We start from the raw sequence: 57671 nt of genomic DNA on the forward strand, positions 1-57671 counted from the left end.
GTCGCGGGCTTGTTCATCACACGTCCTTGTTCACGTCGAGGTGCAGGCAAGCGTTGTCCATGTGCTGGATACGCAGCTCTGGTGCGAGTTTGAGGGCATCAGGGGTACGCGCCAGCCAGCGCTGATAGGGCGCATCAGGGTTATTGGTGAATCCATCCCCCCAGCGCAGACTGCATTCAACCCAAATCGCCAGGCTGCGTTCGCTGCAAAGCCCCCAGGCCTGGCCCTCATCGAGACGGTCATCAAACCACTGGGATAACTGGCTTCTATCGATACGTGCCAGATGCTGGGGATGACTGTGCTCAAAGCGATGGTGCAGCCGTTCCATGAACCGCCAGCGTGCGGCCTGATTCAGCGCATTTATCTGCGCTTCGCCCAACTGAGCGTCCCCCTCCACCCACTCGGGTGGCGGCGCTGTCCGAGTGAATGTGCGCCACTCGGGGGGCTGATCAATCGCCCAGGCGTGGGAATTTTGCGGGAGGTGCCAGGAGTGAATCGGGCCAAGCACTGCATCCCGGTGCTCACCTTGATAGCTGTTTAGCCAGTAACGCGTCACCAGTGGGTCGGCAAAACGCAACAACCCCTTGCTGCCACGTACATCGGAGGGCGCAATGAAGCGGCGCAAATGATCAGCAACGACGATGATCGGCGCGGGGCTGTATAAAAGGCTGGCATCCGCCTGCTGGGCGGATCTTTGCCATGTAGCCTGAATCAGGTCGGATGAGCCTTGAACCGCTACCAATATAGGACCAAGCTCTTTGAGCGCCATCCAGCGGGTTCCCTGGTACAGTGGTTCGATCTCAATCGGCTCTGCGAGCGCGTAAAGACTTGCCAGGGCATTGGCGCGCAAGACACCATCGATCAGTAGGTAATTGGCTTGGGGGACGCTACTCACTGGGCATGTCCCTCCGCAGTCTGCTCACAGATTTCACACCATGGCTCAACCCGCATCAGTGCCTTCGCCTGCGACGAATCCTCCAGCGGCGGCGGGGTCGATAATCCTTCGAGCAAGCCAGGCAACGCCGGGGCCGCTGCGGTTCCCGCGAGAGGCGCACCACCGATTTGAATTTCGCTACTGCTGAAAATGCCGCCAGGGCCGATGACGATGTGCTGACCACCACCTTTCAAGCTGAGGCTGACGCCGGCATCGACGATCACTTGCCTTCCTGCCTTCAAGTGCACTTGCTGGCCCGCTTCAACTACTAGCGTTTGCCCCACTCGGGTATGACTGCTGCTGGCGACCTGCAAGTTGTCGTTGGACTTGAGTTCAACCTTGCGGTCCGCGCTCACGGTGCACTGGTCTTCAGCTTCCAGCACCGCGATGCTGTTGCCCTTGATGGTTTCCCGGCGCTCGTTACCGACTTCCACGCGACTATCGTTTTCGATCTTCTGCTCCAGGTCGCGCTGGGCGCGCAGGTAAATCAACTCCTGGCCTTTGCGATCTTCAATCGACAGTTCGTTGTAGCCACCGCTGTCTGGCGTGCTGCGGCTGCGCAGTACGGTTTTGGTTTTGTTCGCCGGTAACGGGTAGGGCAGCGATGTGTGCTTGTTGGGCACACAACCGGTAATCAATGGCTGGTCGGGGTCGCCTTCCAGGTAGGTCACCAGCACTTCCATACCGATGCGTGGGAGGGTTACTGCGCCAAAACCCTCGCCAGCCCAGCTCGACGCTACCCGTAACCAGCAACTGCTCTTATCGCTGTTGAGCTCGGCACGGTCCCAGTGAAATTCGACTTTGACCCGGCCATATTCATCGCAATAAATTTCCTCGCCTTCAGGCCCGGTGACCCGCGCCGTCTGGCTGACCAGCGCGGCGTTGCGGGTGACCCGCGGCGGCCGATAGAACACGTCCCAGGGGATGGCGCTGAAGCTGTTGCGGTAGCCCTGAGTGAAACCGTCGCCAGGCTGGACGTCGCTGTTGACCGACTCTTCAAGCACCTGCGGCTGTTTGCCTTCGTGGGTGACGCTGAGCAATAACCACAAGTCGTTGCAGTCTTTACGCGGGTGTTCAGTCAGTTCGACGAAGTGGCCACTGCGCAGAAACGGCTGGTCGCTTTGGCCTTCGGCCAACTGGTAGTCGCAGCGGTGCCGCTCCAGGGCATGGCGGGCGCGTTGCGTGGCGAGTTTTTCCGCTTCGATCAGCGTTGGGTAGCGGTAGTCTTCGAGTGCTGGACTGAACTCGGCAGTGAGCTGATTTTCCAGCAACAGGCTTGGCCGCTGGAAGTCATAACCGCGGTGCGTGACCGTGCTGGTACGGGTGCTGAAGCGTCGCGAGAACTGGCTGATGACCGGGTGCTCGGCCACCAGACCACTGCTTTGCTGATACGGCGTGGCGCCGAGCTTGGGGAAAAAGGTCTGATCGTCGGTGAAGACCAGTACGTGGCCATCCGGGCTGTGTTGGTGATGCCAGGCAATCCCGTCTTCACTGCACAACCTCTGGATCAGTTCGTAGTCGTTTTCAAAATATTGAGTGCAGTATTCGCGTTCAGGGCTGGTGCGGACATGAAAAACAAAGGCATCGGCCTGAATCCCATGGCCCTGGAGCACCTGGGCAACGATCTGCGGCACTGTCAGTTGCTGGAAAATCCGCTGGTTATGGCTGAACTGCAAGTAGTGCAGCGCGGGCACCAGGGTCAGTTGATAGCGGGTCAGGCGTCTGCCAGGTTCGCCGACCAGGACATCTTCGATATGCCCGTGAATGCCTTCGCCCTGCAGGCCAAAGCGCAGGAACGCCGGTTGACCAAGCAGACTTTCCAGATCGAAGTCAGGGTATTCGCTGACCAGTTCAACCTTGATTGCATACAGGCAACTGAGGGTTTCAGTACCGTCAAACGCCAGTACTTTGAAATCGTTGCGAACCGTGGGGATCAGTAACTCGAACTGCACGCTATGGGCCGACGCGAACATACGTTTGTCCTTAAACGGGTGAGAAAACAACGCGGTGCCCAAGTCACATCGTGCTATGAGCTGGCGTAAACACCCGGAAAAGCTACCAAGCGTGACAAAAAAATGATGTCAGACGCTTCCGAAAATACATCTGCATTTACAGACTATTGATTGGTGGCTCATAAAAACCCCGCCCCCACCGCGAACCTGGTTTTGCAGGCGCACCGAATTTCTCAAGTGACGAGCAACACGCAAATATCTCTGAGTTTTCAGTCAATATCCGCCATAAAATTTCGAACAGTGCTTGTTTTTAAGCATTTCTATCAATTTTCTCGCAAGGCTTGCCATCTTTAACCCCACTGGTTAAGTTGAAGCCATGAAAACCTTTCAGACCCTCATCCTGCTTCGTCAACATCGCAGCCTCTGCCTGGTCAGTGCACGACTACCAAGCTGAATCGCGACGCCTCGCCTTTTCATCTCGTTTTCGTTCGGCAGGCCACCTTTCCAGGCCGCACATTCAAGGATTGCTTTCATGACCATGCTCAAAGACCCTTCGAAAAAATACAGTGCCTTCGCTACCGTCAACTTGCCTGACCGTACCTGGCCATCGAAGACCATCACTCAAGCACCGATCTGGTGCAGTTCCGACCTGCGTGATGGCAACCAGTCGTTGATCGAGCCCATGGATGCGGCGAAGAAACTGCGCTTCTGGAAGACCCTGGTCAGCGTTGGCGTGAAAGAAATCGAAGCCTCCTTCCCTTCGGCTTCGCAAACCGATTTCGATTTCGTCCGCACCCTGATCGAAGACGGCCACATTCCTGACGACACCACCATCCAGGTGCTGACCCAGGCCCGTGAAGACTTGATCGCCCGTACCTTCGAGTCCCTGCGCGGCGCGAAAAAGGCCATCGTCCACCTGTACAACGCCACCAGCCCGTCGTTCCGCCGCATCGTCTTCAACCAGGACAAGCAAGGCGTGAAAGACATCGCGGTGAACGCGGCCAAGCTGTTCGTCAAATACGCCGCCCAGCAGCCAGACACCCAGTGGACCTTCCAGTACTCGCCAGAAACCTTCAGCGCCACCGAACTGGCGTTCGCCAAAGAAGTCTGTGATGCGGTGATCGAGGTGTGGAACCCGACCCCGGACAACAAAATCATCCTCAACCTGCCGGCCACCGTCGAGGTGTCGACGCCGAATATCTACGCCGACCAGATCGAGTGGTTCGGGCGCAATGTATCGCGCCGCGACAGCGTGATCATCAGCCTGCACACCCACAACGACCGCGGTACTGGCGTGGCCGCCACCGAGCTGGGCCTGATGGCCGGCGCCGACCGTGTCGAAGGCTGCCTGTTCGGCAACGGCGAGCGTACCGGCAACGTCGACTTGGTGACTCTGGCGCTGAACCTCTACACCCAGGGCGTCAACCCTGAGCTGGACTTCTCCGACATCGATGGCGTGCGCAAAGTGGTTGAGGAGTGCAACCAGATTCCAGTGCATCCACGTCATCCATATGTCGGCGACCTGGTTCACACCGCCTTCTCGGGTTCGCACCAGGACGCTATCCGCAAGGGCTTCACCCAGCAGAAAGAAGACGCCAAGTGGGAAGTGCCGTACTTGCCGATCGACCCGGCCGACATTGGCCGCAGCTACGAGGCGGTGATCCGCGTCAACAGCCAGTCGGGCAAAGGCGGTATTACTTACCTGCTCGAACAGGAATACGGCATCAGCTTGCCACGTCGTATGCAGATCGAGTTCAGCCAGGTGGTCCAGGGTGAAACCGACCGTCTGGGCCTGGAGATGACTGCCCAGCAGATCTACAACTTGCTGCACCGCGAGTACTTGCAGGCCAACGCCCCGTACGCACTGGTCAGCCATCGCCTGCAGGAAGAGAACGGCAACAGCAAGGTTGAAGTGGAAGTCTCCAGCGAAGGCGAGACCACCCTGCACTGGCGCGGCAAGGGCAATGGCGCCCTCGAAGCCCTGGTGGCTGGCCTGCCGGTTGCCGTGGAGATCATGGACTACAACGAGCACGCCATCGGCGCCGGCACCAACGCCAAGGCTGCGGCCTACATCGAACTGCGTGTGGCCGGTGGTCGTCCGGTGCATGGTGTGGGTATCGATGAAAACATCACCACCGCCAGCTTCAAGGCGCTGTTCAGTGCGCTGAACCGCTCACTGAGCCAGCAGGCAGCCAAGGCGGCCTGAAACCTCGCTATTGGTTGTTGAAGAATGCCCGCTTCTTTCGATAGAGGCGGGCATTTTCTTTTTCGCCCTCGGTATACTGCCCCGCTGTTACCTCGTGCACCGACACATCCAGTAAGGACACTCGATGAGCAACTACCTCGAACGCGCAATGACCAACCTGCGCACTATTGGCATCAACCTGCTTGGCCCTGCTCAGGATGCGCCGGTATTGGTCCTGCTCGACCGTGTGGCGCACTATGACCCGACCCGAGTCACCGCCATCGCCACCGTCCTGCAACAGGCCACCGCCTTCAACAGCATGGTCCGCGAACAGATCGAAGGCATGGACATCTCCACGCGTTTCATGGACATCACCCAACGCTTCACCTCGATCCGTGAAGACGCCGCAGCCATGGCCGGGTGGATAGATGACGGCCAGTTGGACACCGTGGAAAAACTCAAGCTGGCGTGGATGAACATGCGCCGAGGCTCAATCCCCAGCCGTTTCAACGATATCCGCGACAACTACTTGCAGGTGTGCAAGGCGGCCAACGACCAGATCAGCCGCGAGAACGTGATTCTGGAGTCCTACATGGACTTTCGCATGGCCATAAAGGCAGCTGAAGTCCAGGCTCAAGAAGTCCTGGCCCTGGCCGGCAAGGCACTGGAGCAGCGCACGCAAGCGCTGGGCGATGCCAATGACAACGTCGTTGCCGCCGAGACCGCTGAACCTGCCCAGCTTGCCGCCCTCGAGTTGCGTCGCGACGAAGCCGTGCGAGCCCTGCAGGACGAAGACAAGCGCCACCAGATCGTCAAGGACATCGCCGACGACCTGAAGGTGGGCTACAACACCGCCGAAATGGTCTTTGCCCGAATCAACCAGGTGCATGTGGTCAAGGAGCGCCAATACCAGCGCATGGTGTCGTTCTTCTCCACCAATGAAGTGGTGCTGACTGGGCTTGCCGTATCGTTCACCAGCAACAGCGGCCTGGCCGAAGCCACCCATACCCTCAATGCAACCACCGACGGTATCAGCAAGGGCCTGGAAGCGCTGGGAAGCACCGGCAATCAGCAACTCGAAGCGGCGGTAAAGGCCAGCTACGGTTCAACGATCAAAATTGATTCGGTACGCGCACTGGCCGACGCCACACTGTCGTTCCAGACCGACATGAACAGCCTGACCGAGACTTACCGGGCAGAATCGAGCAATGCCTCCCGCGACATCGCCGAGGCCGTCGAGGACGCCAAGCGCAAGTTTGCAGCATTACTTAGCAAAGCCGCTTGATGAACGCTATTACACTCTCCGAACAGCTCGGAGCGATGGCGCTTGTCGATGAACTGCGCCACCAGCAGATGCAGGCCCAGGAACACCTGAACCTGCCCAAACGTCGTGAGCAAGTGGCGGCGCGTATTCGTGACTATTACCAGCGCCACAACATCGCTTTCGATGAGGCCTTGATCGACCAAGGCGTGCGTGAATTTTTCGCCCGCCGCCTGGTCTTCGAAGCACCTGTGCTGGGCTGGCGCCAACGGCTGCTGAGCAAAGCGTCAATGGCGCGCAGCCAGCTGTACAAACTGACCCTGGCGATCATCGCGGCGGCGCTGGTCACCCAGTGCACCCGTATCGTGCATGACAGCAGCATCACCGTCGATATAGAAAATAGCGCCCACGACCTGCGGCGCCACGACGATCGGCTGCGTAGCGAAATCCAGCTCCAGCACAACAAGCTCAAGCAGTTGCAAAATCAGCTACTGACGCAACCCGATGTCGCCGTCAGCCGTATTCTCGAGCGTGTCGAGCAGACATTGCCGCCACTGGATCAAACCGTTGCCAGTGATCTACCGCAGTTCGTCCACAAAGCCAACCGGGATAACGTCAAGGCTCTGATCGAAAAGCGCGAGGCACAACTCAAGCAGGTCAGCGCTGCGCTGCGCTCAAACAATGACGGCTTCGCAACCGTCGCGGGCATTTACGAGCAGCGCGACGAACTCGCACGGCTATTGGCCCTGCCGACCTATCAGGACGGCATCAAGCAGTTTGCCAAACTCAAGGAACTTGCCACCTCGGCCGACCAGCACCTGCTGCAAGTCAAGGATAAGGACACACTCGAAGCGGCCAGCCGGCAGGTCGGCGAACTGGGTTATCAAATTCATCAGAGCGCCATCTGGCTCGAACAGATAGCCTTGCGCGATCAGTTGCTGCAGCGTCTCAAGGCGATACCCTTGGCCACTGGCGAGCGCGCGCAATTACACGCATTGCTCGCTCATGCCAACAACAGCCTGGACGCCCAGAACCTCGGCCAGACCCGCGCTCAACTCCAGCAGCTGAAGCGCTTACTCGACTTTGCCGCCGTAGCACTGACCCTTCAGGTCGTGGACCGTAGCGGGACCAAGTCCGGTGTCGAGCGTTGCTACGATGCCGCAGGCTGCAATCGCGGCGAGGCCGGTGACAAGGGCAAGAGCTGGTTCCTGGTGGTCGAGGCTACCGACCCAGGTGGCATCAGGACAGAAGTGCCGGTCACCAGCGCCGAAACCGGCGAGCAACGCTGGACCCGTGTCTTCGCTGTGCGCGTCAGCCAGGCTGAGTACCTCAAGGTCAAGCAGGACAAGCTCGACGACGGCCATGTCGATGAACGGATGATGGGCAGTAAGGCTGCCAACTCGCTGAGCCTGAACTTCAACCAGCGCACCACGAGCAGCCCCGACATGATCATGGATTGGTAAACACATGACCCCCACTACCCTCATCAGCAGCGTGGCGCAGAATGCCCGCAGCAGCGAGGCCTTGCTGCGTAACGCCGAGCAACGGCTGTCTGCCCTGAGTAATCAGGAAGCACGCCTGGAACAGGATATCCTCACGCGCTTGAGCAACATTGCCACCCTCAAACTCGAACATAGACCGGCCCTCGACCAGGATACTCTGCTGCAATTGCAGGCGCGCCGGGATGCCGAAATCCAACTGCGCGCCGAACTGGCCCGGATCGAAACGGATATCGCCACCTCGCTGGCCAACCAGCAGTCGTTGCGCACGCGCATCGCCAGCGTCGACCGCCAGGTGAAAGACCACCTTGAACTGCAACCCGCCTGGTGCGAACTGGGCGAACAGTTGCTGGCCGCGCAACTAGCCAACCGCGAAGAGATCACCGGCTATGCCGAAATCCGCCAGGAGTGTGTCGACAAGCTGCTGTCATACAGCGCCAACCCGATTTACTACTACTTGCGCAAACGCGACTACGGCACCGACCAGTACCGCTACAACCGCCTGCACCGCTGGTTGGACAACACACTGGCCAAGCGCGTGAACTTTCAGGCCAATCGCAACAACGAACTGATGCTGCTCAGCATGCAGACCCGCAACGAGGAACTGCAAGGCGAACGCCTGGCCTTGATTGCCACCTTGCAGGCCGATAGCGTCCAACGTCTGGCCTTGGCTCGAACGGCTGCCGGCATGGACCCACTGACAAGCGAAGACTCAGCACTGAACACGCACATTGTCGCGGCCAAGGATCGGGCCAACGGGCAGCACCAGCAACTGGCCGATTTTGCCGGCAAGCAGGACCCGCACTACCTGCGTATTCGTCAGAACATCACCGAGCGCCTGCAGGCGCAGACGATTGAACAGCTGCTGCTCGAGGTGCAGAAGACCCCAGACAGCAACGACGACAAGATCGCAACCCAGCTCCAGGAGCTATACCCGCGCCTGCGAGATGTGCAGGCGCAGTTGCCTGACCTGCACAACCAGCACGAACGTGCCCTGGGCGACTACGAGCGAGCCAAGGAACTGGAGCGAGCGCTGCGCACCGACTACTACCGCGACAGCGATTACAGCTACCACACCCATTTGCGTTTCGAGCGCCTGATGACCGACTACATGAGCCGCGACCTCAGCTTGCACGCACTGGAAACCCTGCTGCAAAGTGGCCGACGCCGGGTGCCACGCAGTTCGTCGTCCAGCGGCTCGGCGTCGAGCAGTTGGTCGAGTTCCGGCGCCAGCGGTTCAAGCTCAAGCAGCGGCTTTTCCACCTCCAGTACCAGCGGCGGCGGCAGTTTCAGCACCACCGACAGTTTCTGAACGGCGAAAAAAAACGGTGCGCCGACCAAGCGCACCGTAAAACCGTGTAGCACACAACGATTCAGTTAAATTCAGTCCAGCAGTGCCAATGCCTCGGCACTGCAATCGCTAATCCGCGACCACTCGCCATGCTTGATCCAGCCACTGTCGAGCATCCAGGTGCCGCCGACGCACATGACATTAGGCAGTGCCATGTAGCTACGCACGTTGCTCGGGTTGACCCCGCCAGTGGGGCAGAAACGCACATCGCCAAACGGCCCGCCGAAGGCCTTGATGGCTGCCACGCCGCCACTGATTTCCGCAGGGAACAGCTTGAAGCGACGGTAGCCAAGGGCGTAACCCATCATCAGCTCCGAGGGTGTGCTGATTCCCGGCAGCAATGGCAGCTCACTTTGTACGCCTGCCTCCAGAATGTCTGGGGTGATGCCTGGCGTCACCACAAACTGCGCGCCAGCCGCTTCTACAGCAGCGAACATCTTGCGATCCAGTACGGTGCCAGCACCGACGCACAACTCCGGCCGTTGCTCACGCAACACCTGAATAGCTTTCAGGCCATGCTGCGAACGCAGGGTCACTTCCAGAGTCTTGATACCGCCGGCAGCCAAGGCGTCGGCCAGCGGCAGGATGTCTTCTTCACGGGCGATGGTGATCACCGGCAGAATGCGCGCCTGGGTGCAGATCTGATCGATCCGGGCAACTTTGTCGGCCATGGAAACTCCCGGCTGTTTCAGTTCATGCGTGGTCATAACGGCGGATCCTTGGCTCATGGGCACCAGTAAATATCCAGAGGGTCTTGTAAGAAGGCGCGAATCGGCATCTCGGTTAAGTCATCACCCGCCAGCGCGGCGCGAAGGGTAGCGAGTTTGCCCGGGCCTTGCACGGACAAGGCGGTGAAACCGGCACGGGCCAGCAAGGCACGGGTCATGCTCAGGCGCTGATGCGGCACCGTCGGCGCCAGCATCGGCAAACAACGACGCGGGCTCTGCGGATCAAGGCCTTCGCTGAGGTTCGGGCTGTTAGGGAACAGCGAAGCTGTGTGACCGTCGTCGCCCATGCCCAACACCAGCACATCGATGCCTGGCAGTTCGGCCAGGACCTGATCAGTTTCAAGCGCAGCGGCTTCAAGGCTGGCGGCAGCGCGGTAAAGGCCAAGGAACTGCGCCTTGGCGGCATTGCCGGTCAACAGATGGCGCTTGAGCAAACCAGCATTGCTGTCGGCATGCTCGACCGGCACCCAGCGCTCGTCGGCCAAGGTAACCAGTACCTTTGACCAGTCCAGCGACTGCTGGATCAGCGCCTGAAAAAACGCCACCGGGCTGCGCCCACCGGAGACCACCAAAACGGCTTGGCCCTTCTGCGCTATGGCTGCATTCAAGTGCCCCGCTACATCGCTGGCCAAGCCTTCGGCCAACTGCGCGGCTGCGTTGAAGTCATGTGCCGTCACATTAGTCGGCAGTTGAAGTTCAGATATCGCCATACCAAGACCTCCCATCACGGGTAATCAATGCAATCGAGCTCATTGGCCCCCACGACCCCGCGGCATAGGGTTTGGGCGCATCGCCGCTGTGCTTCCAGCCGGCGATCAGTTGATCGCACCACTTCCACGCGTATTCAATTTCGTCTTTACGCACAAACAGGTTCTGATTGCCGCGCATCACTTCCAGCAACAAACGCTCATAGGCATCGGGAATCCGCGCGCTGCGCCAGGTGTCGGAGAAATTCAGTTGCAACGGCCCGCTGCGCAGTTGCATGCCCTTGTCCAGGCCCTGCTCCTTGGTCATCACCCGCAAAGAGATGCCTTCGTCCGGCTGCAAACGGATGATCAGTTTGTTGCCGATCTGCAAACGCTGCTCCGGGGCGAAGATGTAGTGCGGGGTTTCCTTGAAGTGGATGACGATCTGCGAAAGTTTTTGCGGCATGCGCTTGCCGGTACGCAGATAGAACGGCACACCTGCCCAACGCCAGTTGCGGATATCGGCACGCAGGGCGACAAAGGTTTCGGTGTCGCTTTGGGCGTTGGCGTTGTCTTCTTCCAGGTAACCCGGCACCGACTTGCCTTCGCTATAGCCGGCGATGTACTGGCCACGCACCACGCAGGTGCTCAGGCCTTCGCCGGTGATCGGCGCCAGGGCCTTGAGAACCTTGACCTTCTCGTCGCGAATGCTGTCGGCGGAGAGGTCACTGGGCGGATCCATAGCAATCAGGCAGAGCAACTGCAACAGGTGGTTCTGGATCATGTCGCGCAGCTGCCCGGCCTTGTCGAAGTAGCCCCACCGCCCTTCGATGCCGACCTTCTCGGCCACGGTGATCTCCACGTGGGAAATGGAGTTCTGGTTCCACTGGGTTTCGAACAGGCTGTTGGCAAAGCGCAGGGCAATCAGGTTCTGGACGGTTTCTTTGCCCAGGTAATGGTCGATGCGATAGACACGGTTTTCCGGGAAGTACTGCGCTACGGCATCGTTGACCCGACGCGAAGAGTCCAGGTCATGGCCGATGGGTTTTTCCAGGACCACGCGGGTACGCGCGCTGAGCCCGACCTTGTCGAGGTTCTCGCAAATACCGCCATAGACCGCGGCCGGAGTCGCGAAGTAGGCGATCAGTTGGCTGTCATCAGCGACCTGTTGCGCCAGGGCCTGGTAGTCCTCAACCTTGAGGAAGTCGACATGGATATAGTTCAGACGCGCCAGAAAGCGCTGCAATACCAACGGCTCGATCTGCCCGGACGGGACAAACGCCTGCAGGTGCGCCTCGATCGATGCCAGGTGGTCATCCGCACTGCCAGGCTCCCGCGCCAGCGCCAGTACCCGCGTATCGGCGTGCAGCAGGTCAGCGCGGTCGAGCTGGTAAAGCGCTGGAAACAGCTTGCGCAAGGCCAGGTCGCCGAGGGCGCCAAACAGGGCAAAGGTGCAAGGTTCAACGCTGATCGATGCCATGATGTTGGTTCTTTTATCAAGTTGACGTAGAAATACCGGTTTCAATCGCAGTTTTCAAGGAATAATGTAGTAAAAACCACAACATTCTACCCAGTGGATAGATTCAAGTGGTGTGCCATCCATGCCATCAGTACGATAGGCCACCGTGCCAAAAGCCCCCTGCCCTCGGCAGGGCGCTGCCTCATCGACCCAAGGACAAATCCCATGGACCGCGTGCGAAACCTCCTGGAGCAGATCCAGGGCCGCCTCGAAGAGCTAAACAAGGCTGAGCGCAAAGTCGCCGAAGTCATCCTGCTCAACCCTCAGCAAGCCACCCGTTTCAGCATTGCCGCCCTGGCCCAGGCCGCCAAAGTCAGCGAACCAACGGTGAACCGCTTCTGCCGCTCGTTCGGCGTCAGTGGTTACCCCGAGCTCAAGCTGCAACTGGCGCAGAGCCTGGCCAGTGGCGCGGCTTACGTCAGCCGGGCAGTGGAAGCCGATGATGATCCGGCGTCCTACACCCAGAAGATCTTTGGCAGTGCCATCGCCTCGTTGGACAGTGCCTGCCAGCAACTCGATCCGCAGCTGATCAGCCGCGCTGTCGACATGCTGATCCAGGCCCGACAGATCCACTTTTTCGGCCTCGGCGCCTCAGCACCGGTGGCGCTCGACGCGCAACACAAATTCTTTCGCTTCAACCTCGCCGTGTCCGCCCATGCCGATGTGCTGATGCAGCGCATGCTGGCTTCGGTGGCCCATACCGGCGAACTGTTCGTGATCATTTCCTACACCGGGCGCACCCGTGAGTTGGTCGAAGTCGCACGCCTGGCCCGGGAGAACGGTGCCTCGGTCCTTGGCCTGACCGCCGCCGATTCGCCCCTGGCCAAAGCCAGCAGCCTGAGCCTGAACATTCCCCTGCCCGAAGACACCGACATTTATATGCCGATGACTTCACGGATTATCCAGCTGACCGTACTCGACGTACTGGCCACCGGGATGACGCTGCGCCGTGGCGTGGACTTCCAGCCACACCTGCGCAAGATCAAGGAAAGCCTCAACGCCAGCCGCTACCCGATCGACGACGAACTCAACTGAGCATCTGTGCCTGCAAGCGCAGGTGAGCCTGTTCACCCGGGGCCAGGCTCAAGCTGTCACTGCTACCACTGGCCGCCTCGACACAGACGAAACCCAGGTTTTCACTGCTGCTGACGCCCATCAAGGGGCGACTGCCCGGATGCCAGACGATGGTGTCCTCGCTACCACCGGTATCGATGCTCAATTGTCGTTGCCAGGCCGGATCGTGCAGTTGCACGGTCGCCGCATTGGGGAACACCCGCTGACAGCCGCCGTGGACCTTCAAGGCGCCTTTCTGGCGACAGGCCTGACGGTTCAAACGGTCGTAACCCTCAATGTTTTCTAGCCCAGATAGCGCTATCTCAGAAACGTCACTAATACGCCAGTAAGCCAGCAGAGCATGACTCAGCTGACAAGGTTGACTGTCCTGATGTTCGGTACTGAGTTGCAACTCCATGCGCTTGCCCAACCTCGCCAACAGGTCGACCTGCCAGTCGCACAGTTGCAAACGCCATTCGAGCGTCACGCCCTCTTCGTCTTCACTGCTGTCGATCAGTTTCCAGTCGAGCAAACGCGCCCAGCCGTGCGCTGGCCACATGTCTTCGCTGGGGTGGCGACCGTACCAGGGCCAGCACACCGGCACACCGCCACGAATGGCGCCAACCTGCGGCCACTGCGCAGCGCACCACAACCAGGGCCGGTCGCCGGTGGGCTGAAAGTGCAACAGCTGCGCACCCTGCCTGCTGAATACGGCCTGGCACTGGGGGTGATCGATGATCAGCACATCACGCTGCTGATAACGCTCCCACTCGAAGGTCGGTCGCGGCCTCTGCGAGGTGAAGAAGCGTTGTAGCGGGTGCTCGGGCATAACCTGGGACTCTTGTTGTTAGTTAGGGTCTCATCGCGGGCCAAGCCCGCGACAAGCTCGTAAATTTACAACATATTGCCTCAGAACGACGACTGAATCTTCAAGCCAGCGACCAGCGCGTTGTCCACTTCGTCCACCCCACCGGGGTGGGTGATGTACTGTAGGTTCGGACGAACAGTCAGCCAGTTGGTCACGTGGAAACCGTAGTTGAGCTCGTAGTTGTATTCGGTAGTGCGCAGTGGCGAGAACAACGGATCTTCGTAATTGCCCACACCGTTGGCGGCATTGAGCAACTCGGCGTTTTTCTTCACGTCGTCGTTGACATGGATACGGGCAAAACCAATGCCGATGTCATCCTTCGGACGCGCATCGAACGGGCCTTTGTAGACAAACATCAACGACTGGTAGTTGTCGATGAAGTTGGTGTCTTTGTCATGGAAGGTGGCGTTTGCCGCGATGTTCAGGCCACGGCTGGCATCGCCGTTATGGCGGGTGAGTTGCTGTTGCGCGACAAACCAGTAGCCATGCTTGCTGTCATGCACGCGATAACTGTTACCCGTGGTCGCCGCATCCTGACCGTTGTCATCCTCACGCACATCATCGGCGTCGGCCGTACTCTTGTAGTAACCCACACGGTATTCGCCCGGCAGGCTGTTGATTTTCGGTGACCAGACCAGCTCGACCGGCAAAACGGTACCGGCGGTACCACTGCCGCTGAGCTTGAAGCCGTTGCCGTGCTCCAGCTGCGAGGGGTTCTGGTTGTACGCCCCGACTTGCGCAAAGAGCTCATCGTTGATGTTGTACTTGAAGCGGATCGCCGCCTGACTGACCGGCCAGTTGTACCAGATGTTAGTGGCCCAGTTACCCACCTGGGAGCCACAGAACGCCAGGTTCTGGAAATCGCACGGGAAGGTGTTGAAGTCTTCGCCTTCGCCGAAGTAACCGGCCTTGATGTCGAGTTTGTTGTCGAAGAACTGATGCTGAATCCACAGCTGGGTCAGACGCACCATATGCCCCCGGCCGTAGACTTCCTGCGATGAGCTCAGAGTGCCGGCACGCGGGTCGCCAATGCGGTCATTGGAAATGTTCTCGCCGTTACGGTTGGTCAGCTGAATCTTGGCCTGGGTGTTGGCCCAGCCCAGCAGTTTTTGCAGATCCAGCGCGGCCCCCAGGCCGAACTGGTCGCTGTAGCGTGCAGTCTTGTCATCGTTGAAGCCACCATCGAGGTTTGCGCCAACTTCACCAACGTAGTCGATTTTGATGTCGACGCCCTTCTCCAGCAGTTCGGTACGGGTACCGCCCCAGTCGCCGGTCATCCATTGCGACTCCGGGGCAAAGGCATCGGCAGCCTGCGCCCCGCAGTTGACCCCGAGGGCCACCAGCAGACTCAGCGGAACCAGTGGCTTGATGCGTTTTAAGTGATCCATCCCTTGTGTCCTCGTTTTATTGTTCTTGATGGGCGTGTACGACTTACAACGAATTCAGCGACCCTTGAATTTCGCGATATTGTCCTGGCCGGCCTGCGGCGCTGTGACATTGACGCCCAGACGCTCGCCGCTGACGGCATCGAACAACAGCACCCGTGCCGGATCGAGTTGCAGGTTCAGGGTGTCGCCCACCTGGGTCGCCACATCCGGCGCCAGACGGCAGCAGACCTTGGTCTGGTTAAGGGTGATGAACACCAACAGGTCCGGCCCTGTCGGCTCGGTAATCTGCACCTCGGCGCGAATGCTCGGCAGGCCATTGGCCTGCGCCGGGGCCAGGGCAATCTGTTCTGGTCGAATGCCGAGGATCACTTCACGTTCCTCCAGCCCGTCATCACTCATGCCCAAGGGTAGTTCGCAACGAGCCTGGCCACTGTCGAGCAGCGCCTGCAGGCGCCCGTCCTTGCGCTGCAGGCGCAGCGGAATGAAGTTCATCGGTGGCGAGCCGATGAAGCTGGCAACAAACAGGTTGGCCGGGTCGTTGTAGATCTGCTGCGGCGTACCGAACTGCTGGATCAGGCCATCCTTCATCACCGCCACCTTATCGCCCAAGGTCATGGCCTCGATCTGGTCATGGGTGACGTACACCGTGGTGGTCTTCAGGCGCTGGTGCATCAGTTTGATTTCGGTGCGCATCTCCACCCGCAGCTTGGCATCGAGGTTAGACAGCGGCTCATCGAACAGGTAGATCTTCGGTCGCCGCGCCAGCGCCCGGCCCATGGCCACACGCTGCTGCTGGCCACCGGACAGCTGGCCCGGCTTACGCGTCAGCAGGTGCTCGATCTGCAGCAGCTTGGCCACCCGCGCCACTTCCTCATCGATTGCCGCTGCGGGCATTTTGCGCATCTTCAGGCCGAAGGCGATGTTGTCGCGCACGTTCATGGTCGGGTACAGCGCGTAGGACTGAAAGACCATGGCAATGTCGCGATCCTTGGGGCTCATGCCACTGATGTCGGCATCGTCCACCAGGATCGCCCCGCCGCTGATCTGTTCGAGGCCGGCGATACAGTTCATCAGGGTCGACTTACCGCAGCCGGAAGGCCCGACCAGAATCAGGAACTCCCCGGCGTCGATCGACAAATCGATATGTTTTAAGGTATCCGGCAGACCACTGCCGTAGCACTTGTTGACGTTGCGCAGTTCAAGCGTTGCCATGTTCTCTCACCCCTTGACCGCGCCGGCTGTAAGCCCGCGCAGGAAATACTTGCCAGCCAGTACGTAGACCAACAGGGTCGGTAAGCCGGCGATCATCGCCGCCGCCATGTCGACGTTGTATTCCTTGACCCCGGTGCTGGTGTTGACCAGGTTGTTCAGGGCCACGGTGATCGGTTGTGCGTCACCGCTGGCGAATACCACACCGAAGAGGAAGTCGTTCCAGATCTGGGTGAATTGCCAGATCAGGCAGACCATGATGATCGGCACCGACATCGGCAGCAGAATACGCCCGAAGATGGTGAAGAACCCTGCCCCGTCCAGCCGTGCCGCGCGCACTAAGGCATCCGGTACGCTGCAGTAGTAGTTGCGGAAAAACAGCGTGGTGAAGGCCAGGCCGTAGACGATGTGCATCAGCACCAGGCCGGTGGTGGTACTGGCCAGGCCCAACTTGCCCAAGGTGAAGGAGGCTGGCAGCAGCACGGTCTGGAACGGCAGGAAACAGCCGAACAGCAGCAGGCCGAAGAACAATTGCGAACCGCGAAAACGCCACATCGACAGCACGTAGCCGTTCAAGGCACCGAGCAGGGTCGAGATCACCACCGCCGGAAGAGTGATCTTCACCGAGTTCCAGAAGTAGCCACCGACCGTGTCCCAGGCTTTGATCCAGCCAATGCCAGTGATCACTTCCGGCCAGCTCAACAAGTTACCGGTGCGGATGTCGTCGGGCGATTTGAAGCTGGTCAGCAGCATCACAATCAGCGGAATCAGGTACAGCGCGCAGGCCAGCAACAGCGTGGCATAGACGGCAATACGGCTGAAGTTGAACCGACGCGAAACCAGGGAGCTAGTCATGGCGTTTGTTCCTCAGTTCCGAATACAGGTAAGGCACCAGGATCGAAAGGATCGCACCGAGCATCAGGATCGCACTGGCTGACCCCATACCCATCTGTCCGCGACTGAAGGTAAAGGAGTACATGAACATCGCTGGCAGGTCCGAGGCATAGCCCGGGCCACCGGCGGTCATCGCCGCGACCAGATCGAAGCTCTTGATCGCGATATGGGCGAGGATCATCAGGGCGCTGAAGAACACCGGGCGCAGGCTTGGCAGCACTATGCGCAGGTAGATGCTCGGCAAACTGGCACCGTCCACTTGCGCTGCGCGAATGATTGACTGGTCAACGCTACGCAGCCCCGCCAGAAACAGCGCCATGACAAAACCCGAGGCTTGCCATACCGCGGCAATGACCAAGCAGTAGACAACCCGGTCAGGGTCGACCAGCCAGTCCAGGCGAAAGCCTTCCCAGCCCCAGTCGCGGAGCATCTTGTCCAGCCCCAGCCCAGGGTTGAGCAGCCATTTCCAGGCGGTGCCGGTGACGATCATCGACAGCGCCATGGGGTACAGGTACACCGTGCGAATAAAGCCTTCGCGACGGATACGCTGGTCGAGCAGTACTGCCAGCAGCACACCAATCACCAGGCTGATGGCGATGAACAGGCCACCGAACAGCAGCAGGTTCTTGCTCGCGACCCACCAGCGGTCGTTTTCCATTAGCCGTGCATATTGCGCCAGGCCCACCCATTTGTAGCTGGGCATGAAGCTTGAGTTGGTGAAGGACAGGATGAAGGTCCAGAGGATATAACCGTAAAAGCCCACCAGGACGATCAGCATGCTGGGCGCCAGCACCAACTTGGGCAGCCAGCGTTGCAAGGCATCGACGGGCGAGGCCTTGTTGAGGGTGGCAACAGTGTTCATCAGTTTGATCTCGATTGGAGGGCGGCGCTATGCACCGCATCGCTGGCAAGGCCAGCGCCTACAGGATTGGTGCATGCTGTTCCCTGTAGGAGCCGGCCTTGCCGGCGATGCGGCCCCCACAGCGTCAGTGCCTAGCCCATCACTTGGCCGACTTGATCGCCGAATTCAGCTGTTTGACCGCCGTCGCGGGATCCGCTTTCGGGTCGTTGAAGAAGTTGCTGACCACGTCAAAGATCGCCCCCTGTACCGCCAGGCTCGTGGCCATGTTGTGGGCCATGCTTGGTTGCAGACCGTCACCTTTTTCGGCTTCTTTGAAGTCCACCGAGGACTTCTGTGTGCAAGCGTCGAACTGGCTCATGTCCATGTCCTGACGTACCGGCAGCGAGCCTTTGTTCTGGTTGAATACGGTTTGGAACTGCGGCTCCAGGGCAACCTTGGCGAGGTCATTCTGAGCCTTGATGTCGTCTTCATTCTTGAGCTTGAACATCGCCAGCGAGTCAATGTTGTAGGCAAAACTGCCCTGGGTGCCGGGGAAGGCCACGCACTGATAGTCCTTGCCGGCGACCTTGCCCGCGGCGGTCCATTCGCTCTTGGCCCAATCGCCCATGATCTGCATGCCAGCCTTGCCGTTGATAACTTCGGCAGCAGCGATGTTCCAGTCACGCCCGGCGCGATTAGGGTCCATATAGGTGCCCAGGCGCTGCAGGGTGTTGAATACCTCGACCATCTGCGTACCGGTCAGGGTCGCTTCATCCAGCTCGACAAAAGCTTTGTGATAACCATCAGGCCCGAAGATGCTCAGCACCAGGTCTTCGAACACCGTGCTGTCCTGCCAAGGCTGACCACCGTGGGCAAGCGCAGTGAAGCCGGCAGCCTTGAGTTTATCGGCGGCGACGAACAGCTCATCAAGGGTGGTCGGCACCGTGGCTCCAGCCTTTTCAAACACCTGCGGATTGATCCACAGCCAATTGACTCGGTGGATGTTCACCGGTACCGCAACGTAATGGCCGTCGTACTTCATGATTTCGGCCACTTTCTTTGGCAGCAGCGCATCCCAGTTGTTGGCCTTGGCGACATCGTCGAGCTCAGTGAGCAGCCCCAAGGCCCCCCATTCCTGAATGTCTGGCCCCTTGATCTGCGCCGCGCCTGGCGGGTTGCCGGCGACGGCGCGGCTCTTGAGTACGGTCATCGCAGCAGCGCCACCACCACCGGCGACGGCATTGTCTTTCCAGGTAAAGCCGTCTTTCTCGACCTGCTCCTTGAGGGTCTTCACCGCAGCGGCTTCACCGCCGGAGGTCCACCAATGGGTCACTTCGACCGTACCGGCAGCCACTGCACTGAGGGGCAAAAGACAGGTGAGGGAAATAACAGTGGCGAGGCGATTGATCGCATTCATGGGGCGGGACCTTTTCTTGTTGTTATGCAGGTGCAAGTCGTGCTGCTTGCGCTTGCATTGGAGTCTAACCAGCCGCTTGAGGCGCAGAGGTAACGAAGCGACGCGCGAATGTCACCAACCCGTGACATTCCTCTGCACAGCACGTCAGTCGCTACTGCGCGGCAAGCTCAAGGTCACGCGCAATCCGCCATCACGCAGGTTGCGCAAGCTCAGCTCACCACCATGGCTGTGGGCAATATTGCGCGCGATCCCCAGGCCCAGGCCGTAGCCCTGTTGCTGACCAGCCAGGCGAAAGTGCGGCTCGAATACCTGTTCCAGACGTTGCGCGGGTACTCCCGGCCCCTCATCATCGACCTGCAGGACGAACCCGCTCTCACTGTCGAGAATCCGCAAGTGCGCACGCTCGCCGTATTTCAAGGCATTGTCGATCAGGTTGCCCATGCACCGGCGCAGCGCCAGCGGCTTGCCAAGGTAGGGCGCCAGTGCCCTGCCCTGCAGCGTTACCCGGCCACTGGCCAGATACGGCTCGATCAGGCAATCGAGCGCATGGTTGAGATCGACAGGTTCGATGTTTTCGTGGATGTCGGTGTCTTTGACACACTGCAGCGCGCCTTTGACCAGCATCTCCAGCTCGTCCAGGTCACGACTGAACTTGGCCTGTTGCTGCTCGTCCTCAAGTAATTCGACGCGCAAGCGCAGGCGCGTGATCGGCGTTCGCAAGTCATGGGAAATGGCACTGAACAACTGACTACGCTCGATCAGGTAGCGGCTGATGCGCTCGCGCATGGCATTGAACGCTCGCCCTACTTCAACCACCTCACTGCCGCCACCTTCCACCACCGGTTCGACATCTGCACCCAGTGACATCTCCCGTGCTGCCCGCGCCAGACGCTTGAGCGGGCGACTTTGCCAGTGCACCAGCAAACCTATGAACAGCAGCAAGAAGAAGCTGGTCAAGCCGATGAACCACACCTGTTGCCGCGGCAGGCCTTCGTCTTCAAGGCTAGTGTAGGGTTCGGGCATCAGCGAGGCGATATACAACCATTCGCCTTCGCCCAAACGAATCTGCGTGACCAGCACCGGTGGATTGACCGGTTCCAGGGTCAGTGCGTAATGCGCCCAGGATCGTGGCAGCTCATCGAGCTTCAGGCCGCTGTTGAAAATCCGCAGGTCCTGCGGGCTGACAAACTCGACGGAGATATCCATCTGCGCCCCCAGACGTTGACGCAGCACCTCGTCCACCGCGCTGATTACCGCACGCTTGCGCGGCGTTACCGTCATCACCTGCATATCCAGTGGCTTGTCGTTCAGCGAAACGACGAAACGGGTGCCACCCATGCTGCGCAACTGATCGAGGACCATCGGTCGGTAGGCCAGCGGCAAGGAACGGAAGTAACTGACGCTGGCACTCATCGAGTGAGCCAGGCTACGGGCACTGGCGACCAGCCCTTCCATCTGGCTGGCGCGCAGCTGCGACAACCAGATCAAGCTCGACAAGCCCTGGGCCAACAGCACTACCAGCAGGGTCAACAGCAGCATGCGCCCGAGCAGCGAACGCGGCAGCGACAGGCCCCAGCGTCGGTCAGTGCGCGGGCGCAACGCTGGCCGCCAACAGGTAACCACTGCCGCGCACGGTACGGATCAACCGTGGCGGCTTTTGCGTGTCACGCAGGCGCTGACGCAGGCGACTGACCGCCATATCCACGATACGGTCCAGGGGCATTGGCTCACGGCCACGGGTGGCGTTGCCGATGGTGTCGCGGTCGAGAATCTGCTGCGGATGATCGAGAAACAGTTTGAGCAAGGCAAAGTCGGCGCCCGATAGAATCACCTCCTCACCGTCTCGATGAAACAAACGATGGCTGATGGTATCCAGGCGCCAGTCGTCGAACGTCAGTACATCGCCGCCGTTGCGTTCCTGAGCGAAGCCGGCGCGGCGCAGCAGGGCCTTGATCCGCGCCTGCAATTCGCGTGGGCTGAAAGGTTTGCCCAGGTAATCATCAGCACCCAGCTCCAGGCCGATGACTCGGTCCGCCTCATCGGAACTGGCGGTGAGCATGATGATTGGCACCTGGGCCAGGCGCGAATGCTGGCGCACCCAACGGCAGAGGCTGAAGCCGTCTTCATCGGGCAGCATGACGTCGAGAATCACCAGGTTGCAATCACTGCCATCCAGGGCTTGGCGAAAGCCTTGGCCGTCGGCAACCGCTTGCACACTGAAACCGGCGCGACTCAGGTAGGTTTGCAACAGTTCACGAATATCCTGGTCATCGTCGACCAGCAGTATCGACTTGCTCACAACATGCTTCCTTGTACAGTGGGCGCCTGGGCTAACTTGCCTGCTGCAACGCCACCCCGGCGCCGAGCAAACCGGAAAATTCAGCAGTCACTAGCCACACCGGAATACCCTTGAAATAGCCACTCATGCAACCCTTCTCGGCAAAGCTGTCGGCAAAACCACTGGCCAAGAACAGCTCGGCAAACCGGGGAATGACGCCGCCGACAATATAGACGCCGCCGCGGCCGCCAAGGGTTAATACATTGTTGCCGGCCACCCGCCCCAGAAAGCGGCAGAACTGCTCGATCACTGCCAACGCCAACGGCTCACCAGCCAGCGCGGCATCGGTGATGGCGGCTGGGCTCTGCAGCAGCGCCGATTGCCCGTCCAATGCACAGATTGCCTGGTACAAGCGCAACAGACCGCCGCCGCTGAGCACGGTTTCGGCACTGACATGGCCTGTTTCACTGGCGATCTGTTGACGGATCTGCGCCTCGCGGGTGTTGCCCACCGGCAAGTCGACGTGCCCACCCTCACCAGGCAGCGCCATCCAGCGACCATCCTCCAGCCCCAACAACGTCCCCACGCCCAAGCCAGTGCCAGGGCCGATCACCACCGCCGGACGCCCAGCTTCAGGCGTGCCGTGGCATACCGTACGACATTCGTCAGGCTGCAGCCGGGTCATCCCCAAGGCCATGGCGGTAAAGTCATTGATCAGCAACAGCTGCTCGATCTGCAAAGTCTTACAGAAGGCCTGGCGACTGAGCCGCCAATGATTGTTGGTGAAGCGAAATTCATCACCGCTGACCGGTCCAGCCACCGCCAGGCAGACTGCAGCCAACTCGCCCTTGGCCAAACCTTGAACCTGCAGATACGCACCAATGGCCTGCTCGGGGCTGGTGTAGTCGGCGGTGGCAAATACCTGCACCGAATGCATCCGGTTATTTTCCCAGAGGGCAAAGCGGGCGTTGGTACCGCCGATATCGCCAACCAGGGCGCGCTTCATTTCAACTGCTCCAGCGCCGAAGTGAAGGCGCTGGCACCCTGCTCTGCCGGGCTCAGGGCCATGCGCATAAAGCCGAACAGTTCCCGACCGCAGCCCAGGTCATTGCCCGTAGGGGCCGGCGGGATTTCCCGGTCGGCCAACTCAGCAGCGTCGAGTTTGACGCTGAGGGTGCCGGCCACGCCGTCGACGCGAACGATATCGCCATCGCGCACGCGTGCCAGTGGCCCTCCATCAAAGGCCTCCGGGCAGACATGAATGGCCGCCGGGATTTTCCCCGAAGCACCGGACATGCGCCCGTCCGTGACCAAGGCCACTTTGAAACCACGGTCCTGCAACACGCCGAGGAACGGGGTCATCTTGTGCAGTTCGGGCATACCATTGCAACGTGGCCCCTGAAAGCGCATCACCGCGACAAAATCACATTCCAGCTCACCGGCCTGAAAGGCATCGGCCAACGCTTGCTGATCGTGGAACACCCGCGCTGGCGCTTCGACCACCTGATGCTCAGGGGCAACAGCGGAAACCTTCATGACGCCGCGCCCCAGGTTACCTTCCATCACTCGCAGGCCACCTTCGGGGGAGAACGGCCGCGCGACCGGGCGCAGGATCGCTTCATCCAGGCTCGCTTGCGGCCCTTCGCGCCAGACCAGCTTGCCGTCCTGCAGGAACGGCTCCTGGGTGTAACGACGCAGGCCATGACCAGCAACGGTGTTGACGTCCTCATGTAGCAGCCCGGCATCGAGCAACTCGCGGATCAGCAAGGCCATGCCGCCCGCCGCCTGGAAATGGTTGATGTCAGCTTTGCCGTTGGGGTAAACGTGGGACAGGGTCGGCACCACCTCGGACAGCTCGGCCATGTCTTGCCAGGTCAACTGGATACCTGCGGCCTGGGCAATCGCCGGCATGTGCAGGGTGTGGTTGGTCGAGCCGCCCGTGGCATGCAGGGCAACGATGGAGTTGACCAGGGACTTTTCGTCGACAATCTCGCCCAGCGGCATGAAGTCGCCGCTGGCCTTGGTCATGCGCGTAACTTGTTGTGCAGCTTCGATGGTGAGCGCATCACGTAGCGGCGTATAGGGGTTGACGAAGGAGGCGCCGGGCAAGTGCAGGCCCATCACTTCCATCAGCAATTGGTTGGTGTTGGCGGTGCCGTAAAAGGTACAGGTGCCGGGGCTGTGGTAGGACTTCATTTCCGATTCCAACAGCGCTTCGCGGCTGGCCTTGCCCTCAGCGTAACGCTGGCGCACGTCGGCTTTTTCCTTGTTGGAAATACCCGAAGGCATTGGTCCGCCAGGCACGAAAATGGTCGGCAGGTGACCAAAGCGCAGCGCGCCCATCAACAGGCCCGGGACGATCTTGTCGCAGATACCGAGCATCAGCGCCGCATCGAACATGTTGTGTGACAACGCAATGGCGGTGGACAGGGCGATCACTTCGCGGCTGGCAATTCCCAACTCCATACCTGGCTCGCCCTGGGTCACGCCATCGCACATGGCCGGCACACCGCCAGCAAACTGGCCCACCGAGCCGATATCGCGCAGGGCCTGCTTGATCTGTTCGGGATAGTGCTGGTAAGGCTGGTGCGCCGAGAGCATGTCGTTGTAGGCCGAGACGATGGCGACGTTGGCCGCATTCATCATGCGCAGGCTGTTCTTGTCCTGGGTGCCACAACCCGCCACACCGTGGGCGAAGTTGGCGCATTGCAATTTGGCCCGCATCGGCCCGTCGCTGGCAGCGCCACGAATCAACTGCAAGTAGCGTTCACGGGTAGGACGGCTGCGGGCGATCAGCCGTTGGGTGACCTCAAGAATGCGCGGATGCATGTACTGGACTCCAGGCTAACGGTGGTTGCGACCTCTGCGGCAGTTTCCCTAATCAACAATCGCCACCTAGGCTCAAAGCCAGGGGCTGCTGTTGTGGGAGGAACGGCTTGGCCGATCGCTCGTTGTAGATTGAACAAAATATTGCCAGCAAAAAGGCTTGTTTTCTATTTTTTTACGAATAATCTTGTAATTCCAATAACAAAATCAGATTCAGTGAAGCAGTTCCTCATTTGCCACGGGCTTCACCCGGTCTGCCAGAGGTAGCTCCATGACCCTTCGCATCGCAATCAACGGCTTTGGCCGCATTGGCCGCAACGTCCTTCGTGCACTCTATACCCAAGGCTACCGCCAAGACCTGCAGGTCGTCGCGATCAACGACCTGGGCGACAGCGCGATCAATGCGCACCTGCTCAAATACGACAGCGTGCATGGCGTCTTTGCTGCCAGCGTCGAGTCCGATCACGAAAGCCTGACCGTCAATGGCGACCGCATTGCTGTCAGTGCCATCCGCAACCCGGCCGAGCTGCCGTGGAAAGCCGAAGCCATCGATGTCGTATTTGAATGCACCGGGCGCTTCACCGACCGAGCCAAGGCAACCGCTCATCTTACTGCCGGCGCACGCAAAGTCATTATTTCGGCACCGGCCAAAGGCGCCGATGCGACGATTGTCTACGGGGTCAATCACGACATTCTGCGCCCTTCGCACCAGATCATCTCCAGCGCTTCCTGTACCACCAACTGCCTGGCCCCCCTGGCCCAGGTGCTGCACCGCGAGTTGGGCATCGAACAAGGCCTGATGACCACCATCCACGCCTTCACCAATGACCAGAGCCTGACCGACGTCCACCACAGTGATCCGTTCCGCGCCCGCGCCGCTACTCAGTCAATGATTCCGAGCAAAACTGGCGCGGCCGAAGCCGTCGGCCTAGTGCTACCGGAACTGGCCGGAAAACTCACCGGCATGGCGGTGCGGGTGCCGGTGATCAACGTGTCGCTGGTCGACCTGACCGTCACCCTCAAGCGCGACACCAGCGTCGAAGAGGTCAACAGCTTGCTCAAGGACGCCAGCCGTCACTCCAAGGTCCTGGGTTACAACAGCCTGCCGCTGGTGTCCTGTGACTTCAACCACAATCCGCTGTCGTCGATCTTCGACGCCAACCATACGCGGGTCAGTGGTCGCATGCTCAAAGTGCTGGCCTGGTATGACAACGAGTGGGGGTTTTCCAACCGTATGCTGGATAACTGCCTGGCCTTGTGTAACGCCGAGTAAATCTCTGTGAGAATCGGCATTGCCGGCGATGGGCTGCGGCGCAGCCCCAAGATATAGGCATTCGCACTTGACCAACTCGCTTATGATAAGCATTATCATTCGCTTCGCATTGGTCGGGTATCGCTGTGAGTCAGTCCCAGTTCAACGCTGTATTCCTCGCCCAGCGGGTCAGCCTGCTGCGCACGTTGCAGCGTATGGTCGACAACCCCAGCACCGCCGAAGACCTGCTGCAGGAAACCTACCTGCGTGTCACCCGAGCACTGGGCGAGCGTCCGATTGAGCACCTTGAGCCCTTCGTGTTTCAGACTGCCCGCAACCTCGCCCTCGATCACCTGCGCGCGCGTCGGGCGCAAGCACGCAACCTAGTAGATGATGTTCCCGAACAAGTCCTGCACAACGTCGCCGCCCCCAGCAGCAGCGCTGAAGACGCAGCCCATGCCGAGCAATTGCTCAAGCGCCTGAGCGTCAGCCTCGGCCAATTAACTGCGCGCCAGCAACGGATTTTCATCCTCAGTCGTCTGCACGGTGCCAGCTACCTGGAAATTGCCGGGCAGCTCAATGTTTCGGCCAGCACGGTTCAGAAGGAACTGAAACTGATCATGGCCATCTGTGTAGGCGTTGCCAATCGTCTGGACCACGATTAATGCTGGCTTGCCAGCTACGCCGTTACGCTTGATCATAAATAGAACGACAAGACCCAGGATTTACCGTGACCGATAGCGCCTCTGATCGCCCTTCGCCGCCAGACCCGGCTGCCTGCGACAGTGCCATGGACCAGGCGCTGGACTGGCTGATCCGCCTACAGTGCGCCAGCGTCGAAGACACCCAGGCTTTCCAAGCTTGGCTGGAAGCCGACCCTGCCAATGCCCAGGCCTACGTCGAAGCCGAAGCCCTGTGGCACGGCGACATCCTGCGCCAAGCCGCCAACCAGATGGCCCAAGCCCAGCGCCCCTCGCGCCTGGCGCGTTTGCGCCCCCACTGGAAGCCCCTGGCCGTTGCCGCGGTACTGCTGCTCGGCGTGTTCACTGTCGGCAATCTGCCGGTGCGCCTGCAAGCCGATCACCTGACGGTGGTTGGCGAGCGTCAGCGCCTGCAGCTTGAGGACGGCTCGAAGGTGTTGCTCAACACCAACTCGGCATTCTCCAGCGATATCGATGCCCGCCAGCGTGTCGCCCACCTGTACCAGGGTGAAGCATTCTTCGAGGTCCCGGCAGGCCGCAGCCAGCCGCTGGAAGTGCAAGCCGGGCCGCTGCGCGCCAGCGTCCGTGACAGCGATTTCGCCGTGCGCTATCTCGACGGCGAGGCCCAGGTACGTGTGCAACGCGGCGATGTCGACCTGCAGGGCAGCAGTGATCAGCGTATTCGCCTGTCCAGTGGCGACAGTATTCGGCTCGGGCCCAATGGCTTTGGCCAGCGCGAACGCGTCGACGCGCAGAAAGACCTAGCGTGGGTCCAGGGTCGCCTGATCTTTGAGAACTGCCCACTGAATCAGGTAGTGGCCGAGTTGCGTCGTTACTATCCGGGCCTGATCATTTCGCGTAACGAGCGCCTGGAGCAGATTGCGGTCACCGGCAACTACCGCCTGGACCAACCGCTGGAAACCCTGCGCGCCTTGGCGCACATCACTTCGGCACAGCTGTACGAGCTCCCCGCCGTGGTCATTCTTAACTGATCGGAAAGTTTTTTTACGCGATCCCCTGAGGCGTTACGTCTCGTTATAGCCAATGCAACTGATTCTTATTTTTGGATCAGCCCGCACCTATAACATTCGCGCGACAGGGAGCGCTTTCGATGCACACTGGTTTTACTCGTCGGTCATCAGACACTTCACGTACGCCTGGCCTGCAACGTTGCACGCTCTCCCTGTTGACCCTGGCCATGCTCGCCAGCGGTGCCTGCAGCCTGCCAGCACTGGCCGCAGAGCCGGCCCAGGCCAGCGCCGCACGCATGGGTGACTACCGCTTTGCCATCAACCAGCAGCCACTGGTCTCGGCGCTCAATGCCTTCACGGCAGTGACCGGCTGGCAGGTAGGGCTGTCGGCCGAGCTGGCTGAAGGCGTGGCCTCACCAGGTGTACAGGGTTCACTGAAACCGGAAGCTGCCTTGCAGCGCCTGCTGGCCGGCACCGGCCTGAAATACCGCACCCTCAGTGCGGGTAACGTGGTGCTCGAGCGCAGCACGTCCAGCGCCATCGCCCTGCAGCAGATTACCGTCAGCGCTACCCGTAGCGCCCAGGACATCAGCCAGGTGCCGAGTACCGTGTCGGTACAGACCCGCGAGCAGCTCGACCGCCAAAACGTCAACACCATCAAGGACCTGGTGCGCTATGAGCCCGGAGTTTCGGTCGGTGGTACCGGCCAGCGCAGCGGACTGAACGGCTATAACATCCGGGGTATCGACGGTGAGCGGGTGCTGACCCAGATTGACGGCGTGTCGATTCCTGACAGCTTCTTCTTTGGGCCTTACGCCCAAACCCAGCGCAATTATGTCGACCCAGAGATCGTCAAGCGCGTGGAAATTCTCCGCGGTCCGGCGTCGGTGCTGTACGGCAGCAACGCCATCGGTGGCGCGGTCAGTTACTTCACCCTCGACCCTGACGACATTATCAAACCTGGCCAGGACGTCGGCGCCCGCCTGAAGACGGGTTACAGCTCGGCAGACGAAAGCTGGCTGAACTCAGCCACTGTTGCCGGACGCCAAGGCGACTTCGACGGCCTGCTGCACCTGAGCCAACGCAATGGCCATGAAACTGAGTCCTATAGCAGCCACGGCGGTACCGGCCTTGAACGTACCGAGGCCAACCCTGAAGACGTGCGCACCACCAACATTCTGGCTAAGGCTGGCTGGAACTATGCCGACGACTCGCGCCTGGCCTTGACCTACGAGCATTACAAGGACGACCGCGACCTGAATCAACTGAGCTCGGTGGGCGGTCCGTTCATTCCGGGCTTTGGCGCCATGAACTCGTACCGTGACCGGACCGGTAATGACACCATCACCCGCGAACGCTTCGGCATCAACCACGAATTCGCCCTCGGCAGCCTGCTTGCCGACAACGTGAAGTGGAGCCTGAACTACCAGATCGGCAAGACCGATCAGCGCACCGAAGAGCTCTATGTTGCTGGTGGCCGCGAGGTGTTCCGTAATCGCCAGACCACCTACAAGGATCGTCAGTGGCTGTTTGATGCCCAACTGGACAAAGCTTTCAGCATTGGCGAGACCGAGCACCTGCTGACCTATGGCACCACCCTCAAACATCAGAAAGTCACCGGTTCGCGTAGTGGCACCGGCACCTGCTTGAATGTCGGCGGCACCTGCACGGCCATCGGTGCCGACAGCCCGCGTGATGGCCAGGAACGGGTCAGCGACTTCCCGGATCCAACCGTCAATACCTACAGCCTGTTCGCCCAGGACGAGATCCGCTGGAACCAATGGACCTTCCTGCCAGGTGTGCGCTACGACTACACCAAGATGACCCCGGACATGACCGACGAATTCCTCCTTGGCGTCGATGCAAAACCTGGCGAGCCAATCGACGACGACGCCAAGAAATGGCACCGGGTATCACCCAAGTTCGGCATCACCTATGCCTTCAACAACAATTACACCTGGTACGGCCAGTACGCCGAAGGCTTCCGTACGCCGACCGCCAAAGCGCTCTATGGTCGCTTTGAAAACCCGGGCCTGGGCTACAGCGTGCGTGGCAACCCCAATCTGGAGCCGGAAAAGAGCAAAAGCTACGAAACCGGTCTGCGTGGCAACTTCGACGCTGGTAACTTCGATGTGGCGGTGTTCTACAACAAGTACCGCGATTTCATCAATGAAGACGCCGTGCAGGGCAACGACCTGGGCCAGACCTTCGAAGCCAGCAACATCAAGCACGCCACCATCAAAGGGGCCGAGTTCAAGGGTCGCCTGAACCTGGATGCGTTTGGCGCACCCCAAGGCCTGTACACCCAAGGTTCGCTGGCATATGCCTATGGCCGCAACGACGACAACGGCCAGCCGCTCAACAGCGTCAACCCACTGACTGCGGTGATGGGCCTGGGCTACGAACAAGAGCAGTATGGCGCCCTGCTGAGCTGGACCCTGGTCAAGCGCAAGGACCGGGTCGACGACACCACCTTCTTCGCCCCCGACGGTGCCAGCAAGCAGTTCCGTACGCCGGGCTACGGCGTGCTCGATCTGGCTGGCTTCTACAAAGTCACCGACGACATCACCGTCAACGCTGGCCTGTACAACCTGACCGACAAGAAATACTGGCAGTGGGATGACGTGCGCGGCTACGACGGCCTCGGCGAAGCGGCTGTCACCTCCCCGGCCAACCTTGATCGCCTGACCATGCCTGGTCGTAATTTCGCCATCAACCTGGTCTGGGACATCTGAAGCTTCGCGGGGCTTGCCCCGCGATTAACGTTCCCCAGGTGAGGTTTTTTTACTGTCGCCCGTCCTCTTGTTCGTCTAGTCACTAGGCACGCCCATTTCGCAAGGAATCACCATGACCGCCGCAACCCCCACCGAACGCGCCAGCCTGCGTTCGCAACGCCTGAACCAGCTGACCCATGCCCCGCACAGCGAGCTGGACGCCTTGGTCAAATCTCACGCGCCGTTCGAAACCCGCGAAAGCTTCGCCCGCTTCGTCGTCGCCCAGTACCTGTTCCAGAATGAACTCAAGGCGCTGTACACCGACCCGACGCTGATCGCCATCGTCCCTGACTTGGCCGAACGCTGCCGCGCCGAACAGGCTGGCCTGGACCTGGCCGACCTCAACACCGAGATTCCCGCTGACTTCGCTGGCGCCGTCGAAAACCCAAGCCTGGGCGAAGCCATGGGCTGGATCTTCGTTTCTGAAGGCTCCAAGCTGGGTGCTGCATTCCTGATCAAACGCGCCGTAGTGCTGGGCCTGTCCGACAGTTTCGGTGCCCGTCACCTGGGCGAGCCTGCCGGTGGCCGCGCTGAAGGCTGGAAGCAGTTCACCCGCATCCTCGACGGCCTGCAATTGAGCGCCGAAGAAGAAGCCAAAGCCGAAAAAGGTGCAGTAGCCGCGTTCGAGCGCTTCACCGAATTGCTCAAACACGCCTACGCGACTGCGCCTAAAGCCGAACTGGCCTGATGCGCCGCACCCGGTTACCCTCGTGGTAACCGGGCCTTACCCGTGCAACCGACGACCCCATGACCCGCCCTGCTGCTTCGAAACTTTCACGTCTGCTGTTTGGCCTCCTGGCCTACGTCAGCCTGGGCATCGGCCTGGTCGCAATCGTCGTGCCTGGCTTACCCACCACCGAATTCATTCTGCTCGCCGCCTGGGCCGCCACCCGCAGCTCACCGCGCCTGAGTGCCTGGCTGGAAAATCATCGTTTGTTTGGCCCGATCCTGCACAACTGGCGCAATGGTAAGGTCATCCAGCGTCGCGCCAAACTCAGCGCCACTGTCAGCATGCTGTTGTGCGCGAGCCTGATGCTGGTGTTCCTCGATCACGCTTGGCCGGTGTTTCTTGCCATTGGCGGCATGGCCTTGGGCAACCTGTGGATCTGGTCACGGCCGGAAGCTGTACGGGGAGCGGATGAACTAGGCTCGGTGAAATCTTCGCAGATGTAGCCGCAGCGTGGCGGCAGCGGCTACACCACGGTTCGTTACAAGGTCAGCAGCCCCGCATACAGGCCATACGCCGCCACTACAGCGCCCACGAGCACCCCGGCAAAGATCAGCTTTTCCCAATGGGTGAACAGCCCCTGGCCCTGCTCATGCTTGGCCCGGGCAAACAGAATCACCCCAGGTGCATACAGCAACGCCGACAGCAGCAAGTACTTCAAGCCACCGGCATACAGCAGCCAGATTGCATAAACCAGGGCGATGCCTGCAATCAACAGGTCTTTGCGTCGCGCACCTGGATGCCCCTCATACGACTCGCCACGCACTGCCAGCAACACGGCATAAGCCGCCGACCACAAATACGGCACCAAAATCATCGACGAGGCCAGGTAGATCAGGCTGGTGTAGGTACCCGCCGAGAACAGTGTGATCAGCAAAAACAGCTGGATCATGATGTTGGTCAGCCATAGCGCGTTGGACGGCACATGGTTGGGATTTTCATGGGCCAGAAAGCGCGGCATGGTCTGGTCGCGGGCGGTGGCAAAGAGGATCTCAGCGCAGAGCAAGGCCCAGGACAACAGGGCACCGAGCAATGAAATCGCCAAGCCGATACTGATCAGCAAAGCGCCCCAGGGCCCGACGATATGCTCCAGCACCGAGGCCAGCGACGGGTTCTGCAGCGCCGCCAGTTCCGGCTGGGTCATGACCCCCAACGACAGCACGTTGACCATCACCAGCAAGGCCAGCACACCAATGAAGCCGATCACCGTGGCCTTACCGACGTCCGAACGCTTCTGCGCCCTGCCTGAGTAAACACTGGCGCCTTCGATACCGATAAACACGAACACCGTCACCAGCATCATGTTGCGTACCTGATCGAGCACGCTACCGAATTTCGGGTTGCTCAAGCCCCAGATGTCGCGGGTGAAGATGTCGGCACGAAACGCCACTGCGGCGATGACGATGAACATCACCAGCGGCACGATCTTGGCCACGGTGGTCACCTGGTTGATGAACGCCGCCTCTTTGATCCCGCGCAACACCAGAAAATGCACAGCCCAGAGCAGCAGCGAAGCGCAAGCAATGGCGATCGGTGTGTTGCCTTCGCCAAACACCGGGAAGTAGAAACCCAAGGTGCTGAACAACAGGACGAAGTAACCGACGTTGCCCAGCCAAGCACTGATCCAGTACCCCCAGGCGGAAGAAAAGCCCATGTAATCGCCGAAGCCGGCCTTGGCATAGGCATACACCCCCGAGTCGAGCTCCGGCTTGCGGTTGGCCAAAGTCTGGAACACAAAGGCCAGGGCCAACATACCGACCGCGGTGATCCCCCAGCCGATCAGTACCGCTCCGACGTCGGCGCGCGCTGCCATGTTCTGTGGCAACGAGAAAATTCCGCCGCCGATCATCGAACCGACCACCAGCGCGATCAACGCACCCAGGCGCAGTTTTTGTCCAGATTCGGACATGCACATCCCCTTTCTGTCTCGTCTTTGTAACCTCAGGGGTTCACCCTGAGTTAAATATAGACACAGTTTAGGCGTTTATAGGTATTCCGTCTTTAAAACTATAACCCTCATAACTAGTGCGTCTATACCCAAGATATTAATCGGTGGGTTTTGTGCACCGCTCGAGATGCTTCCAGTAAATAAGAAAAAATCTTGTCAAAAATTTGCTAAACCTGTGAAACGGGCTAGCTTCAAATCTCGCAGGCTGTCAGAGCGACTGCTCTAAATCACCATGGAGGTGCCTGTGTACGAGGCTTGCAGCATTGCCATCGGCATACTCCGGGGGGAGCTCTTTCAGTCATTGAAGCAATGGAATGCCCTATTAACTGACCTGAATCAGCTTATGAATACGTCGCTGGATTTACTCTAGCTTCATCTCTTCTCCTGATACGGAGTTATTCGATGTCAGACGCTCCCGGAAAACTACGACTAGGTGCCCTTGTTGCACTTGTAGTCGGCTCTATGATCGGCGGCGGGATTTTTTCGCTGCCACAAAACATGGCTGCCAGTGCTGATGTAGGTGCTGTTCTGATCGGCTGGGGCATCACCGCTATCGGTATGTTGACCCTGGCCTTTGTGTTCCAGACCTTGGCCAATCGAAAGCCGGACCTTGACGGTGGGGTGTATGCCTACGCCAAGGCCGGCTTCGGCGATTACATGGGCTTTTCGTCCGCCTGGGGGTACTGGATCAGTGCCTGGCTGGGCAACGTCGGTTACTTCGTTCTGCTGTTCAGTACCCTGGGCTACTTTTTCCCGATCTTTGGCGAGGGCAATACCCCGGCCGCGATCATCGGCGCCTCGGTATTGCTCTGGGCCGTACACTTTTTGGTACTGCGCGGGATCAAGGAGGCGGCCTTCATCAACCTGGTCACCACCGTGGCCAAGGTCGTACCACTGGCGCTGTTCATCCTGATCGCCGTGTTCGCGTTCAAACTGGACATCTTCACCGCTGACATCTGGGGCACCATGAACCCCGATCTGGGCAGCGTGATGAACCAGGTGCGCAACATGATGCTGGTCACTGTTTGGGTGTTCATCGGTATCGAAGGTGCGAGTATCTTCTCGGCCCGGGCAGAAAAACGCTCGGACGTCGGTAAGGCCACCGTGATCGGCTTCATCACCGTGCTGCTGTTCCTGGTACTGGTGAATGTGCTGTCGCTGGGCATCATGACTCAGCCTGAACTGGCCAAACTGCAGAACCCGTCGATGGCCGCGGTGCTTGAGCACGTGGTCGGTCACTGGGGTGCAGTGCTGATCAGCGTCGGTCTGATCATCTCGCTGCTCGGTGCCCTGCTCTCCTGGGTCCTGCTGTGTGCCGAGATCATGTTCGCCGCCGCCAAAGACCACACCATGCCGGAGTTCCTGCGCCGCGAGAATGCCAACCACGTACCGGCCAACGCCCTATGGCTGACCAACGCCATGGTGCAGATCTTCCTGGTCATCACCCTGTTCTCGGCCAGTACCTACCTGTCGCTGATCTACCTCGCCACCTCGATGATCCTGGTGCCTTACCTGTGGTCGGCGGCCTATGCCTTCCTGCTGGCATGGCGCAGCGAGACCTATGAACAAGCCCTGGCCGAACGCAAGAAAGACCTGATCATCGGCGGCATTGCCCTGATCTACGCGCTCTGGCTGCTGTACGCCGGTGGCGTCAAATACCTACTGCTCTCGGCCCTGCTCTATGCCCCTGGCGTGATCCTGTTCGCCAAGGCCAAGCGCGAGGTCGGTCAACCCATCTTTACCAATGTGGAGAAGCTGCTTTTCGCCGCCGTGGTTGTTGGCGCCCTGGTGGCTGCCTATGGCCTCTACGACGGCTTCCTGACTCTGTAACCCCCGTATTCGCAACTTGGAGGAAATAACCATGTCCACGGAAAAAGTTAAGTACGGCGTACATTCCGAAGCCGGCAAACTACGCAAAGTGATGGTCTGCTCCCCTGGCCTGGCGCACCAGCGCCTGACGCCGAGCAACTGCGACGACCTGTTGTTCGATGACGTCATCTGGGTCAATCAGGCCAAGCGCGACCACTTTGATTTCGTCACCAAAATGCGTGAGCGCGGTATCGAAGTGCTGGAAATGCACAACCTGCTGACCGACATCGTCGCGCAGCCTGAAGCGCTGAAATGGATCCTCGACCGCAAGATCACTTCCGACACCGTCGGCGTCGGCCTGACCAACGAAGTGCGCAGCTGGCTCGAAGGTCTGGAACCACGTCATCTGGCCGAGTTCCTGATCGGCGGCGTGGCCGGTGAAGACCTGCCGGAAAGCGAAGGCTCCGGTGTGATCAAGATGTACCGCGACTACCTGGGCCACTCCAGCTTCCTGCTGGACCCACTGCCAAACACCCAGTTCACTCGCGACAACACCTGCTGGATCTACGGCGGCGTAACGCTGAACCCGATGTACTGGCCAGCGCGACGCCAGGAAACCCTGCTGACTACCGCGATCTACAAGTTTCACCCTGAGTTCACGGGTGCCGACTTTGAAATCTGGTACGGCGACCCGGATCAAGACCACGGCAAAGCAACCCTCGAAGGTGGCGACGTCATGCCAATCGGCAACGGCGTCGTCCTGATCGGCATGGGCGAGCGCACCTCGCGTCAGGCCATCGGCCAACTGGCGCAGTCGCTGTTTGCCAAAGGCGCGGTCGAGAAAGTCGTGGTTGCCGGCCTGCCGAAATCCCGTGCAGCGATGCACCTGGACACCGTGTTCAGCTTCTGCGACCGCGACCTGGTCACGGTCTTCCCTGAAGTGGTCAAGGAAATCGTGCCGTTCGTCATCCGTCCAGACAGCAGCAAGCCATATGGCATGGACGTTCGCCGCGAAAACAAAACCTTCATCGAAGTGGTTGCCGAATCCCTCAACCTGAAGAAACTGCGCGTCGTCGAAACCGGCGGCAACAGCTTCGCCGCTGAACGCGAGCAGTGGGATGACGGCAACAACGTGGTGGCTGTTGAGCCGGGTGTGGTCATCGGTTATGACCGCAACACTTACACCAACACCCTGCTGCGCAAGGCCGGTATCGAGGTCATCACCATCAGCGCCGGCGAATTGGGCCGGGGCCGTGGCGGCGGTCACTGCATGACCTGCCCAATCGTTCGTGACCCTATCGACTACTAAACGACCATCCACCCGGCCGCACCTACCCGGTGCCGGCCGGGCCGATCACCGAATCCAAGGAGAATCATCATGGCGTTCAACATCCACAACCGTAACCTGCTGAGCCTGGAACACCACACCCCTCGCGAGTTGCGCTACCTGCTGGACCTGTCCCGCGACCTGAAACGTGCCAAGTACACCGGCACCGAACAGCAGCACCTCAAAGGCAACAACATTGCGCTGATTTTCGAGAAAACCTCGACCCGCACCCGTTGCGCCTTCGAAGTCGCCGCCTATGACCAAGGCGCCAACGTCACTTACATCGACCCTAACTCCTCGCAGATCGGCCACAAAGAAAGCATGAAGGACACCGCACGTGTTCTGGGCCGCATGTATGACGCCATCGAGTACCGTGGCTTCAAACAGGAAATCGTCGAAGAGCTGGCCAAATTTGCCGGCGTTCCAGTGTTCAACGGTCTGACCGACGAATACCACCCAACCCAGATGATCGCCGACGTGCTGACCATGCGTGAGCACGCCGACAAGCCGATCCACGAGATCAGCTACGTCTACCTGGGCGACGCCCGCAACAACATGGGTAACTCGCTGCTGCTGATCGGCGCCAAACTCGGCATGGACGTGCGCATCTGCGCCCCGAAAGCCCTGTGGCCACTTGACGACCTGGTTGCCCGCTGCAAGAAATACGCGGAAGAAAGTGGCGCACGCATCACCCTGACCGAAGATCCAAAAGCCGCGGTCAAGGGCGTTGACTTTATCCACACCGACGTTTGGGTCTCGATGGGCGAGCCAGTTGAAGCCTGGGCCGAGCGTATTCAGCAACTGCTGCCTTATCAGGTCAACGCCGAGCTGATGAAAGCCACCGGCAACCCACGGACAAAGTTCATGCACTGCCTGCCAGCGTTCCACAACTCCGACACCAAAGTCGGCAAGCAGATCGCCGAGCAGTATCCAAACCTGGCCAACGGTATCGAAGTCACCGACGACGTGTTCGAGTCGCCAGCCTGCATCGCCTTCGAGCAAGCGGAAAACCGCATGCACACCATCAAGGCGATCCTGGTTTCGACCCTCGCTGACCTGTAATCCATCACTTCTGTGGGGGCCGGGCTTGCCGGCGATGACATCAGCGCCGTCTCAAGCACTGCGCGGTGCCTGCATCGCCGGCAAGGCCAGCTCCCACAAAAGCTTCGCTTCCTATGCCAAAAGGACATCATCATGCGTATCGTTGTTGCATTGGGCGGCAACGCCCTGCTGCGCCGTGGCGAACCCATGACCGCGGACAATCAGCGCGCCAATATCCGCATCGCCACTGAACAGATCGCCAAGATTCATCCCGGCAACGAACTGGTCATCGCTCACGGTAATGGCCCGCAAGTTGGCCTGTTGTCGCTACAGGCGCAATCCTACAAGCCCGACGAAGCCTATCCTCTCGACGTTCTCGGGGCGGAAACCGAAGGGATGATCGGCTACATCATCGAGCAAGAGCTGGGTAACCTGCTGCCGTTCGAAGTGCCGTTCGCCACCCTGCTGACCCAAGTTGAAGTCGATGGTAAAGATCCGGCGTTCAACGATCCGACCAAGTTCATCGGCCCGGTCTACAGCAAGGAAGACGCCGAACGCCTGGCCAAAGAAAAAGGCTGGGTGGTCAAAGCCGACGGTGACAAATTCCGTCGAGTGGTCGCCAGCCCACGTCCGAAGCGCATTTTCGAAATCCGTCCAATCACCTGGCTGCTGGAAAAGAAGACAGTGGTGATCTGTGCCGGTGGTGGTGGCATCCCGACCATGTACGACGACAGCGGCAAGCTGTTGAGCGGTGTGGAAGCGGTGATCGACAAAGACCTGTGCTCGTCGTTGCTGGCTCAAGAGCTCAAAGCCGATCTGCTGGTCATCGCCACTGACGTTGACGCGGCTTACATCGACTGGGGCAAACCGACCCAGAAAGCTGTCGCCGAGGCTCACCCCGACGAACTTGAGCGGCTTGGTTTCGCCGCCGGTTCCATGGGCCCGAAAGTCCAGGCTGCCTGCGAATTTGCCCGCAATACCGGCAAAGTCGCGGTCATCGGCTCGCTGCCTGATATCGAAGGCATCGTCAAAGGTACTGCAGGTACCCGTGTCAGTACGGCCAAGCCTGGAATAAGCTACCGTTGATGCAGTTGGGCGGACTTAGGGTCCGCCCTTTTCAACCTTCCAGAGGAGCCTTTCATGGCCACGTTCACACCCGGTCATCTGCACATCGAGCGTCATGCACTGACCAAGGACGACGTCAGTTACGACATTAACCTTGATTATGAAGTTGCCACCGACCCCAAGGAAGGTAAAGGCATACAGTTCAAAATGCATGGAACGATCCAGGGCAAGGACATGAACGAACCGTTCTTTCTGCCCAAGGAACAAGCCTACAACTTCGCCAGCAACGTAACGAAAATCGCTGAGAAGTATGGTATTCCCAAGCACCTGAGCAACATTGGCTCGGTGCACAAGCACTACGACGCCATGTTCGAGGACGTACGTGCTCAACTGAACATGAAATCCGGCGACCCGGTCAATCCAGAACATTTCGAGTAACCACTCGACGCTCTTCGCGGGCCCGCTCGCGAAGAGTTCCTCACAGCTTGAGGTGGTATTCCTCCACCACCCTCCTCTTACCCAGACCCGGCCCAATCGAAGATCTTCTCAATCACTGAGGATCTTCAGCATGACAATTGATCTCGACCACTTCGCGCGCAGTCTGGACTCACTGGGCGACGCCCGAGCGGTAATGGAAAAGGCCCGGGGTTACCTCGAAGCCTGGCCCGACCCGTACCGGCTGGCCCACGAGAGCGCCAGCGCCTACTTACTCGAACAAACCGGCAAACCGTTGGACCCTGACAGGGTCTGGTGGCACGAGTTTGACCTCGGCGTCAGCGCCCCGACCTTCACCGGCTGGCGGCATTCCGGTCCACCTCGTCATTCCATGCGCTTTACGACGCTGCTGATTCACCGTTTCGGCGGCGGCTTCCAGGCCGCACCTGACGCCTTGCCCGTGTTCGGCGGCTTCTACACCCGTGGGCCCGAGGTTGATCTATACGGGGTCGACAACGAAGTTGCGCTGTCGCCGCAAAAGGTGATGGACTACCTATGGACGTTAGATTTCGCTGCGGTGGTCAATGCTCGGGTTGAACGTTTTTGGGGCGAACAGGGGCTAGACTTCCCCGCGCTGGCCAAGGCGCAATTCATTGCCCAGATAGAGCTGGGCGTGCAGGCAGGCAAACTCGAATCTGTCGATCGGCAAAATCTACGGGCCTGGCTGGGCCTTACAGAAGGTGCCCCACTGACGTTGGCCGCACTGTCCGCCTCCGGCCACGGCCCGCAGCTGCAGGTACGCCACTTCACGCCGGGCAATGGACACCTGATCACCCTGTGCCACGCGTCAGGTCGTACGGTGCTCTACGCACCAACGCATCAAACTCCACTCCGTGCCTTCGCTAGCCATGCCGATATGGTCCGCTGGCTAAGCAGGCACCTGGCCGGTAACGATGGCCCGCCATGGCTGGATGCCGTGTACAGGATGGACCCACAGACACCAGCGGACACACGGGAGTCGGCACTGCGCTCGCTACGCCAGGGCATCGGCTCGTTTAGCACGCCAGAGTGGCCTTTTGGCGAAGGTGTTGAGCTGATGCTGCCGGATCTGTTCGACACCATGCTGCTCTGGGCCAAAGCTGACCTGAACCTCACCCTGCACAATCTGGTCAGCAATGCTGAGCTTCGCAAGCAACTTTGGCGCGGCTACCTGGGAGCCTTTGTGCAGATCTTCGGCAGCTTCTCACTGATGGCCTGGCCGATTGGCTTGGTCATGCTCGGTGCCAGCGTCACCCGCCTGGTGCTGGATGTCGAGGCGGCCGTAAACGCACGATCGGGCGACCAGCGTAACCAAGCCATCCTTGCCTCCATTGGCGACGTGGTGATGACAGCATTCTTCATCATCGATACTGGCCTGGGCCTCAAGGCTGTGGCGTACCGTGATCCACCGCACTTCAGCAGGCTCACATCGAAGCTGTTGCAACCGGCGCGGGAAGCGGCACGGGCAAGGGAAGTCCTGGCGTCGCTGGACAACAACCGCATCGCCGTTGAACCACCTGTAGCATCGGGTCGACTTCAGAGTCTGCATATTGATGAACAGGGACACAGCTGGATCGAGATGGACGAGTTGAGCTTGCCTGTAAGCTACAACAGCACCTGGGCCAACTGGATGGTACTGAGCGACCTGGATTCGCTTGAGCTGCGAGAAAGCTTACTGGTACGCCGGGGTCTTGATGGCCGTTGGCGGTTGTATGCGCCTGATGGCGACGTGGGTGCCCTGACAACCCAATTCTGGGATACCTACATGGAGCCTGACCCGGGAATGAGTGACAGGCTTTCTCGGGCGTTACTTGATCGCCAGTCCCGTTTGCTGGAGAACGCCGCCTTGCCGGAGTTTGCCGGCCACATGACAGCGGCGGATGCGTTCGGTCACCACTACGTGGAGGTGAACGGGCAACGGTTTTATACCTTCAAGCAGGAAGGTGAATTCCACAACGATCTGGTCATGGAATACAGCAGCCACATGGCCAAGATCAACGATCTGTTCAGGGGCGACAGATCGCGCCTGCAGGGCATTGGCGAAGATGAACTGCACGACTTCATCAACACCTTGGCTGACGCCCTGGAGCAATTGCCCAAAAGTCAGGCAACGTTGCTCTGGCGAGGTGGCCGAGCCCCACGCGTGTCCCTCGGCGCCCGGTATCGGCAAGGCGCGATCAAAGCCGGGGACATACTAGTCACCACCGATGTCACCTCGTTTACCGAAAACCCCTATATTCCTCGTCGTTTCATGCTTCCCCAGGCGGTCGTTGATCGCCCGCTCGCCGAGGTGTCCGGGCATTTTGACGACGATACGGTCCTCTATGAACTGGACGGTCGCGGCGTGCACGGAGGGGCCCCGCTGTCACCGCTGTCGCTGCACTGGCAAGAGGCTGAAGTGCTGTTTCTGCCGGGTTGCACGTTCCGCGTCGAGGCTGTCGACGAGGTCCAGGGACGACACTACCGGTTCGTCAAATTCAAACTTCGTGAAGTACCCAAACCCGCAACAGAGCCAGTCTACGAATTACGCAGTGGTGAACCCTTCACGCTTTCGGACTATGCCGAGCGCGTTGGCAACGCGCCATGGGTGAATCGGTTCTTCCCGGCTCAAGACTGGTCGTAATACCTGCGTCGAGATAAGCATCGGCGGGGCAGGTTTGCCTTGCGTTTTAAGGCATACTTGCCCTCTTCGGCAGCCTTGAACACCTCTCCCCATGCGCATCCACGTCAGCTTCATCGACCGCGTCGGCATCACCCAGGAAGTGCTGGCCCTGCTCGGTGCCCGCAACCTCAACCTGGACGCGGTGGAAATGGTGCCGCCGAACGTCTATATCGACGCCCCGACCCTCAGCCCAGCAGTGCTCGAAGAACTGCACGACGCGCTGTTCGAAGTGCATGGCGTGCAGTCAGTGGACGTGGTCGACATCCTCCCCGGCCAGCGCCGTCACCTGCAGCTCGATGCCCTGCTGGCCGCCATGAGCGACCCGGTACTCGCCGTGGACAGTGCCGGACAGGTGCTGCTGGCCAACCCTGCGCTGATTGCCCTGTGCGGCCGTGAGTCAGCCGGGCGTTCGGTAGGCGAGCTGTTCGATGACCCCGCCCTGCTGCAGGCCCTGCTGGACAACAACTTCCACCTGCCGATGCGCGAAATGCAGCTCAACGGCCAGAGCCTGCTGCTCGACGCCACCCCTATCACCAACGCTGGCGGCCTGCTGACCCTCTACCCGCCCAACCGCATGGGCGAACGCCTGTCGGCCCTGCACCATGAACATGCCGAAGGCTTCGATGCACTTCTCGGTGAGTCCCCGGCGATCCGCACCCTCAAAGTCCGCGCCCTGCGCGTCGCGGCCCTCGACGCGCCACTGCTGGTACATGGCGAGACAGGCACCGGCAAGGAGCTGGTGGCCCGCGCCTGCCATGCCACCAGCAGCCGCCACACGGCGCCATTCCTCGCGCTCAACTGCGCCGCGCTGCCCGAGAGCCTGGCCGAGAGCGAACTGTTCGGCTACGCACCCGGCGCGTTCACCGGCGCGCAGCGTGGTGGCAAACCCGGGCTGATGGAGCTGGCCAACCAAGGCACGGTGTTTCTCGACGAAATTGGCGAGATGTCACCTTACTTGCAGGCCAAACTGCTGCGTTTTCTCAGTGACGGCAGCTTCCGCCGCGTGGGAGGCGACCGTGAGGTGAAGGTCGATGTGCGCATCATCAGCGCCACCCACCGCGACCTGGAGCGCATGGTCGCCGAAGGCACCTTCCGTGAAGACCTGTTCTACCGCCTCAATGTGCTCAACCTGCAGGTACCGCCACTGCGTGAGCGTGGCCAGGACATACTCATGCTCGCGCACTATTTCATGCAGCAAGCCTGCACGCAGATCCAGCGCCCAGCCTGCCGCCTGACACCGGCCACCCACTCGGCACTGCTGGCAAACCCCTGGCCGGGTAACGTACGCCAGCTACAGAACGTGATATTCCGCGCGGCGGCCATCTGTGAAAGCAACTTGGTGGACATCGGCGACCTGGACATCGCCGGCACCTCGGTAGCACGCGGTCAGGATGGTGAGGTGGCGAGCCTGGAACAGGCCGTGGGTGATTTTGAGCGCGAGCTGCTGCAGCGTCTATATGCCAGCTACCCGTCCACCCGGCAATTGGCCGGGAGGTTGCAGACATCGCACACTGCCATTGCCCAGCGGTTGCGCAAATATGGCATTCCAGACAAGGCCTGAGTTGTTCTACGCACGCCTTTTTACCGACAGAGCGAAATCCCAAGGTTATTCAGAATTTTCCTAGCCGTAGAGTGCTGACATTGCCCATAAACTCGCCCCCTCAAAGGCGTCCCCAGGCAATGTTCGCCTCTAATTAGAGCAAAGAGTAACCTGAATGCTTGCACTCGATTCCTACGGCACACTTGTGGCCGCTTCCCTGGTGCTTTTACTAGGCCGCGGGCTTGTTACACGCGTTGGCTTCTTGCGCACTTACAATATTCCCGAACCGGTAGCCGGGGGGCTGCTGGTTGCCCTGCTGCTTCTGGGGCTGCGCGCCATGGAGCTGCAAGTTCAATTTGATACTTCATTGCAAACGCCCTTGATGTTGGCCTTTTTTGCCACCATCGGTTTGAGTGCCGATATCGCGAGTTTGAAGAAAGGCGGACGCATAGTCGGTATTTTCCTGCTGGCAGTCACCGGGCTGCTGCTGGTCCAGAATGCCATGGGTATCGCCCTGGCCAAGGCGCTGGGGCTCGATCCCTTGATGGGCTTGCTGTCCGGCTCGATTTCCTTGTCGGGCGGCCACGGCACAGGCGCTGCATGGGGCTCGACCTTCAGTGAGAAATACGGTCTGGCGTCCGCCAGTGAGCTAGCCCTGGCCGCTGCCACGTTTGGCCTGGTACTGGGCGGGCTGATTGGCGGGCCTGTTGCCCGCCTGCTCATCAAGCGCGTGCAGACACCCGGTATGGAGCATGAAATGCCCCGCGTACCAAAGGGCTTTGAACAGCCGAACAAAGAGCGTTTGATTACCCCCTTCACAATGATCGAAACGCTTGCGCTGATTGCCGTCAGTCTGATGGCCGGCACTCTCTTGAACAGCCTGCTCCACGGCAGCGCATTCGAATTGCCGACATTTGTTTGCGTCTTGTTTGTGGGTGTCCTGCTGCGCAACGGGCTTTCAATACTAGGCGTGTATCAAGTATTCGAGCGCGAAGTTTCAGTGTTGGGCAATGTCAGCTTGTCGCTATTTCTGGCGATCGCGCTGATGTCGCTCAAACTCTGGGATCTGGCTGGACTGGCATTGCCATTCTTCATGCTTCTGGCTGCACAGACATTGGTCATGGCGCTGTTTGCGATATTCGTGACGTTCCGAATCATGGGCAGTAATTACGATGCAGCAGTATTGGCAGCAGGACATTGCGGATTCGGCCTTGGTGCAACGCCAACTGCCATCGCTAACATGCAAGCCGTGACGCAACGCTTCGGACCGTCGCAGATAGCCTTCCTGGTGGTACCGATGGTCGGCGCGTTCTTCATCGACATCATCAATGTCATCGTGATCAAGTTGTACTTGGCGTTGCCATTGTTCGTCGCCGTTTGAAAGCCCGGTTACCGCGTTCAGGCCCTTTCACGAAGAATTTCGCGCAAGGGCCGTATCGAAAACGATACACCGTAGCGAATTTGCTACACACCCACCCAAGTCCCCATCTGCAAGGGGTTGATCCTCCAAACCTTTTTGCCACCTTTCTTTCTGTAGCGTTTTCATTCCACACGACTGAACGAACTTTTACAAAAATATTGCAAGATACTGATTTGTAATGACTTTCTGATAGTGGCCGCATTTTTGCTAAGGAATTCTCAACCCAAGAGCGCGGACGCACCGCGCCCAACGCCCTGCTTTCCGAGGATTCCCCATGAGCGAGTTGCGTTTCACCGAAGATCACGAATGGCTGCGCGTCGAAACCGACGGCAGTGTCACCGTGGGCATCACCGCCTTCGCCCAGAACGCCTTGGGTGATGTGGTCTATGTGCAACTGCCGGAGCTGCAGAGCTACGAACAGGGTGCCGAAGCCTCCACCGTTGAATCGGTAAAAGCGGCCAGCGGCGTGTACATGCCCCTGAGCGGTGAAGTGGTAGCCGTCAATGACCAACTCGAAGCCAGCCCTGAGCTGGTCAACGAAGACCCGCTGGGTGAAGGCTGGTTCTTCCGTTTCATCCCGGCTGACAATGGTGCGGTTGCGCAACTGCTCGACCAGGACGCCTACGACCGTCTGATCAAAGCCAGCGCTGACGCCTGAGGACTCGCCATGACCATCAACCTCGGCACTACCAACGAATTCATCGCCCGTCATATCGGCCCACGCCAGAATGACGAACAACACATGCTCGCGACGCTGGGCTTCGACTCCCTGGAGGCCATGAGCGCTGCGGTTATTCCCGACAGTATCAAGGGCACCAGCGTGCTGGAGCTGGGTGACGGGCAAAGCGAAGCTGACGCCCTGGCGTCGCTCAAAGCCATCGCCGCCAACAACCAGCTGTTCAAAAGCTTCATCGGCCAGGGCTATTACAACTGCCATACGCCGGCACCGATCCTGCGTAACCTCCTGGAAAACCCGGCCTGGTACACCGCTTACACCCCGTACCAGCCAGAAATTTCTCAGGGTCGCCTGGAAGCATTGCTGAACTTCCAGACGTTGATCAGCGACCTCACTGGCCTGCCGATCGCCAACGCTTCATTGCTCGACGAAGCCACCGCAGCCGCAGAAGCCATGACCTTCTGCAAGCGCCTGAGCAAGAACAAGGGTAGCCACACCTTCTTCGCCTCTGTGCATTGCCACCCGCAAACTCTCGACGTATTGCGCACCCGTGCCGAGCCGCTGGGTATCGAAGTCGTGGTCGGCGATGAGCGTGAGCTGGATGATGTCAGCGCCTACTTCGGCGCCCTGCTGCAATACCCGGCCAGCAACGGTGAAGTCTTCGACTACCGTGAACAGGTTGAACGCTTCCACGCCGCCAATGCTCTGGTCGCCGTTGCCGCCGACCTCCTGGCGCTGACCCTGCTGACCCCGCCTGGCGAGTTTGGCGCTGATGTGGCCATCGGTAGCGCACAGCGCTTCGGCGTGCCGCTGGGCTTCGGTGGCCCGCATGCCGCGTACTTCTCCACCCGTGATGCATTCAAGCGCGACATGCCAGGGCGTCTGGTCGGCGTGTCGATCGACCGCTTCGGCAAAACCGCACTGCGTCTGGCCATGCAGACCCGTGAGCAACATATCCGTCGCGAGAAGGCTACCAGCAATATCTGCACCGCCCAGGTACTGCTGGCCAACATTGCCAGCATGTATGCCGTCTACCACGGCCCACAAGGTCTGAAGCAGATCGCTCAGCGCACCCATGCACTGACTGCGATCCTCGCTGCTGGCTTCAAGCAAATCGGCGTGCACGTCGAAACCGCAGCGTTCTTCGACACCCTGACCCTGGCCACCGGCAACGCCACTACAGCGCTGCACGACAAGGCCCGTACCCAGCGCCTGAACCTGCGCCAAATCGACGCCCAACGCCTGGGCCTGTCGCTGGACGAAACCAGCACTCAGGCTGACGTCGAAGCCCTGTGGCAGCTGTTCGCTGACGGGAAAGCTGTTCCTGAATTCAGCACCCTGGCCGCCAGCGTTCAATTGCAACTGCCTGCCGACCTGCTACGTCAGTCAGCGACCCTCGAGCATCCCGTATTCAACCGCTACCACAGCGAAACTGAGCTGATGCGCTACCTGCGTCGCCTGGCTGACAAGGACCTGGCCCTGGACCGCACCATGATCCCGCTCGGTTCGTGCACCATGAAGCTCAACGCCGCCAGCGAAATGATCCCGGTGACCTGGGCCGAGTTCGGCAACCTGCACCCGTTTGCCCCGGCAGAACAAAGCCAGGGCTACCAGCAACTGACCGACGAACTGGAGGCGATGCTCTGCGCCGCCACCGGCTACGATGCCGTGTCGCTGCAACCCAACGCTGGCTCCCAGGGTGAATACGCCGGCCTGCTGGCCATTCGCGCCTACCACCAGAGCCGTGGCGATGCCCGCCGCGATATCTGCTTGATCCCATCTTCGGCCCACGGCACCAACCCAGCCACCGCCCACATGGCCGGCATGCGTGTGGTGGTGACCGCCTGCGACGCGCGTGGCAACGTCGATATCGACGACCTGCGGGCCAAGGCCATCGAGCACCGCGAGCACCTCGCCGCGCTGATGATCACCTACCCGTCGACCCACGGTGTGTTCGAAGAAGCCATCGGCGAAATCTGCGCGATCATTCATGACAACGGCGGCCAGGTGTACATCGACGGCGCCAACATGAACGCCATGGTCGGCCTCTGTGCTCCGGGCAAGTTCGGCGGTGATGTTTCGCACCTGAACCTGCACAAGACCTTCTGCATTCCCCACGGCGGTGGCGGCCCGGGCGTCGGCCCGATCGGCGTCAAGTCACACCTGGCGCCGTTCCTGCCAGGCCACGGGCACATGGGAAACAAACAGGGGGCAGTCTGCGCCGCGCCGTTCGGCAGCGCCAGCATCCTGCCGATCACCTGGATGTACATCCGCATGATGGGTGGTGCCGGCCTCAAGCGTGCTTCGCAGATGGCAATCCTCAACGCCAACTACATCGCCCGCCGCCTGGAAGAGCACTATCCTGTGTTGTACACCGGCAGCAATGGCCTGGTGGCGCATGAGTGCATTCTCGACCTGCGCCCGCTCAAAGACAGCAGCGGCATCAGCGTCGACGACGTCGCCAAGCGTCTGATCGACTTTGGCTTCCATGCCCCGACCATGTCGTTCCCGGTGGCCGGCACGCTGATGATCGAACCGACCGAAAGCGAGTCCAAGGAAGAACTGGACCGTTTCTGCGAGGCGATGATCCGCATTCGCGAAGAGATTCGCGCGGTAGAAAGCGGCAACCTGGACAAGGACGACAACCCGCTGAAGAACGCACCACACACGGCGGCCGAAATCGCGGGTGAGTGGAGCCATCCCTACAGCCGCGAGCAGGCGGTGTACCCGCTGGCGACGCTGGTCGAAGGCAAGTACTGGCCACCGGTGGGGCGTGTCGACAACGTCTTTGGCGATCGCAATTTGATCTGCGCCTGCCCGTCGATCGAGAGCTACCAGGACGTTTGAGTCCTGGCGCACCTCGACCACCTGTAGGCGCCGGTCTTGCCGGCGATGGACCGCCTGGCGACCCAATCAGCAAGGCTATGCCTTGGATCGCCGGCAAGGCCGGCGCCTACACTCACTCTTGAGGGTACGACCATGTCACTGAGCGTCTTCGACCTGTTCAAGATCGGCATCGGCCCCTCCAGCTCCCATACCGTCGGCCCCATGCGCGCAGCTGCGCGTTTTGCCGAAGGTTTACGGCGTGACGCTTTGCTGGCCGCCACGGTCAGTGTCAAAGCCGAGCTTTATGGCTCGCTAGGCGCCACCGGCAAGGGCCACGGCAGTGACAAAGCCGTGCTACTTGGCTTGGAAGGCGAACATCCTGATAGCGTCGATACCGAAAGCATCGCTTCGCGCCTGCATACTATCCGCACCCGCGGACGGCTGAAGCTGCTCGGCGAGCACGACATCGAGTTCATCGAAAAGCAACACCTGGCGATGATTCGCAAACCCTTGGCCTATCACCCCAATGGCATGATCTTTCGCGCCTTCGACGCTGCCGGCCTGCAGATCCGCAGCCGCGAGTACTATTCGGTGGGCGGTGGTTTTGTCGTCGATGAAGACGCCGCTGGCGCCGACCGAATCGTCGAAGACAGCACCGTACTGCCGTTTCCCTTCAAAACCGCTAAAGAACTGCTCGGCCATTGCACGGCGCAGAACCTGTCGATCAGCCAAATCATGCTGGCCAACGAAGCAGCCTGGCGCCCGGAAAGCGATACCCGCAGCGGCCTGCTGCATATCTGGCAAGTGATGCAGGATTGCGTCGCCGCTGGTTGCCGCAACGAGGGTATTTTGCCTGGCGGGCTCAAGGTCAAGCGGCGCGCCGCTGCGCTGTATCGGCAGCTGTGCAGCAATCCCGAGGCGAGCCTGCGTGACGCGTTGTCGGTGCTGGACTGGGTCAACCTTTACGCCTTGGCCGTCAATGAGGAAAACGCCTTTGGCGGGCGTGTGGTCACTGCCCCTACCAACGGCGCCGCCGGTATCGTCCCAGCCGTGCTGCACTACTACACGCGCTTCATCCCCGGTGCCAACGAAGACGGTGTGGTGCGCTTTCTGCTCACCGCCGCCGCGATTGGCATTCTCTACAAAGAGAACGCCTCGATCTCCGGCGCCGAAGTCGGCTGCCAGGGCGAAGTCGGAGTGGCCTGCTCGATGGCTGCCGGCGCCCTGTGCGAGGTCATGGGGGGCAGTGTCCAGCAGGTCGAAAACGCCGCAGAGATTGGCATGGAACATAACCTCGGTCTTACCTGCGATCCCATCGGCGGGCTGGTCCAGGTGCCGTGCATCGAGCGCAATGCCATGGGCTCGGTCAAGGCCATCAACGCGGTGCGCATGGCCTTGCGCGGCGACGGTCAGCATTTCGTCTCCCTCGACAAGGTCATCCGCACCATGCGCCAGACTGGCGCTGACATGAAAAGCAAATACAAGGAGACCGCCCGTGGCGGTCTGGCCGTCAACATCATTGAATGCTGACACCCTCTCACGCACCAAGGAGTCATCAATGTCCACCGAAGCACTGCTCAAGACCCCGCTGCACGCCCTGCACCTTGAACTCGGCGCGCGTATGGTGCCGTTCGCCGGCTATGACATGCCGGTGCAGTATCCGTTGGGGGTAATGAAAGAACACCTGCACACCCGTGAACAGGCCGGTCTGTTCGATGTGTCGCACATGGGCCAGATCCGTCTCAGTGGCGCCAACGCAGCCAAGGCCCTGGAGACCCTGGTACCGGTCGACATCATCGATTTACCGGTGGGCATGCAACGCTACGCCATGTTCACCAACGAACACGGTGGCATCCTTGACGACCTGATGGTCGCCAATCTGGGCAACGATGAACTGTTCCTGGTGGTTAACGCCGCCTGCAAAGACCAGGACCTGGCCCATCTGCGTCAGCACATCGGCGATCAGTGCCAGATCCAGCCACTGTTCGAAGAACGCGCCCTGCTGGCCCTGCAGGGTCCGGCGGCGGTCACCGTGCTGGCGCGCCTGGCACCCGAGGTGGCAAAGATGACCTTCATGCAGTTCCAGCCAGTGCAGTTGCTCGGTACCGACTGCTTTGTCAGCCGCTCCGGATATACCGGTGAAGACGGCTTCGAAATTTCCGTTCCGGCCGAGCAGGCCGACGCCTTGGCCCGCCGCCTCCTGGCTGAGCCAGAAGTCGCTGCGATTGGTCTTGGCGCCCGCGACTCCCTGCGCCTGGAAGCCGGCTTATGCCTGTATGGCCACGACATGAACACCCAGACCACGCCCATTGAAGCCAGCCTGCTGTGGGCCATTTCCAAGGTGCGTCGGGCGGACGGCGCCCGCGCCGCTGGCTTCCCCGGTGCCGAGCAAATCTTCACTCAGCAACACAGCGGTGTCGCCCGCAAACGTGTCGGCTTGCTCCCTCAGGAACGCACCCCAGTGCGCGAGGACGCGGAAATTGTTGATGAAGCCGGCAGCGTCATCGGCAAGGTCTGCAGCGGCGGTTTCGGTCCAACTCTGGCCGGTCCCGTGGCAATGGGATATCTGGATAGTGCACACACGGCAGTTGAGACCCCGGTCTGGGCCATTGTTCGCGGCAAACGCGTGACCATGAAAGTCAGCAAGATGCCGTTCGTTGCCCAACGCTATTACCGCGGCTGAATCGTTAGTTGAAACTTTGTGTCATCACGCGTTTGGATTTTCGAATTCGAACGCGTTTTATTACTTTCGAAAAGCTTCACAGCACGCAGTGGAATGAGCGAAAAAAAATCGACCCAACAGACGCTAAAAGGTACGGCAGGGGCGGCTTTCAGGACTTGTTTTTGCCGACAGAGTTAGCGTAGAGTCACTGCACTGTGTTTGCATGGGTCGCTATGGTTCGTGACCTGGGCAGTAGCGCTGAGATTTGCTACAACCCGTTCGACGTCTCTTACTTTCCTGCAACCCAGCCCAGTACTCTTTCATTTGGAAGAAACTGTTACTAATTCTAAGTTTCAAAGGAAATAAGACAATGTCCCAACGTCAGAGCGGTACCGTCAAGTGGTTTAACGACGAGAAAGGTTTTGGTTTCATCACTCCAGAAAGCGGTCCGGATCTGTTCGTACATTTCCGCGCTATCCAGGGTAACGGCTTCAAGAGCCTGAAAGAAGGCCAGAAAGTCACCTTCATCGCCGTGCAAGGCCAGAAAGGCATGCAGGCTGACGAAGTTCAAGCCGAAGGCTGATCTTCATCAACAAAGAAGCCCCTGCTGGCAACAGCAGGGGCTTTTTTGTGCGCGCAATTCCGTAGAATGTGCGTTTTGCCCAAGGAGGGCCCCTGTATGCCCAAGCAGTTGTTGCAGCCCCAGGGCGATTTCCCTGTCGTCGGCCTGGGTCGGCGTTTGGCCGCCATGTTCTACGACTTCCTGCTGTGTACCGCGCTGTTGATCGTGACTGCGGGTGTGTACAAGATGATCCAGATGGCAATCATCGGTGAAACCCGGATGCGTGCGCTGACCGAAGCCGGTGCACTGGACGGTGATCCGTTGTTGTCCACAGTCCTGTTGTTCGTCCTGTTCGGCTTCTTCGCCAAGTTCTGGACCCATGGTGGGCAGACACTGGGTATGCAGGTATGGCGTATTCGCGTGCAAAACGCCGATGGCAGCGCGATCAGCCTGTGGCAGGCGCTGTTGCGCTTTGTCGTCGCCATTGCCTCCTGGCTGTGCCTGGGCCTGGGTTTCATCTGGGTGCTGTTCGACAAGCGCAAGCGCACCTGGCATGACATGTACTCGGATACGCAGGTGGTGCAACTGCCCAAGCGTAGCAAATAACGCCTGAATCACCTGTCTCGATTAGGGGACAACAGGTACAAAAAAGCCGACCCTGGGGTCGGCTTTTTCATGCCTGCAATGCTTAACCTGCGCGTCGCAACATCCACAATCCAGCACCGGCGCAGATCGCCGCCGGAATCACTACCGCCAGCAACGGCGGGAAACCAAAGACCTGGCTCGACGGCCCAAGCAAGTCCTGACCGATGCGGAACACGAAACCCACCAACACACCAGTGAACACCCGCTGACCGAGGGTTACCGAGCGCAACGGACCAAAGATGAACGAGATCGCCATCAGCACCAGCGCTGCGGTGACCATCGGCTGCAGAACCTTGGTCCAGAACGCCAGCCAGTAGCGGGCATTGTTCAGGCCTTGGTCAGACAGGTAGTGGATGTAGTCCCACAACCCGGTGATCGAAAGGGATTCGGGCGCCAGCACGACAGTGTTGAGCAATTGCGGGGTGACGGTAACGTCCCAGCGCTCTACGGGTGCCTTGATGACTTCAGTGTGATCACCGCGAAAATGCGTTGTGGTCACGTCGCTCAACTGCCAGTGATCTTCCTGATACTGGGCGCGCCGGGCAAAGCTTGAGGTCAGCAGATGACGCTCGTTGTCGAAGCGGTAGCGAGTGACACCGTACAACAGACCATTGGGCTGTACCGAGTTGATGTGCACGAACTCATCACCCTGGCGATGCCACATGCCGCGCTTGGAGCTCTGTGCGTCACCGCTACCCTGAGCCAACGAACGGTCAGCCTGGGCCTTGTTCTCGGTCACTGGCGCCAAGTACTCGCCAATCAGGATGCCGGCCAGCATCAGCACCAGCATTGGCTTCATCACCGCCCAGACGATACGGCCAATGGACACCCCGGCGGCACGCATGATGGTCAGTTCGCTGCTGCTGGCCAGGCTGCCCAGGCCGATCAGGCAGCCGATCAGGGCGGCCATTGGCAGCATGTCATACAGCCGCCGTGGAGCTGTCAGCAAGACGAAATTGCCGGCATCCATGAGCGTATAGGTGTCGCTGATGTCACCCATCTCATCGATAAAGGCAAACAACGAAGCCAGGCCGAGAATGATCCCGAGTACGGCAAGAATGGCCAGCAGCACGCTCTGGCCAATATAGCGATCGAGCTTAACCATGAGCCACCTCCGCACGCCGTGCGGCACGCTTGAGGCGTAACGGCTCCCAGTACATCAGCCCGAGGCCGATGAGCAGGAACAAGCCGTGAACCCACCAGATACCCAGGCCAATCGGCAATTTGCCTTTTTCCAGGGCACCCCGTACAGCAATCAACATTGTCAGGTACGCCATATACAGAAGAATTGCCGGCAGCAGCTTGAGGAAGCGACCTTGGCGCGGATTGACCCGTGACAGCGGGACCGCCAACAGGGTCACCACGAACACCAGCAGCGGCAACGACAGGCGCCATTGCAGCTCGGCGCGCTCGCGGCGGCCATCACTGGCAATCAGTTCGGAAGTCGGAATGGCTTCACGGTCAGTGATTTCCTCACTGACTTCAGGCTTGGGCAACAGCACGCCATAGGTGTCGTACTTGATCGCCCGGTAGTCGGCCTGCCCAGGGTTACCGTCATAGCGGTAGCCGTTCTCCAGAATCAGATAACGGTTGCCGTCGGCACCGATTTCCTGACGGCCCTTTTCCGCGACCAGCACCGAAGGGGCGCGTTCCTTGGTCTTGTCCTGGGAGAAGCGCTTCTCGGAAATGAACACTCCCGCCAGATTGCCACGGTCTTCGGACAACTGCTCGGTGTAGGTGACTCGGGAGCCATCTCGCAAGGTCTGGAAACGTCCCGGCACCAGGGTATCGAATTCAGTCAGGGCATCCTGCTGGTTGATGATCTGTGCCACCTGGGTAACCCCCTGCGGTGCCAGGCCCAGGCTCAGCCAGGCAACCAGCACGGCCACCAACGCTGCCGGTGCCATGGTCATGCCAAGCAGGCGCTGCTGGCTCATGCCAGTGGCCGAGAGCACAGTCATCTCGCTTTCCAGGTACAGACGACCGTAGGCCAGGAGAATCCCCAGGAACAGGCCCAGAGGCAAGATCAACTGCAGGAACCCTGGCAAGCGGTAGCCCATGATCAGGAACAATACACCCGGATCGAGCACACCCTGGGCCGCCTGGGCCAGGTACTTGATGAAGCGCCCACTCATAATGATGACCAGCAGCACAGCGCTGACGGCACTCAAGGTCACCAGGACCTCGCGGGACAGATATCGGAAGACGATCAAACCAGACACTCCTGGGTTGTCAGGCTCGGACAGCCAAACAAAAAATCCATAACAGCCAAGAATAGTTGCTGGCTCGCCAGAGCGTGCCCGCACAAAAGTTGGCGCATTATCCTGTGATTGGCCGTGCCTGTCACTGGCGACGCACAATGCTTCACCAACGGGGTTGTCAGGGCGGTCCGAGCAGGCTCAAACTGGCAGCTTTATCACTGGCACGCGACCACGCGGCCAGCTCGCTTGAAGTGCCTGCACAGACAGCGCGCAAATACAGATCATTCGGGGACCCTGACATGGAACTGGTTGTAAAAAGCGTAGCCGCTGCATCCTTGAAAACCGCCACATTGGTACTGCCAGTGGCTGAAGGCCGCAAACTCGGTGCCAGCGCCAAGGCCATCGACGAAGCCTGCGGCGGTGCCCTCAGCGCTGTGCTCAAGCGTGGCGATCTGACCGGCAAGCTGGGCCAGACCCTGCTGCTGCAAAGCCTGCCGAACCTTAAGGCCGAACGCGTGCTGCTGGTCGGCACCGGCAAGGACAGCGAACTGGGCGACCGTAGCTGGCGCAAAGTCGTTGCCAGCGTACTGGCCGTACTCAAGAGCCTCAACGGCAACGACGCGGTGTTGGCCCTGGACGATATCGCTGTCACTGGCCGCGATGCATTCTATGGCAAGTCGCGCCTACTGGCTGAAACCTTGCTCGACGGCGAATACGTCTTCGACCAGTACAAGAGCAAGAAGGCCGAACCGCGCGCACTGAAAAAAATCACTCTGCTGGCCGACAAGGCTGGTGCCGCCGAAGTCCAGCGCGCGGTCAAGCACGCCACGGCGATTGCCGCCGGCATGAGCTTCGCCCGTGACCTGGGCAACCTGCCACCCAACGTCTGCCACCCAAGCTACCTGGCCGACCAGGCCAAGGGGCTGGGTAAAGCCTACAAGGGCCTGAAAGTCGAAATCCTCGACGAGAAGAAAATCAAGGAACTGGGCATGGGCGCGTTCTACGCCGTAGGCCAGGGCAGCGACCAGCCGCCACGCTTGATCGTGCTCCACTACCAGGGCGGCAAAAAGAACGAGAAGCCGTTCGTGCTGGTGGGCAAGGGCATCACTTTCGACACCGGCGGTATCAGCCTCAAGCCCGGTGCCGGCATGGATGAAATGAAGTACGACATGGGCGGTGCCGCCAGTGTCTTCGGCACCTTGCGCGCGGTCCTCGAACTGCAACTGCCAGTCAACCTGGTATGCCTGCTGGCCTGCGCCGAGAACATGCCGAGCGGCGGCGCCTCCCGTCCGGGTGACATCGTTACGACTATGAGCGGGCAGACCGTCGAAATTCTCAACACCGACGCCGAAGGCCGCCTGGTGCTGTGCGATACCCTGACTTATGCCGAGCGCTTCAAGCCTCAGGCAGTGGTCGACATTGCTACCTTGACCGGTGCCTGCATCGTTGCCCTGGGTAGCCATACCTCAGGCCTGATGGGTAACAACGACGAGTTGGTCAGCCAACTGCTCGACGCAGGCAAACGTGCCGACGACCGTGCCTGGCAACTGCCGCTGTTCGATGAGTATCAGGAACAGCTCGACAGCCCGTTCGCCGACATCGCCAACATTGGCGGGCCGAAGGCTGGCACCATCACCGCCGGTTGCTTCCTGTCGCGCTTTGCCAAGGCCTACAACTGGGCGCACCTGGACATTGCCGGCACCGCCTGGATCAGTGGCGGCAAGGACAAGGGCGCCACTGGCCGTCCGGTCCCGCTGCTGACCCAGTACCTGCTCGATCGCGCCAACGCCTGAGTGCATGCCGGCCGCCTGCCCCCCTTGGGTGTAGGCGGCCGGCGCAATGATCATGAGCAAAGTTGACTTCTATATTCTGCCCAGCGACGCGCCCTCGGCGCGCCTGAATTTTGCCTGCAAGCTCTGCGACAAGGCCTGGCGCATGGGACATCAGGTTTACCTGCATTGTGCCGACGCCGCTCAGCGCGATGAACTCGATGCCCTCTTGTGGGCGTTCAAGGGTGAAGCTTTTGTGCCGCACAATGGTGCTGAAGAACAACCGCAAGGCAGCGTAGTACTGGGGCTCGGTGACGATCCCGGCAACCACCAGGACCTGCTGATCAACCTGGATCTGAAGGTACCGTCGTTCGCTGCACGCTTTGCCCGTATCGCCGAGATCGTGGTCGAGGAGCCGACGATTCGTCAGGCTGCCCGAGAGAGTTTCCGTTTCTACCGCGAACAGGGCTATGCTCTGCAGGATCACCGCTTACAGCGACTCTGAAGACAATGGATAAACCCACTTCCCTGCCCCAATCCGCGCACCTGCTGGACGACCTTGAGTCGATCCGTCAGCTGCTGGGTGACGAATCCCTTGAGCCACCGCTGCTCACCGACACCGTCGATGAGCAAATTCCGTTGCTGCTCGAAGAGGCTGAGGCACCGGTCACAGCGCCCGGGCCGGTACTTGACCCGCAAGCCAAACGCCAGGAAACCTTGCTACACCTGGATGCCGAATTACGTGCCGCAGCGCAATTGATCATGCAGGACGTAATCAACGACTTCACCCCGCATATCGAGAATGAAATCAAGCGCAGGCTCGATGCCCGCCTCGAGCGCCTGCTCAATCAGTAAAGACCCGCTGCAAGCGACAAGCTGCAAGAGCCGTGCGGCGCTCTGAGCTTGCAGCTTGTCGCTTGAAGCTTGCCGCTTCGTTATACTCTCCGGCTTTCCTGAATAAATGCCTAAGGGTCCCGCCGCGCATGGATAAGACCTACCAGCCGCACGCTATTGAAACTTCCTGGTACAACACCTGGGAGTCCGAGAATTATTTCGCCCCGCAAGGCGCGGGCGATGCCTACACCATCATGATTCCGCCGCCGAACGTTACCGGCAGCCTGCACATGGGTCATGGCTTCAACAACGCGATCATGGACGCCCTGATCCGTTTCCGCCGCATGCAGGGCCGTAACACCCTGTGGCAGCCAGGTACCGACCACGCCGGTATCGCTACGCAGATGCTGGTCGAGCGTCAACTCGAAGCCAAAGGCCAGAACCGTCACGACCTCGGCCGCGAGAAATTCCTGGAAAAAGTCTGGGAGTGGAAAGATCAGTCCGGTGGCAACATCAGCCGCCAGATTCGCCGCCTGGGCTCTTCGGTTGATTGGAGCCGCGAGCGCTTCACCATGGACGATGGCCTGTCCGAAGCGGTCAAAGAAGCCTTCGTGCGCCTGCATGAAGACGGTTTGATCTACCGCGGCAAGCGCCTGGTCAACTGGGACACCAAGTTGCACACGGCAATCTCCGACCTCGAAGTGGAAAACCACGACGAGAAGGGTCACCTGTGGAACCTGCGTTACCCACTGGCTGATGGCGCTAAGACCGCCGACGGCAAAGACTACCTGATCGTTGCTACCACTCGTCCGGAAACCATGCTCGGCGACGCCGCCGTAGCCGTTAACCCCGAAGACGAGCGCTACAAGGCATTGATCGGCAAGTTCGTCGAGCTG

Annotated in this window: 46 protein-coding genes and 1 pseudogene (1 of these 47 running past the window's edge); 29 read left to right on the forward strand and 18 right to left on the reverse strand. The window is 59.9% G+C overall.

Features of this window, described 5'->3' with window-relative positions; all coding sequences use genetic code 11:
• Positions 1-16 precede the first annotated feature (16 nt).
• Both ACQRAX_RS16470 and ACQRAX_RS16475 read right to left on the reverse strand, forming a co-directional pair.
• Positions 17-895, reverse strand: coding sequence for a DUF4123 domain-containing protein (locus ACQRAX_RS16470; RefSeq protein ID WP_412038788.1), 879 nt, complete (start codon positions 893-895; stop codon positions 17-19).
• On the reverse strand, positions 892-2907 hold the full coding sequence (locus ACQRAX_RS16475) for a type VI secretion system tip protein VgrG (protein ID WP_412038787.1): 2016 nt from the start codon (positions 2905-2907) through the stop codon (positions 892-894). The genes ACQRAX_RS16470 and ACQRAX_RS16475 overlap by 4 nt, the downstream gene beginning before the upstream one ends.
• A gap of 511 nt (positions 2908-3418) precedes the next feature.
• On the opposite strand from ACQRAX_RS16475, the gene leuA reads away from it, so the two are divergent.
• The 4 genes from leuA to ACQRAX_RS16495 all read left to right on the forward strand — a co-directional run bounded on the left by leuA (position 3419) and on the right by ACQRAX_RS16495 (position 9143).
• On the forward strand, positions 3419-5092 hold the full coding sequence (leuA, locus tag ACQRAX_RS16480) for a 2-isopropylmalate synthase (RefSeq protein WP_412038786.1): 1674 nt from the start codon (positions 3419-3421) through the stop codon (positions 5090-5092).
• Between the two features lie 124 nt (positions 5093-5216).
• Positions 5217-6356 carry a merozoite surface protein 3b gene (locus ACQRAX_RS16485; protein WP_412038785.1) on the forward strand — a complete coding sequence of 380 codons (1140 nt, stop codon included), beginning with the start codon at positions 5217-5219 and terminating at the stop codon, positions 6354-6356.
• The gene (locus ACQRAX_RS16490; protein ID WP_412038784.1) at positions 6356-7795 is read left to right on the forward strand and encodes a DUF6384 family protein; all 1440 of its coding nucleotides are present in this window, start codon (positions 6356-6358) and stop codon (positions 7793-7795) included. Before ACQRAX_RS16485 ends, ACQRAX_RS16490 begins: the two co-directional genes overlap by 1 nt.
• Before the next feature lie 4 nt (positions 7796-7799).
• Complete coding sequence (locus tag ACQRAX_RS16495; RefSeq protein WP_412038783.1) at positions 7800-9143, forward strand: hypothetical protein; 1344 nt, start codon at positions 7800-7802, stop codon at positions 9141-9143.
• A 71-nt stretch (positions 9144-9214) separates the two neighbouring features.
• On the opposite strand, the gene ACQRAX_RS16500 is transcribed toward ACQRAX_RS16495, so the two are convergent.
• The 3 genes from ACQRAX_RS16500 to zwf are packed head-to-tail and all read right to left on the reverse strand — an operon-like array spanning position 9215 to position 12076.
• Positions 9215-9889, reverse strand: a complete 675-nt coding sequence (locus tag ACQRAX_RS16500; protein WP_412038782.1) for a bifunctional 4-hydroxy-2-oxoglutarate aldolase/2-dehydro-3-deoxy-phosphogluconate aldolase — start codon at positions 9887-9889, stop codon at positions 9215-9217.
• Positions 9890-9906: 17 nt separating this feature from the next.
• Positions 9907-10620 carry a 6-phosphogluconolactonase gene (gene pgl / locus ACQRAX_RS16505; protein ID WP_412038781.1) on the reverse strand — a complete coding sequence of 238 codons (714 nt, stop codon included), beginning with the start codon at positions 10618-10620 and terminating at the stop codon, positions 9907-9909.
• A complete protein-coding gene (zwf, locus tag ACQRAX_RS16510) occupies positions 10607-12076 on the reverse strand; it encodes a glucose-6-phosphate dehydrogenase (protein WP_412038780.1) in 1470 nt (489 codons plus the stop codon). Before zwf ends, pgl begins: the two co-directional genes overlap by 14 nt.
• A gap of 213 nt (positions 12077-12289) precedes the next feature.
• On the opposite strand from zwf, the gene hexR reads away from it, so the two are divergent.
• Positions 12290-13150, forward strand: coding sequence for a DNA-binding transcriptional regulator HexR (gene hexR / locus ACQRAX_RS16515; RefSeq protein ID WP_174242320.1), 861 nt, complete (start codon positions 12290-12292; stop codon positions 13148-13150).
• On the opposite strand, the gene ACQRAX_RS16520 is transcribed toward hexR, so the two are convergent.
• The 10 genes and pseudogenes from ACQRAX_RS16520 to edd form a co-directional block, all read right to left on the reverse strand.
• Entirely contained in the window at positions 13143-13997 is an 855-nt protein-coding gene (locus tag ACQRAX_RS16520; protein ID WP_412038779.1) for a D-hexose-6-phosphate mutarotase, read from the reverse strand. The two genes, hexR and ACQRAX_RS16520, sit on opposite strands and share 8 nt — an antisense overlap.
• Before the next feature lie 80 nt (positions 13998-14077).
• Positions 14078-15352 (reverse strand): annotated as a pseudogene (locus ACQRAX_RS16525) (carbohydrate porin); the annotation flags it as partial.
• Positions 15353-15478: 126 nt separating this feature from the next.
• On the reverse strand, positions 15479-16636 hold the full coding sequence (locus ACQRAX_RS16530; RefSeq protein ID WP_412038778.1) for an ABC transporter ATP-binding protein: 1158 nt from the start codon (positions 16634-16636) through the stop codon (positions 15479-15481).
• Positions 16637-16642: 6 nt separating this feature from the next.
• Entirely contained in the window at positions 16643-17488 is an 846-nt protein-coding gene (locus ACQRAX_RS16535; RefSeq protein ID WP_412038777.1) for a carbohydrate ABC transporter permease, read from the reverse strand.
• Positions 17481-18389 carry a carbohydrate ABC transporter permease gene (locus ACQRAX_RS16540; protein ID WP_412038776.1) on the reverse strand — a complete coding sequence of 303 codons (909 nt, stop codon included), beginning with the start codon at positions 18387-18389 and terminating at the stop codon, positions 17481-17483. Before ACQRAX_RS16540 ends, ACQRAX_RS16535 begins: the two co-directional genes overlap by 8 nt.
• Before the next feature lie 139 nt (positions 18390-18528).
• On the reverse strand, positions 18529-19785 hold the full coding sequence (locus ACQRAX_RS16545; RefSeq protein WP_412038775.1) for an ABC transporter substrate-binding protein: 1257 nt from the start codon (positions 19783-19785) through the stop codon (positions 18529-18531).
• 144 nt (positions 19786-19929) lie between these two features.
• Positions 19930-21324 (reverse strand): ATP-binding protein, encoded by a 1395-nt coding sequence (locus tag ACQRAX_RS16550; protein WP_412038799.1) that lies wholly within the window; start codon positions 21322-21324, stop codon positions 19930-19932.
• A 43-nt stretch (positions 21325-21367) separates the two neighbouring features.
• Positions 21368-22084 (reverse strand): response regulator, encoded by a 717-nt coding sequence (locus ACQRAX_RS16555; RefSeq protein ID WP_412038774.1) that lies wholly within the window; start codon positions 22082-22084, stop codon positions 21368-21370.
• 31 nt (positions 22085-22115) lie between these two features.
• Positions 22116-23069: a glucokinase gene (locus ACQRAX_RS16560; RefSeq protein WP_412038773.1), complete on the reverse strand. Its 954-nt coding sequence runs from the start codon at positions 23067-23069 to the stop codon at positions 22116-22118.
• On the reverse strand, positions 23066-24892 hold the full coding sequence (gene edd, locus ACQRAX_RS16565; RefSeq protein ID WP_412038772.1) for a phosphogluconate dehydratase: 1827 nt from the start codon (positions 24890-24892) through the stop codon (positions 23066-23068). The genes ACQRAX_RS16560 and edd overlap by 4 nt, the downstream gene beginning before the upstream one ends.
• 268 nt (positions 24893-25160) lie before the next feature.
• On the opposite strand from edd, the gene gap reads away from it, so the two are divergent.
• The 6 genes from gap to ACQRAX_RS16595 all read left to right on the forward strand — a co-directional run bounded on the left by gap (position 25161) and on the right by ACQRAX_RS16595 (position 31760).
• Complete coding sequence (gene gap, locus ACQRAX_RS16570; RefSeq protein WP_412038771.1) at positions 25161-26162, forward strand: type I glyceraldehyde-3-phosphate dehydrogenase; 1002 nt, start codon at positions 25161-25163, stop codon at positions 26160-26162.
• Positions 26163-26287: 125 nt separating this feature from the next.
• Positions 26288-26806 (forward strand): RNA polymerase sigma factor, encoded by a 519-nt coding sequence (locus ACQRAX_RS16575; RefSeq protein ID WP_412038770.1) that lies wholly within the window; start codon positions 26288-26290, stop codon positions 26804-26806.
• A gap of 65 nt (positions 26807-26871) precedes the next feature.
• On the forward strand, positions 26872-27834 hold the full coding sequence (locus ACQRAX_RS16580; protein WP_412038769.1) for a FecR family protein: 963 nt from the start codon (positions 26872-26874) through the stop codon (positions 27832-27834).
• A 119-nt stretch (positions 27835-27953) separates the two neighbouring features.
• Positions 27954-30548: a TonB-dependent receptor gene (locus ACQRAX_RS16585; protein WP_412038768.1), complete on the forward strand. Its 2595-nt coding sequence runs from the start codon at positions 27954-27956 to the stop codon at positions 30546-30548.
• A 112-nt stretch (positions 30549-30660) separates the two neighbouring features.
• Positions 30661-31275 (forward strand): biliverdin-producing heme oxygenase, encoded by a 615-nt coding sequence (locus ACQRAX_RS16590; protein ID WP_412038767.1) that lies wholly within the window; start codon positions 30661-30663, stop codon positions 31273-31275.
• 59 nt (positions 31276-31334) lie between these two features.
• Positions 31335-31760 (forward strand): YbaN family protein, encoded by a 426-nt coding sequence (locus ACQRAX_RS16595; protein ID WP_412038766.1) that lies wholly within the window; start codon positions 31335-31337, stop codon positions 31758-31760.
• Between the two features lie 35 nt (positions 31761-31795).
• On the opposite strand, the gene arcD (ACQRAX_RS16600) is transcribed toward ACQRAX_RS16595, so the two are convergent.
• Complete coding sequence (gene arcD, locus ACQRAX_RS16600; RefSeq protein WP_412038765.1) at positions 31796-33223, reverse strand: arginine-ornithine antiporter; 1428 nt, start codon at positions 33221-33223, stop codon at positions 31796-31798.
• 441 nt (positions 33224-33664) lie between these two features.
• On the opposite strand from arcD (ACQRAX_RS16600), the gene arcD (ACQRAX_RS16605) reads away from it, so the two are divergent.
• From arcD (ACQRAX_RS16605) to ACQRAX_RS16670, 14 genes are all read left to right on the forward strand, one after another.
• On the forward strand, positions 33665-35092 hold the full coding sequence (arcD, locus tag ACQRAX_RS16605) for an arginine-ornithine antiporter (RefSeq protein WP_412038764.1): 1428 nt from the start codon (positions 33665-33667) through the stop codon (positions 35090-35092).
• A gap of 31 nt (positions 35093-35123) precedes the next feature.
• The gene (gene arcA / locus ACQRAX_RS16610; protein WP_412038763.1) at positions 35124-36380 is read left to right on the forward strand and encodes an arginine deiminase; all 1257 of its coding nucleotides are present in this window, start codon (positions 35124-35126) and stop codon (positions 36378-36380) included.
• A gap of 69 nt (positions 36381-36449) precedes the next feature.
• Positions 36450-37460, forward strand: coding sequence for an ornithine carbamoyltransferase (locus tag ACQRAX_RS16615; RefSeq protein WP_412038762.1), 1011 nt, complete (start codon positions 36450-36452; stop codon positions 37458-37460).
• 132 nt (positions 37461-37592) lie between these two features.
• Entirely contained in the window at positions 37593-38525 is a 933-nt protein-coding gene (gene arcC, locus ACQRAX_RS16620; RefSeq protein ID WP_412038761.1) for a carbamate kinase, read from the forward strand.
• A 54-nt stretch (positions 38526-38579) separates the two neighbouring features.
• Positions 38580-38942 (forward strand): DUF5064 family protein, encoded by a 363-nt coding sequence (locus ACQRAX_RS16625; RefSeq protein WP_412038760.1) that lies wholly within the window; start codon positions 38580-38582, stop codon positions 38940-38942.
• Positions 38943-39072: 130 nt separating this feature from the next.
• The gene (locus ACQRAX_RS16630) at positions 39073-41601 is read left to right on the forward strand and encodes a dermonecrotic toxin domain-containing protein (protein WP_412038759.1); all 2529 of its coding nucleotides are present in this window, start codon (positions 39073-39075) and stop codon (positions 41599-41601) included.
• 91 nt (positions 41602-41692) lie between these two features.
• Positions 41693-43201 (forward strand): sigma-54-dependent transcriptional regulator, encoded by a 1509-nt coding sequence (locus ACQRAX_RS16635; RefSeq protein ID WP_412038758.1) that lies wholly within the window; start codon positions 41693-41695, stop codon positions 43199-43201.
• Positions 43202-43355: 154 nt separating this feature from the next.
• Positions 43356-44561, forward strand: a complete 1206-nt coding sequence (gene gltS, locus ACQRAX_RS16640; RefSeq protein ID WP_412038757.1) for a sodium/glutamate symporter — start codon at positions 43356-43358, stop codon at positions 44559-44561.
• 313 nt (positions 44562-44874) lie between these two features.
• Entirely contained in the window at positions 44875-45258 is a 384-nt protein-coding gene (gcvH, locus tag ACQRAX_RS16645; RefSeq protein WP_412038756.1) for a glycine cleavage system protein GcvH, read from the forward strand.
• 9 nt (positions 45259-45267) lie between these two features.
• The gene (gcvP, locus tag ACQRAX_RS16650) at positions 45268-48123 is read left to right on the forward strand and encodes an aminomethyl-transferring glycine dehydrogenase (protein WP_412038755.1); all 2856 of its coding nucleotides are present in this window, start codon (positions 45268-45270) and stop codon (positions 48121-48123) included.
• Positions 48124-48255: 132 nt separating this feature from the next.
• On the forward strand, positions 48256-49632 hold the full coding sequence (locus ACQRAX_RS16655) for an L-serine ammonia-lyase (RefSeq protein ID WP_412038754.1): 1377 nt from the start codon (positions 48256-48258) through the stop codon (positions 49630-49632).
• Between the two features lie 28 nt (positions 49633-49660).
• Positions 49661-50785: a glycine cleavage system aminomethyltransferase GcvT gene (gcvT, locus tag ACQRAX_RS16660; protein ID WP_412038753.1), complete on the forward strand. Its 1125-nt coding sequence runs from the start codon at positions 49661-49663 to the stop codon at positions 50783-50785.
• A 349-nt stretch (positions 50786-51134) separates the two neighbouring features.
• Positions 51135-51347, forward strand: a complete 213-nt coding sequence (locus ACQRAX_RS16665; protein ID WP_007931076.1) for a cold-shock protein — start codon at positions 51135-51137, stop codon at positions 51345-51347.
• A 96-nt stretch (positions 51348-51443) separates the two neighbouring features.
• Positions 51444-51932, forward strand: a complete 489-nt coding sequence (locus tag ACQRAX_RS16670; protein WP_412038752.1) for an RDD family protein — start codon at positions 51444-51446, stop codon at positions 51930-51932.
• 82 nt (positions 51933-52014) lie between these two features.
• On the opposite strand, the gene lptG is transcribed toward ACQRAX_RS16670, so the two are convergent.
• Positions 52015-53076 (reverse strand): LPS export ABC transporter permease LptG, encoded by a 1062-nt coding sequence (gene lptG, locus ACQRAX_RS16675; protein WP_412038751.1) that lies wholly within the window; start codon positions 53074-53076, stop codon positions 52015-52017.
• The gene (gene lptF, locus ACQRAX_RS16680; protein ID WP_107023543.1) at positions 53069-54184 is read right to left on the reverse strand and encodes an LPS export ABC transporter permease LptF; all 1116 of its coding nucleotides are present in this window, start codon (positions 54182-54184) and stop codon (positions 53069-53071) included. The genes lptG and lptF overlap by 8 nt, the downstream gene beginning before the upstream one ends.
• Before the next feature lie 287 nt (positions 54185-54471).
• On the opposite strand from lptF, the gene ACQRAX_RS16685 reads away from it, so the two are divergent.
• The 4 genes from ACQRAX_RS16685 to ACQRAX_RS16700 form a co-directional block, all read left to right on the forward strand.
• Positions 54472-55965, forward strand: a complete 1494-nt coding sequence (locus tag ACQRAX_RS16685; protein WP_412038750.1) for a leucyl aminopeptidase — start codon at positions 54472-54474, stop codon at positions 55963-55965.
• 52 nt (positions 55966-56017) lie between these two features.
• A complete protein-coding gene (locus ACQRAX_RS16690; protein ID WP_412038749.1) occupies positions 56018-56446 on the forward strand; it encodes a DNA polymerase III subunit chi in 429 nt (142 codons plus the stop codon).
• A 5-nt stretch (positions 56447-56451) separates the two neighbouring features.
• Entirely contained in the window at positions 56452-56796 is a 345-nt protein-coding gene (locus ACQRAX_RS16695) for a DNA polymerase III subunit chi (RefSeq protein ID WP_412038748.1), read from the forward strand.
• A 128-nt stretch (positions 56797-56924) separates the two neighbouring features.
• Positions 56925-57671: the start of a valine--tRNA ligase gene (locus ACQRAX_RS16700; protein ID WP_412038747.1), read on the forward strand. Its footprint extends 2100 nt past the window's final position; the window shows 747 of its 2847 coding nt (coding positions 1-747); the start codon lies at positions 56925-56927; its stop codon lies off the right edge, out of view.

The sequence above is a fragment of the Pseudomonas sp. UM16 genome (assembly GCF_050312595.1).
Taxonomy (GTDB): Bacteria; Pseudomonadota; Gammaproteobacteria; order Pseudomonadales; family Pseudomonadaceae; genus Aquipseudomonas.

Coding starts and splice junctions, on each gene's coding strand:
- ACQRAX_RS16475 (WP_412038787.1), bottom strand. CDS start 2,907: ATGTTCGCGTCGGCCCATAGCGTGCAGTTCGAGTTACTGATCCCCACG.
- leuA (WP_412038786.1), top strand. CDS start 3,419: ATGACCATGCTCAAAGACCCTTCGAAAAAATACAGTGCCTTCGCTACC.
- ACQRAX_RS16485 (WP_412038785.1), top strand. CDS start 5,217: ATGAGCAACTACCTCGAACGCGCAATGACCAACCTGCGCACTATTGGC.
- ACQRAX_RS16490 (WP_412038784.1), top strand. CDS start 6,356: ATGAACGCTATTACACTCTCCGAACAGCTCGGAGCGATGGCGCTTGTC.
- ACQRAX_RS16495 (WP_412038783.1), top strand. CDS start 7,800: ATGACCCCCACTACCCTCATCAGCAGCGTGGCGCAGAATGCCCGCAGC.
- ACQRAX_RS16500 (WP_412038782.1), bottom strand. CDS start 9,889: ATGACCACGCATGAACTGAAACAGCCGGGAGTTTCCATGGCCGACAAA.
- pgl (WP_412038781.1), bottom strand. CDS start 10,620: ATGGCGATATCTGAACTTCAACTGCCGACTAATGTGACGGCACATGAC.
- zwf (WP_412038780.1), bottom strand. CDS start 12,076: ATGGCATCGATCAGCGTTGAACCTTGCACCTTTGCCCTGTTTGGCGCC.
- ACQRAX_RS16520 (WP_412038779.1), bottom strand. CDS start 13,997: ATGCCCGAGCACCCGCTACAACGCTTCTTCACCTCGCAGAGGCCGCGA.
- ACQRAX_RS16530 (WP_412038778.1), bottom strand. CDS start 16,636: ATGGCAACGCTTGAACTGCGCAACGTCAACAAGTGCTACGGCAGTGGT.
- ACQRAX_RS16535 (WP_412038777.1), bottom strand. CDS start 17,488: ATGACTAGCTCCCTGGTTTCGCGTCGGTTCAACTTCAGCCGTATTGCC.
- ACQRAX_RS16540 (WP_412038776.1), bottom strand. CDS start 18,389: ATGAACACTGTTGCCACCCTCAACAAGGCCTCGCCCGTCGATGCCTTG.
- ACQRAX_RS16545 (WP_412038775.1), bottom strand. CDS start 19,785: ATGAATGCGATCAATCGCCTCGCCACTGTTATTTCCCTCACCTGTCTT.
- ACQRAX_RS16550 (WP_412038799.1), bottom strand. CDS start 21,324: ATGCTGCTGTTGACCCTGCTGGTAGTGCTGTTGGCCCAGGGCTTGTCG.
- ACQRAX_RS16560 (WP_412038773.1), bottom strand. CDS start 23,069: ATGAAGCGCGCCCTGGTTGGCGATATCGGCGGTACCAACGCCCGCTTT.
- edd (WP_412038772.1), bottom strand. CDS start 24,892: ATGCATCCGCGCATTCTTGAGGTCACCCAACGGCTGATCGCCCGCAGC.
- gap (WP_412038771.1), top strand. CDS start 25,161: ATGACCCTTCGCATCGCAATCAACGGCTTTGGCCGCATTGGCCGCAAC.
- ACQRAX_RS16585 (WP_412038768.1), top strand. CDS start 27,954: ATGCACACTGGTTTTACTCGTCGGTCATCAGACACTTCACGTACGCCT.
- ACQRAX_RS16590 (WP_412038767.1), top strand. CDS start 30,661: ATGACCGCCGCAACCCCCACCGAACGCGCCAGCCTGCGTTCGCAACGC.
- ACQRAX_RS16595 (WP_412038766.1), top strand. CDS start 31,335: ATGACCCGCCCTGCTGCTTCGAAACTTTCACGTCTGCTGTTTGGCCTC.
- arcD (WP_412038765.1), bottom strand. CDS start 33,223: ATGTCCGAATCTGGACAAAAACTGCGCCTGGGTGCGTTGATCGCGCTG.
- arcD (WP_412038764.1), top strand. CDS start 33,665: ATGTCAGACGCTCCCGGAAAACTACGACTAGGTGCCCTTGTTGCACTT.
- arcA (WP_412038763.1), top strand. CDS start 35,124: ATGTCCACGGAAAAAGTTAAGTACGGCGTACATTCCGAAGCCGGCAAA.
- ACQRAX_RS16615 (WP_412038762.1), top strand. CDS start 36,450: ATGGCGTTCAACATCCACAACCGTAACCTGCTGAGCCTGGAACACCAC.
- arcC (WP_412038761.1), top strand. CDS start 37,593: ATGCGTATCGTTGTTGCATTGGGCGGCAACGCCCTGCTGCGCCGTGGC.
- ACQRAX_RS16625 (WP_412038760.1), top strand. CDS start 38,580: ATGGCCACGTTCACACCCGGTCATCTGCACATCGAGCGTCATGCACTG.
- ACQRAX_RS16630 (WP_412038759.1), top strand. CDS start 39,073: ATGACAATTGATCTCGACCACTTCGCGCGCAGTCTGGACTCACTGGGC.
- ACQRAX_RS16635 (WP_412038758.1), top strand. CDS start 41,693: ATGCGCATCCACGTCAGCTTCATCGACCGCGTCGGCATCACCCAGGAA.
- gltS (WP_412038757.1), top strand. CDS start 43,356: ATGCTTGCACTCGATTCCTACGGCACACTTGTGGCCGCTTCCCTGGTG.
- gcvH (WP_412038756.1), top strand. CDS start 44,875: ATGAGCGAGTTGCGTTTCACCGAAGATCACGAATGGCTGCGCGTCGAA.
- gcvP (WP_412038755.1), top strand. CDS start 45,268: ATGACCATCAACCTCGGCACTACCAACGAATTCATCGCCCGTCATATC.
- ACQRAX_RS16655 (WP_412038754.1), top strand. CDS start 48,256: ATGTCACTGAGCGTCTTCGACCTGTTCAAGATCGGCATCGGCCCCTCC.
- gcvT (WP_412038753.1), top strand. CDS start 49,661: ATGTCCACCGAAGCACTGCTCAAGACCCCGCTGCACGCCCTGCACCTT.
- ACQRAX_RS16665 (WP_007931076.1), top strand. CDS start 51,135: ATGTCCCAACGTCAGAGCGGTACCGTCAAGTGGTTTAACGACGAGAAA.
- ACQRAX_RS16670 (WP_412038752.1), top strand. CDS start 51,444: ATGCCCAAGCAGTTGTTGCAGCCCCAGGGCGATTTCCCTGTCGTCGGC.
- lptG (WP_412038751.1), bottom strand. CDS start 53,076: ATGGTTAAGCTCGATCGCTATATTGGCCAGAGCGTGCTGCTGGCCATT.
- ACQRAX_RS16685 (WP_412038750.1), top strand. CDS start 54,472: ATGGAACTGGTTGTAAAAAGCGTAGCCGCTGCATCCTTGAAAACCGCC.
- ACQRAX_RS16690 (WP_412038749.1), top strand. CDS start 56,018: ATGAGCAAAGTTGACTTCTATATTCTGCCCAGCGACGCGCCCTCGGCG.
- ACQRAX_RS16695 (WP_412038748.1), top strand. CDS start 56,452: ATGGATAAACCCACTTCCCTGCCCCAATCCGCGCACCTGCTGGACGAC.